The sequence below is a fragment of the Pedobacter sp. MR22-3 genome (genome assembly GCF_026240075.1).
Classification (GTDB): Bacteria; Bacteroidota; Bacteroidia; order Sphingobacteriales; family Sphingobacteriaceae; genus Pedobacter.
The window spans coordinates 519043-576713 of record NZ_JAPIVF010000003.1 but is presented as its reverse complement, the minus strand read 5'-3'; the positions used below and the strand labels follow the sequence as shown (position 1 = coordinate 576713).

Sequence of the window (57671 nt, the reverse complement as noted above, 5' to 3'; positions counted from 1 at the left end):
GTCCGCCGACCAAACCAATTTTTTCACTCAGCTGCCAATCACCTTGCAAGAAGGCGAAGGCCGTGCTCACCGTGCCCGGATTAATCAGCGCCCCATTTTTCATGTTTTCCAAACTACCACCTAAACCAGCAGTAAACTTTAAATCATCAGATAAGCTGTAAGCAAATTGCTGTTCAAAGCGGTGCAGGTTCTGTACGAAAACATCTCGCGTTATAGTCCTATTATTTTGCTGCCAGTTTACACTTTGGTCTGATCGGAAATTGGTAAAGTAATAGCGACTCATACTTCTTAAACCCGAATTAAAGTTATAATCGAAAGTGCTGGACAGGTTGAGGTCTTGTTCATCCTGACTATCACCAGATATTGCGCCCAAGCCAAAATCCTTGCTCATGAAAGATTTTCGCAAACCATAACGCCCACTAATCCCAAGAGTGCCTTTCGAGGTTAAGCGATAACGGACACGTCCCTGCAAGGCATAATTATCATATGGTGGTGCGGTTGTACCCAGCTGGATATATCTCGGGTTAGTATTAAAGCCATCAGTGCGGTAATAGTTTGCAGAAATATTAGCCGATCCTCTTTGTGAGGCGAATGGTGTTTCGCCTTCCAATGTTAAATCTGCAATATTTAAACTTCCATATTGTAGCGATGCTGATGCCTGTTGTTGCAGCGCGCCATAACGGGTAATAATATTAATTGCGCCACCCAGGGCCTCACTACCGTATAAACAAGATGAAGCACCTTTTATGATCTCAATCCTTTCAATATTGGAAACACTGATCCTGGAAAGATCAAAATTTCCGCTGTTTCGACCTACCATAGGCTGGCCATCTATTAAAATCATAATATACTCACTGCTAAATCCTTGCATCTGCACCCCTACTGATCTGGCACCACCACCAATATTATTGACAATGGCCACTCCGGTTTGTTCTTTAAGTACTTCATCTAACCGGCGGCTACCCATTTGCTCAATCGTTTTTCTGGTAATTACGGTTATGGGCATGGCACTTCGTTCTACCTGGATTAAATTATCAGGTGCATTTAATTTAGCGGTAACAGCTACATCATTCAGACTTTCTGTTTTGGTGATTAATTTAACTTCAATATTGCTGGTTTCTTTATCTTTAATTTCGATGGTGGTCTGGTAATTCCCGTACCCCATCATACTCACCGCAATGGTATATTCTCCAATATAAATCTGCTGAAACTTAAATTTACCTTTACCATCTGTTTCAGTGATGTGGCCATCCGGTTCCAGGCGGATGGTAGCTCCTGGTAAGATTTTACCTGTAACATCCTTTACTTCTCCCTTTACACTTCCACGATATTGCGCCGGCAGTGCAGTATGCACAAGCATTAACAAGAAAAGTATAAACGAGGGTTTTAACATGATTGAGTTTAAATATTATTGTATTTTTTGAAGCAAACCTTAATTATCATTTTAATTTCAATCTCGTTTCCCGCATACCAGCATCTGTTGAAATTTCATTGCTGATTAAAGTTGATGATATAGGAACAGACATCACTTTTGCTGCTGTTTTAATTGCCGCCTCTCTTTTAGTTCCACCATTGATTGCGGTAATAGCAGCTTTCAAATATGGTTCTTCAGGATTTCCCAATTCTGGATCGGCTACCCCCTGAGCGGTTATATCGGGTGTCATGCCTGAGAAATAATCAGACCAGCCCGCTGCATTTCGAATCAGAAAACTACTGAGGTAAACACTGTACTGATCGACGTGGATACCAAAGAAGCCTACAGGCTTTCCATATGTTTTTTCGCCGATTAGTTTTACATATAGATAAGGTTTTAAACAACTGATGAGCAATTCGCTCGCAGATGCTGTTTTACCCGACACAATAAAATAAACCTCCTCAATTGAAGTTAAGTTGCCTTTTTTATTAAATCTATAGGTATTTCCGCTTTCGCTATAATCAACATCCGCCATGGTAGCTTTACGCCCTTGATAGCTAACCATTTTGCCATCTGCATCTAAATAAGGTTGGTTTTTTAGTATACTCGCCTGGCCAGCTTGCATCTTAGAATTAAATTGCTCGCTGTACATCACTTTTCCGGTAAGGGAGCCTGGTACAACAAGGTTGGCTATGTATTCTGCTGTTTCTATATAACCTCCCGCATTGCTGCGCAGATCAATAATGATATACCTTGGATTTCCACTAGCCAAATCAGAAAAGGCCTGATCCAGATTTGACTGTACCTCATTTAATTTGGGAAAAGAACCTAAAGCAATGTAGGCGATGTGAAGAGCACCTGATGAAATAAGTTTACTACTAAGCAGCACATTTGCAGAGCGAACAATGCCTGCCGTTGCTCCTGTAGTCGTTCGTCCTGCTTCGAGGTACGAATATTTGGCACTTCCTGAATTAACAGGTAGCTCATAGGGCGTATTGGTAACACTATTCAGCTTAAATTGTGAAATATCAAAAAGTTCTTGTCTAAAAGCAACCAAATCAGGGCTAATGCTTTCATATTTTAATCTTGGATTAAAATTCGCATAGGATGGCAAAGCATCATGCCACAAATAAACCTGACTGGCATACAAAAAAATAGAATCTAGTGTAAACTCGGTACGTGTCCCCGTAACAGGTGAAATAATTTCTCCCGCTTCAGCAGATAAGGTTTTATCCTTTTTACAAGCGTATGCACTAAAAAGAATGAATATTACCAGAACACTTACACAAAACTTATTTCTATTTTTCATTTACTATGGTATAAGGGTAGTGGTTGCTGCCGTCGTAGTATTCCAGGTATACATAGAATATCCAAGTGATGCCAGTTTATCGGGTGCAGAATACAATTCAATGCTTCGGATGGCACCTGTACTAATGGTAGCAGGCAATGTGAACTTTAATAAAGTATTTGATTGCGAAGCGATGGGTGCAATATGGGTTTTACCACCTGGATCTCCGGTAACTGTAATGATTGCATGTGTGTAATTTCCATAATAATACTTGGAAGCAGGGGCTTGTAAGGAATAGGTAAAAGAAATCTGATCACCTTTTTTAATACTTTTTCCAGCCTGATCGAATTGGTAAGCACCCTTGGCCGATGCCGGAGATGGCTTACCAATGGCAAATGAACCTTTAACCAGGGTATTGGTACCACTGATCAGTTTAATCTGGAAATTACCTGTATCTAGTTTTCCGTCTAAAGGTACTGTCGATTGAATTTTATTCGACCATAAAGCATCTGTTGATGAAAAGTGAATCTGATATTCTTTGTTTTGCTTATCAATCAGAAATACTTTGGTTTGATTGGAATCAGGAATGAAATATTCTCCAATAATCAGCAAACTCTGACCTAACCTGGTTAGTGCAATTCTATTGATTATAGGTATGGGTTGGTTGAGGGCTAATTTTAGAACGTATTTCTTAATGCTGCCATCTTGTGCAGTCACCACATAAGAAGTTCCTGTTTTCAGATTAATCTCTTGTCCGGAAGATGGGTTAACTGAAGCACCTGAAGATACCTTAATCTCCGGTGTTACCTTATCCTTTACATCTTGAAATGGCGGCCAGTATACAATAATACTATCTCCCTTCAGCGAGGCTTTTAATTCCTTATTCAAGGCATCTTTTATGATAAAGCTTTCAATATCTTTATATGGTGTATTAAGATATTCTTTTTGACAAGATGAAAACAACAATAGCGTGAACAGGCCAGATAGGAAGAATAATTTAAATAAGTAACGACGACACATATTTTTATATTTTATGGGTAAAAGGAGATTGTAATCGATTTTTAATGTTGAATTGGTAATGAGCGGTTATGTATAAAGTGAACGATATAATCTCCTTAAATAACTGACAATCTGATATGGCATCAGATTGTCAGTTAATGATTAATTACAATACCGTTCCGCGATCAAAGTAATAAACACCTCTGTTATGAGTAGAAGTACCTTCACCAACCGCACTGCTGAATTTAAGCGCATAAGTGGTAGATCCATCACTCACAAATACAACCAGGTTTTGAACAGCAGCAACAGTACCTCCGGTTGAATAGGTTAACCAACCATTAGCTGTTAAGCTCGTATTTGCAGCATTGGAAGTTGTTGCAATCCCCAGAGATGAAACTGTTGTCGCTGATGCAACATCAGACGCATCAATGGCAGATAATGCTTTAGTGGTATTTAAATAACTTAAAGTGTAGCCGCTTGCCGGGCTAATGGTGGAGTTATTGTGACTGGAAAATAATAACTGATGCGCAATGCTCCCCACCGTATCTTGTGCGCCGGTAATTACATTGGCGTAAACCGTACCAAATGCCGCACCACCAGATCTTGGGTTACCCCAACGGCCAACAATGGTATCGGCAACAGATGATACAGAGGCTTTAGCGCCTTTAAGGCTCAAAGGACCTGTAGTATCATTTTCTTTTTTACAAGAAGTAAATGCTAAAGTAAATAAGGCAAGAGCAAAAACTGCTTTGGAGATATTTTTTATTGAATTTTTCATGTTATGATTTAATAAAATGGTTAATGATTATTTTTAATAAACTAGAGGTAATTAACTAATTGTGACTATCGTTGCCGGTGTAAAGACTGATGTTATTACCCGGGATTTGCATTTCGTCTTTCACATTTATCGATAGCATGAAGCGTTAATATTAATTCTACGCCTGTGCGAAGGCATTTTTTGATGCGTTTTTTTTCATAGATTATAATTAAGGTTGAAGAAAGGGTTTGTTATACTGAATGCTTCTGTACACAAAGCAGACAATTTCTTTATTTAGGATTTACCGTAATGCTCATAGAGCGAAGAACAGGTGTCCATTTACCAAAATTGAATTCAAATCTTCCATATGCATCGTTGATGACAGGAAAATTATCTGGTATTTTTAAAGTTGCGCTTAATCTGTTATAGCTTACCACTGGTAATTCTATACTTTTACCGTTTACCTCCACAAAAACCGATTTTAAATCTACAAATACAGTATTTTGCGCAGGCTGAACGGTGATGGTTTCACCCTGTTTTACCACATGCGATTTTGCCAGCACAACAGGCTTTATATAAACCAGATGTAATGGCTTATCCATTCTCACCTTATTGCCAAGAAAACTAATGTCAACCTGGTAGTAACCACTATCCAGATCTGCAGGTAAAAGTCCAATATTTAGGATGTAAGTATCCAAAGATACAGGCAGAGTAGACGCCGCTCCAATCAGATCGGGTTTAAAAGTCTTATTTGTAGCCTGTTGGGTAAGGGTTACATCAAGTGTAGCTACACTGGTACTTCTTAAGTTTCCATAAAAAACCTGTGTGGCATTAGGTGATCCTTCATTATTGCCCAGCGGCCAGGATAAACTCAAACCAGGAGGATTCTGCTGAATAACTTTAAGGCTATAGGTACGTACTTCACCGGTTGATGACTTGACCGAATAAGTTTGTTTATCATCAGTTACATTTACAGGCTGGATTGGGGAGGTAAGTGTGGCACCTTCATCTACAGCAATTTTAGGTTCAACAACAGTTAATGAATAGTAATAAGGTACATATACGGTAATGCTATTCTTGATATTATCAATGGCACCATAAATAACGGTATCCTTTATATTAACCACGGTAAACGAAGTAATTCTATTTTGAACAATATGTTCATAATCAACTGTTTTTTTACAGGCAAAAAAATGGATGGCCGTGAAAGCCATTAATACATATGGGTATAGTCGTTTCATAAAAAATTAATTATTTAATCTCAAATTTGGTGCTGCCTGCCGGAACGATTACGTATTCGAATGTGAAAAACATGTGGGGTGTATTACGCATCATCTTATCCGTAGTGAAAACATCTTTATAGCAACTAATCATTTTGATTTTAGCAAAATCACCTTTGGCCGTACGCACAATAATTGTCCTTGGTTGTGTCTTTTGGCCGTTAGCCAATGTAAAGGCATTGCCCAGCGCATAAGCCACATGTTTCTTATCATAGCTGCCATCACCAACTATACTCCCGTTAAAATCATATAGGTACCATCCAATTCCTACACCGAATTCACCCATGTCATCAGTTCCTATTAATGCTCTTGCTGTTTTAAATGCTGAAGCAACGGGTATATCCGTTAAATCTTCAAATGATTTGGCCAAAATGGTTATCCCACCAGCACCTGGACCGGTATAACCTGCATTATCGCTGTTAGATCCGTTGTTCCCACCTATAAAACTGTTGTATAACCCACTAAAAGAGATATCCCAAAAAGAAGTTTTACCATATGTTGCAGGCTGCATTTTTTTATAATCCAGACTAAACAACACTTCAGGTTTAGGCGCTGTGGGGTTGCTATCGTCTGTTTCAACCTGAAGATTTTCTACCCGCTGTACCTTATAGTAAGGCACCATATCCAGGGAACGGGTTGATGTAACAGGTTCTTTTTCTGTTGCCACAGGCTTATCCTTTTTGCATGATGCAAAAAAAGTTATAAGCATAAGCCCTACAGAAAGTTGTTTAAAAACCCTTGTTGCTGTTTTCGATATATTCATCATTAATTATTTTGTTTTTAAATTCTTACTGCCGTTTTGCTGTACATAATATTTAAAAGTGAAATAGGGTGCCGGCCAATTCAGGTCAGTAACACTTGGTGGATTTCCTTTATAAGCATTAATGAGTTGTAATTTGGCGTATTTACCATCTGGTAATCTGATGGCATAGGTTCTGTTTGGAATTGCCTGCATAATGTGCGTACTCAGGCTATAGAAAAACCAGCCATTGGCACTTGCCGATGATGCCCAGCCGATTTTAGTAATCGTACTCGCATCAAAAACCTGATCTGAAGGTGCCTGATCAACCAAATCGTATTGCTGCTCCAGCATCACTACTGCACTTTCTGCATTTCCTTCAAAACCTGGATTATAGCGGTATTTTTTATCGTTCACATAAACCTCACTGTTATAAGGGCCGGTAAAAGCCAGATCCCAGTCTTTACCTTTAAGCCATTGTGCCGAATCTGTCGCATTACGAATCCAGATTTGTTTCTGATCCTTGAGTCGGAATAAAAAAATATAAAAGGGACGAGCTTCTTTCCCCGGTTTAGCACTTCCCATTGCTGCCTGGGTATCTCCAGCCAAATCGGTAATCACGGTACTATTTCCATCCTGTAATTGCTCATTTGGGTCAGATTCCTCCTTTTTGCATGATGAAATCAGTATAAGAAAGGTGAAGCATAACATACTTAATGGCTTCAACTTAAAAATTGATAAGTGTTTTTTCATTTTATTTATTTTGATTTCCGGATGCGAGCTGCTTAACACGATCTTATTATTTTTAATCATTCTAAATAAGGACTATGCAAACATCTGCATTCGTTGTCATAAACGATTTGTTCAATCCGTATTTTCTTTTGTGCTATCCGTATTTTCTTTTGTGCAATCCGTATTGTTTTCACCTATGTTTTTAAATAAGCATCACTTATACCCTCTTCAAAAAACATACAAACACCTTTAAATCAGAAACTTGAAACAAATAACAGATAAATTGATACTCAAAATCGCACATGCAGGCTTCTTTTGTCTACTTGCATTTGGAAAAATTAAAGACTTGTTTTGTGCATACAGAAAAAAGAAGAAATGTATAATAAGCACAGTAAGAATATTTTTTTGATGACCGCAATATTTGTATTTGTGGTTGCCGCCAATGCTATTGCACAGCCCAAAAGAATAGTGAGCCTGGGTGGTGCAATCAGTGAAACCGTAAATGCCCTTGGGCTTGGTAAACATATAGTAGCAGTTGATGTAACCAGTGTTTACCCTGAATTGATTAATCAGTTACCTAAGGTGAGCAGAAACAGGGCATTGTCTGCAGAATCAATTCTGTCCTTTCATCCCGACCTGATTCTTGTTCCGGAGGGCGATCTTCTAAAAGCGCATTTATCACAATTTAAATCAATGGGTATTCTCGTGGTACAGGTGCGGCAGGAATATTCAGTTTCTGGCGCATTAAAATTCATCAGGCAGATTGCCGCAGCAGTTTCCATGCCTGAGCAGGGAGAAATAATGGCTCGAAATACTGAATTGCAAATTAAAAAAGCCCAATCCGAATTAAAGAAAGGTCCTCAAATACAGAAAGTACTCTTTATTTATGCCAGAGGTGTAGGAACAATGAACGTAGCTGGTAAAGGCAGTAGCATTGATGCCATCATTCAACTTGCCGGAGGAAAAAATGCGATACAGGAATTTAATGAATTTAAACCCTACACTACAGAAGCATTGATTAAAAGTAATCCGGATGCAATCCTCATGTTTGATTTTGGTGTGAGCAGCCTGGGCGGTAAAGAGGCCATTTTAAAATTGCCTGGTGTTAAATATACCAATGCAGGAAAAAATAAAAAAATCATTGAAATGGACGGATCATTATTGATCAACTTCAGCACCAGACTGGCAGATGCCATCAGGGCATTAAATGCCAGAATCTATTAACATGAAAAGATTATTGATTTACCTTACACTCGGTTTTGCACTTCTTGCTTCTGTAGGGTGTTCGCTTTCTTTTGGTGCCATGAATATCCCCTTTCAGGAAATTTTTATGGTGCTACTTAAATCTATAGGATTTTATGGAAAGCCTTTAACAGATCCTTTAAATGAAGGTATTATCATGATGATCAGAATGCCAAGGGTAATTTTAGGTATATTAGTTGGCGCAGCCTTAGGTATTTCTGGAGCCGCTATTCAAGGCATTTTCAGAAATCCCCTTGCTGAGCCTGGTTTGATTGGCATTTCTTCAGGTGCATCTTTAATGGCTGTATTAATTATAGCGTTTGAAACACTTTTATTTTCCGGACTTTCCGAAATTTTAGGGAATTACGTACTGGCATTTGGGGCATTTGCAGGTGCTGGTATTGCAGCTTTACTTGTTTATCATCTTTCTAAAACGGATGGACAAGCCAATGTTGTTACCATGTTATTAGTTGGTATTGCCATTAATGCCATGGCCGGTGCGCTTACCGGCCTGATCAGTTACCTTGCAAATGAACAGCAACTTAGAAGCATTACTTTTTGGATGTTAGGCAGCCTTGGAGGTGCTACCTGGCAAAATGTTCGCTGCCTGTCACCATTTGTCATCATTCCGGTGTTGGCACTTCCATTTTTTTCAAAAGGATTAAATGCCTTTGCTATCGGAGAAAAACAAGCAGAAATGATAGGTTTAAATCCTGGTTCGATAAAATCAATGGTGGTCTTATTATCAACCATGGCCGTTGGCGCATCCGTATCTTTTTCTGGAATTATTGGTTTTGTAGGTTTGTTGATACCACACCTCGTTAGGTTGATTGGTGGAGTAGATCATAAGTTTGTATTACCCGCCTCTGCCCTGCTTGGCGCATTGGTACTTACCTTTTCAGATCTTGTAGCCAGGTTAATTATTCAACCAATAGAACTTCCTATAGGTGTAGTAACCGCTTTAACTGGCACACCGGTATTTCTTTATATACTTATCCGTGATAAAAAAAAATTAGCCCGTTAAAATCATGATGTTAAGAATTGAATCCATTGGCTATAAGTTAAATCAGCGTGATCTGATCAAAGACGTTTCCTTAAGTGCCAAATCTGGCGAAGTCATTACCATTCTGGGCGCAAATGGTGCTGGTAAATCTACTTTATTAAGCATGATTTCAGGAGAAAGAAAACCATCTTCAGGCAGAATAATGATTGATGGAAAAGAGATTTCTAGCTTTAGCCGAAAGGAACTTGCTGTTAAAAGAGCGGTGCTCCAACAGCATAACCCTATAAGCATTGGCTTTTCTGCCTGGGAAGTGGTAATGATGGGCAGATATGGAAGATTTCGCAATCAACCTGGTAAGGTAGACAGAATAGCAGTTGAAGAAAGTATTGCCATTTGCGGAATTGATGATTTTGCTGATCGATCGATGTTAACTTTATCTGGTGGCGAACAACAGCGGGTACATCTGGCCAGAACATTAGCACAAATATGGGACTGTGATGATGCATTATTATTACTTGATGAGCCTATTAATAACATGGATATGCAATACCAGCATCAAACCATGGCGATTGCAAAAGCATTCGCAAAAAAAGGATTTATCGTCATTATGGTGCTGCATGATGTTAATTTAGCCGCTCAATACTCCAGTCGAATCATCATGATGAAAGATGGGCGTAAATGGTGGGATGGATCGCCAGCAGAAGTACTTACACCACAACATATGTTCACTGCTTTTTCGGTTCATGCCTTGACGCATACTGATTTGAGCAGCTTAAAGACCATTGTAGTTCCCAAAGAAATTATTTTGGAAGCCAGTACCTTTAATTCGAACTTTCTAAAAACAGGAGAAAGTGAATCAGGTTCAGAAAAGCTAATAGAGATGCATGTAAATAAAAACCTTCTCTTTAATAAGCAACTCAAGAAATTAACTTACAAATCTTAAAAGGCTGACAAGTCAAATCTCCAACTTACGAAATTCCAAAGGGCTGAGCGCAGCAGAATTCGTCAGTTTTTATTAGCAAACCAACGAGACCGGCGAAGTTTCCTCATTACACTAGCCTGCTAAACTGCGCAGGTCAATGTTAAATTGGCCTATATCAAACCCTGATATCGCTGGGAAGTATGCCATAGTATTTTTTAAAAGCATTGGTAAAGCTAGCCTGATGTTTAAATCCAACATGTATACCAACCTCATACATATTTTTCCTTTCTTCTATAATCATTCGTTTTGCATTTTCCATTCTTAGCCGGGTAATGTAATCATATATAGTGCTGCCAAAATACTTTTTAAAGCCATTTCTAAGTTTAAACTCATTCAATAATACCATTTTAGAAAGCTGCTTATGAGTTGGAGGGGCCATATATTGTTGCTCTAAAATTTCCCTGGCCTCTTCTAATCGTGGAATATCACGTTCAATCAAGTCATCCCTACCGGTTTCCATGAACAGACTAAACTGCTCAAGCTGGTACAAAATCAATTCTGTTATCCTCGCATCAGTAAAAAGTCTTTTCAGCTCTCCTTCCTGCTTTGATGATCGGATGGCTTCAATGGTATGGCGCATTTCAGGTGTGGCATATAAATCTTGCTTACCGAAAGATGTGGTTTTTCCCTTCTGCATCTCCTGAACAAAATGCTCATGAAGAGGAGAATAGAGATCAACCAGGTTTAAGTAATAATCTTTAGAGAGTACAATCATAAAATAAATAAAATCGATATCCTTTTTTATTTCATATGCCTGTTTTGATGAAGGTATATATCTAATGTTGTGCCTGCTATGTCCGTATCTGCTTGCTTGTTTCCTATTTAAGCCATTTGTTTCCTTACTTAATATAAACTGACTGGTAACCGCTTCTCCATTAATCTCGGTTAATATCCTGGTGGGTTTTTCAAATCGCATTTCAGAATATATAAGAAAAAGGCCATTGGTAGATAGCTGGTAATTTTGAATGTCTGCCGGAGTTTCCTTAATTGATAAAACTTTTTCTGATAATCGGTGATCCGGTATATACTTATCGGGTATTTCTTCTTTAAAAAGAAAATCTTGATGGTGTTCTATTCTGGCACTAACAATCATGATGATTTGGATTAGCTGATTAATTTAATCGTCAAATATAGGCATAATTTATAATCATTCTAAATAATACTCATAGTAGTATGGATATCAGTTTATAAATGCTTGTCAGCTTTTATAAACTGATATATAAAAACCTACCTGATTTTTTTGATCATCATGATCAATCTCAAATTTGATTTTTTTTATATTTTATTTGTATTTAATCTAAATAATAGGCAGTTTTGCAATAGATGGAAAAAGCGTGTATCGATATTAATCAACTAATTAACGTATTCTCAAACTACGAAGGAGCTGTTTATCAATCTGATAAGTTAAACTGCTTTTACGTGGATTTTGGCGGTAAATTTGCCCGTTACAATTGCCTGTCACTTCAAAAATTAAAGAAAGTTGTAGAAGAAATCGATATTGAGGCACTCCTACTGAATACTCATAAAGCCGATTTCGAATTGGTTACCTTTAATGGATGTGAGCATATCTACCTATTAAATGCACTGGAAATTATTGCCTTAAAAGATTTATTACACGGTACTTTTACCATGTTTAACTTAAATCATATGGTAAACGACTGCCTTTACAGGTTGGTTTATTAACCCATTATTTCATCGGTAAAAGATTGAGTTTTCATTTGAAAGATACTGTTCAACGAAAATTGCAGTTTGATAAGGCTGGCTATCCCCCTGTCTTCCAATTAGTATCCGTTTGGCGTTATCGTCTTCTGTCTTCAATTTATTTTATATCTCGCTATCACTATTTAAACTCATTATAAATACCTACTTATCAGCAATTTAGACTAATTTCATATAGTAAATAATTTACAATTGTGAACAATTCTGTGTTACATTTGTATTGTTATTAAAGCACAGAAATTATGAAAGATTTAATGCGTATTAAATGTTTAATATCTGAGGATATTGAAACACTTTTAAATCAGCAGATTAAAAAAGAGGCACACTCTTCATCACTATATTTATCAATGGCATCATGGTGTAACCAAAATGGCTACGACTTCTCTTCAGATTATTTCACTAAACAATCAGAAGAAGAAAGAATGCACCAATTGAAATTATTCAAGTATGTTTTAGATATGGGAGGAAATGCGATCTCTCCTGAAGTTACCGGAATTAAAACTGACTTTGCTGGATTCAGAGAAGTTTTTGAAGATGCCCTGGAAGCTGAAATCGCCATTACCCAGAGTTTCAAAAACCTAGCTTCAAGATGTTTGAAGGAACAGGATTTTGTAACCATGGAATTTTTAAACTGGTTCCTGAAAGAGCAACGTGAAGAAGAATATAAAGCACGCCGTGCACTCGAATTATTTGAAGTTATTGGCGAAGAAGGCACAGGAAGATGGGAAATTGACAAACATGTTAATGACATCACCTACTCGGAAGATTAATTCATGACTAACAAAACATATAGCCGAAGCCATCTTAATTAAAATTAAGATGGCTTTTTTTATATATAACAGTTTCAAATGCTGTTCTTTCCTATTCTTATCTAAGGATTTATAATTGAAGAAAAGCTTAAAAAAAAAGAAAGCTTTCAGCGGTTATCCTGAAAGCTTCTCTTGGTTTAGGTTGTTAGTTTATGTTGATTATGAATAAGTCTCTTGAAATCTGTAAAAAAAGCGCCGTTGCCAGCGCTTTTTTTAAACCAAATATATAATAATAATTAACGAGCATTACAAAAGTAGCAATTTTCTTAAAAAAAACAATAATTTTCAATTAAAAAAATATAAAATCTATATAAAAATCATAAAAACAATACATTAAAAGAAAATAAAACCAATTAATTCAATAAAAAATGATTTTAATCATAAAATAAATTTAAAATAACACTTAAAAACTACTTAAAAATTAAATTTTCGATTAAAAACATTAAAAATAAGACTCAAATATCACCTTTTAACCTCTTTTTAAACAAAACCATTTAAAAAATTCAAGACATAAGAACAATATTAAAGGGATATCTTCAATTTCATTCACAATAAAAAAATAAATATACTGCCAATGTTAAACAGGAAACTACACCTATTTTCTTAAATAAAGATCCGGCATCCAGAGGCAAGGGGAAATAAATCATTAAGCGATTTATTTTTTAATGAATGATTTAGCTACTGCTTTTAAAAGAAACTGAAAATTGGAAACCGCCAACAGGCAATAGATATACTTTTTTTTCTAAATTTGCGCCTTTAGAAATAACAAGATGATTAAGAGACAGCAAATTAAAGATTTATTAAAATCAACTGCATTTGGCACTGAAGTAACGGTTATGGGATGGGTAAGAACTTTCCGCAATAATCAGTTTATCGCTTTAAATGACGGAAGTTGCATGGGCAATATCCAGGTCGTGATTGATTTTAATAATTTACCTGATGAGCTGTTGAAAAGAATCACCACCGGTGCGGCCATTTCCGCTACCGGAAATTTAGTAGAATCACTGGGTAAAGGTCAGTCAGTAGAAATTAAAGCCACTACCGTATCGATTTTAGGCGACAGTGATCCTGAAAAATTTCCTCTACAACCTAAGAAGCACAGCTTAGAGTTTTTACGTGAAATAGCCCACCTGCGTTTCCGTACCAATACCTTCAACGCGGTTTTCAAGGTTCGTCATGCGCTGGCTTTTGCCATTCACCAGTTTTATAATGAGCGGGGTTTTGTATACATGCATACACCTGTAATTACGGCCAGTGATGCGGAAGGCGCTGGTGAAATGTTTAAAGTGACCACTTTAGATTTCGACAATACGCCACGTACGGAAGATGGCAAAGTAGATTTCTCGCAGGATTTTTTCGCCCGGGCAACCAACCTGACCGTCTCCGGACAACTGGAAGGTGAACTGGCGGCCATGGCTTTTGGAAAGATTTATACTTTCGGACCCACATTCCGGGCAGAAAACTCCAATACCACCCGTCACTTAGCGGAATTCTGGATGGTTGAACCGGAATTTGCTTTTGCCGACCTGGAAGACAACATGCAGCTGGCAGAAGACATGATGAAGTATGTGATTAAATATGCTTTAGATCACTGCAAGGAAGAACTGGAATTTTTAAATACCCGCCTGGCAGAGGAAGATAAACAGAAACCGCAAAACGAGCGCAGCGAGTTTACTTTATTAGAGAAATTAGATTTCTGTCTGGCAAATGATTTTGAGCGTTTAACCTATACCGAAGCGATCAAGATTTTAAAATCATCCAAACCAAATCAGAAAAAACAATTCAAATACCTGATTGACGAATGGGGGGCAGATTTACAGAGCGAGCATGAGCGTTTCCTGGTTGAAAAGCACTTTAAAAAACCAGTAATATTAACAGATTACCCAGCTGATATTAAATCATTCTATATGCGCCAGAATGAACCGGATGCCGAAGGCAGACAAACCGTAGCCGCAATGGACATCCTGTTCCCTGGAATTGGCGAAATGATTGGTGGTTCGCAACGTGAAGAACGCCTGGATCGTTTAACCAAAAGGATGGAAGATCTGAATATCCCTCAGGACGAGCTATGGTGGTATCTGGATACCCGCCGTTTCGGCACCGCACCACACTCGGGTTTTGGACTGGGTTTCGAACGTTTAGTTTTGTTCGTTACCGGCATGACCAATATCCGTGATGTCATTGCCTTCCCTAGGTTCCCGAAAAACGCAGAGTTTTAGGGTTTAGGGTTTAGGAAAAAAAATTGTTAAATTAAAAGTGTCAGTTTTTAAAAAACTGACACTTTTTTTGTGATGAGTAGCCTAAGATGAGTAATTCCAGGGATTAACATAGAGAAAAAAGGCTATTTCAGCCGACGAAGCCATCTATTTAGCGAATTAGATTGCTTCACCCTAACGCTGAACCCGCCCTTCAGTTCGCAATGACGTTAACACTTTATCGGTTGGTGTCTCATCAACCGAAACAATTATAGCTGTTCCAGAAGAGATTGCTTCACCCTAACGCTGAACCCGCCCTTCAGTTCGCAATGACATCAACACTTTACCTATCGGTTGGTGTCTCACCAACTAAAACAATTATATCTGTTCCAGGAGAGATTGCTTCACCCTAACGCTGAGCCTTGCCCTTCAGTTCGCAATGACGTTAACACTTTTACCTATCGGTTGGTGTCTCACTAACCGAAACAATTATAGCTGTTCCGGGAGACATTGCTTCACTCTAACACTGAGCCCTGCCCTTCAGTTCGCAATGACATCAACACTTTACCTATCGGTTGGTGTCTCAACAACCGAAACAATTATAGCTGTTCCAGGAGATTGCTTTACCCTAACGCTGAACCCGCCCTTCAGTTCGCAATGACGTCAACACTTTACCTATCGGTTGGTGTCTCAACAACCAAAACAACTATATCTGTTCCGGGAGAGATTGCTTCACTCTAACACTGAGCCCGCCCTTCAGTTTGCAATGACGTTAACACTTTTACCTATCGGTTGGTGTCTCACCAATCGAAACAATTATAGCTGTTCCGGGAGAGATTGCTTCACCCTAAAGCTGAACCCTTCCATTCAGTTCGCAATGACGTCAACACTTTATCGGTTGGTGTCTCACCAACCGAAACAACTATCTTCCATCATCATGCATGGTATCGCTGTAAGGATTGGCATGCGCATAATCTACTGCTGAAACCTTATAATCTGTGGGAGCAAAACTCTGGGCGGTACTGAGTGCCATCCCCAGCTCAAAACGGGTTGGATAAGGCGTTTGCAATAAACTTCCTGCAGGGATATAAGGAAAACTCTCCAGGTAACTCTGCATCACACTGGAACTTACGCGGCGATTTACCTATCGGTTGGTGTCTCACCAACCGAAACAATTATATCTGTTCCAGGAGAGATTGCTTCACCCTAACGCTGAGCCCGCCCTTCAGTTCGCAATGACGTTAACACTTTTATCTATCGGTTGGTGTCTCACCAACCGAAACAACTATCTTCCATCATCATGCATGGTATCGCTGTAAGGATTGGCATGCGCATAATCTACTGCTGAAACCTTATAATCTGTGGGGGCAAAACTCTGAGCGGTACTGAGTGCCATCCCCAGCTCAAAACGGGTTGGATAAGGCGTTTGCAATAAACTTCCTGCCGGGATATAAGGAAAACTCTCCAGATAACTCTGCATCACACTGGAACTTACGCGGCGATTAATATAAGCACGGCTTAACTGATGTGGCTCACGTAAACCCGCAGCACCCAATAATTCAACCGCACTGGCCACGGTAAGGTTGTGGAAATTTTTCACCCGAACTGTTTTATCCTCTACCACCAGGCCTTTCATCAGGCTCTGATCCTGCGTGGCTACGCCTGTTGGACAGGTATTGCTGTTGCACTCCAATGCCTGTATACAACCTAAAGCGAACATCATTCCCCGGGCTGCATTACATAAATCTGCACCTAAAGCGATATTCTTAACCAAATCAAATCCTGTTGCCACCTTACCCGAAGCAATAATTTTAATGTGTTTTTTTAGATCAAAACCATTCAGTACGTCATAAACAAAGGCAACGCCTTCACGCAAAGGCATCCCAACAGAGTTGGAAAACTCCTGAGGTGCAGCACCGGTGCCGCCCTCGCCCCCATCTACGGTAATAAAATCAGGATAAATGCCGGTTTCAATCATGGCTTTGCAAATGGCATAAAATTCGCTTTTACGGCCGATACAAAGTTTAAAACCGACCGGCTTTCCGCCCGATAAATCCCGAAGTTTCTGCACAAACTCCAGCAGGCCTATTGGTGTATTAAAAGCCGAATGCGCTGGCGGCGACAATACATCCTTGCCCTCCGGTACCAAACGGATCCGTGCTACCTCAGCCGTTACCTTTTTCGCCGGCAACATCCCGCCGTGACCTGGCTTGGCGCCCTGGGAAAGTTTAATTTCAATCATTTTTACCTGGTCTGCATGGGCACGCTCTGCATAGGCATCATAATTAAAGCTGCCGTCAGCATTCCGGCAACCAAAATAACCGGTCCCGATCTGCCAGATTAAATCGCCTCCCGGCTTACGATGATAGTCACTGATGCCACCCTCACCGGTATTATGGGCAAAGTTTCCCATTTTGGCACCACCATTTAAGGCCAGAATGGCATTCTGACTTAAAGAGCCAAAACTCATGGCTGAAATATTATATATACTGGCAGAATATGGCTTTTTACAATCCGGTCCGCCGATAAGCACCCTGGGATCTAAATTTAATTCATGATGAGAAATGGCTGCGATGCTGTGGCTTAACCATTCATAACCATTTTCATACACGTTCAACTGCGTACCAAAGGGAATGGTATCATTATCTGTTTTGGCCCTTTGATAAATTAATGAACGGTTCAGCCGGTTATATGGCGTTCCATTGGTATCGCTTTCCACAAAATACTGGTAAACTTTTGGCCTTAACTCTTCCATGAAATACCGCAAGCGACCGAAAACAGGATAATTTCTGACGATACTGTGCTTAGGCTGATACAAATCGTAAACGCCTAAAAGAACGAAAGGGCCTGTAAACAGGAATGTCCACCACAAAAACGGATGGTACAAGCCCAGCATGATGGTGAGGGCAACTAAAAATGCGGCAATCGCGACGAATGCTTTTCTCATAATGATAGATTAGCGTATGTTTTGTTCATACAAAGATTAAGATTATTAAACAACCAACACCATTAAATTGTTATTTTTACGCTATGCTTATTAAAATCTATCCTGAAAACCCAAATGAAAAAGCCATCCAGCAGGTGGTTGAAGTGTTAAAGAAAGGCGGCTTGATTATTTACCCTACGGATACCATTTATGGTTTGGGCTGCGACATCACCAATCCAAAAGCCATTGAAAAGATTGCCCGCCTGCGGGGAATTAAACCCGAAAAGGCAAACTTCTCGTTTATCTGTCATGATTTAAAGCATATTTCTGACTATATCAAACCCATAGACAATACTGAGTTCAGGGTATTAAAAAAGGCCTTGCCAGGTCCCTTTACCTTCATTTTTAATGCGAACAACAATGTACCCAAACTACTTAGTTCCAACAAAAAAACTGTAGGTATCCGTGTTCCGGATAATAATATTGCCAGGGCGATAGTAAAGGAATTGGGGAACCCCATCCTGTCTACCTCCATCAAAGATGATGATGACGTTATTGAATATTCTACCGACCCGGAATTGATTCATGAAAAATATGAGCACCTGGTTGATCTTGTGATTGATGGTGGTTATGGAGACAATGAAGCTTCTACCGTAGTAGACTGCACAAACGGGGAGTTTGAAGTAATTCGTGAAGGTAAAGGCGATATTGAGGAGTTTTTATAGTTTTTGAAGGCTCAAGTGAGCAGATATGAATTGAACGAAACGTTGATGATACGGAAAAATTATCTTCCTTAAAATTTATTTTTCCACAATCGTACTATTTAACATTAAGTTAATCTGATTATAAGGCTTTTGCATATACATTTGTTTTAAACCAACAAACTATATGAAAAGACTTTTACTCGTCTCTTTTTTTCTCGTTTGCCAATTTGCAAAAGCGCAAACACCAGTGCCAATGGCAAGTCAGCCGGGCAATACCTACACTGAAAATTTCTCATCCATTGCAAGCTGGACAAATGGTTTTGGCAGCGGAACGGTTGCTTCGGCCTTTAAGGCTGTTCCGGTTAATCCCTCAGGTACTATTCCCGATGGTGTAAGAACCACTGCCTCTTCTGCCACCTTTACCACCGGATCAAGCGGGGGCGTGCAAAAGGGGACGCAAAATATTCAACTCCTTAGCACTGGAGCTACAGATAATACTTCTGCTACTGCCATTGATTTCCTGGTTAATTTTTCAGGAGTTAATGCGGGGAATTTAAGTTTTAAATGGGAGCAGGTCAGTAACTCAACAGGAAACCGCAATGGTTCTTTAAGGATATATACCTCAACAGATGGAACAAACTTTACCGAATTAACAGCTGCACAGGTTTTAAATTTCACCAACAATGTGGCCAGCTCCGGAAATGTAAATGTAATCCTTCCGGCAACATTGAATAATGCCTCCAGCGTCACGTTCAGATTTTATTACCACAATGGTTCAGGCGGAACTACCGGCTCAAGACCGAAAATTTCGATTGACGACCTCACTGTTACAGCGACCACAGCATTGGTACCATCCCTGTCCGCCAGTAAATCAACCCTCGATTTTGGAACGCAGCTAATCAACAGTACACCTGCCGAGCAAAATTATAGCTTAAGTTCAGCTAACCTTAACGGAAGCAATGTTACTTTAACTACTGCTGCACCTTATGCTCTATCCAAAACATCAGGAACGGGATTCAGCACTTCATTAACGTATAACAACAATGAACTATCTGCCGGCAGCAACACGGTATATGTGCGCTTTACACCTGTAACTGCAGGTACTTCAGCAGGCAGCATCACAACAGCGGGTGGCGGGGTGGCCAATCCGCCGGTGGTATCATTAACCGGCGTGGGGCAATCTGCAACCTTAACCGTTGATCAAACCGCACTGGATTTTGGAACCGTGACTACAGGCACCAATTCAACAGCTCAAACCTATACTTTAAGTGCCAGCGGATTAACCGATGCCGTTAACCTGACTTCAGTTGCCCCTTTTTATATTTCTAAAGATAATGTAACATACAGCACTTCAATTACCTACACCGCTACGGAACTGGCATCAGCGAAAACCGTCTATGCCTGCTTCTCGCCAACGGCTGCAACCAGTTCTACGGAGCGCATCAGCATAGCCAGCACAGGTGCCACCACACAAAATATTACAGTAAGCGGAATTGGTGCTGCACCACCGGTAGCGGCTACGCATGTGGTGATTTCAGAAGTTTATGGCGGAGGCGGAAATTCAGGTGCCACTTATAAAAATGATTTTATTGAATTATACAATCCGGGTAATGCGGCTGTAGATTTAACCGGATGGAGCGTACAATATGGCGCGGCAACCGGCACATCCTGGCAGGTTACGCCCTTAACGGGCAGCATTCCTGCAAAAGGATTCTTTTTAATCCAGGAAGCTGCCGGCAGCGGCGGAACACAAAACCTCCCGGCACCGGATGTAACTGGAACCATTAATATGGCAGGTACCGCGTTTAAAATCGTGCTCAGCAATAGCATTACAGCTTTAAGTGGTGCCAATCCTGCTGGTGCAGCCATCGTTGACAAAGTAGGCGTTGGTCCTACCGCGAATGGCTTTGAAGGAAGCGGTGCCGCGGCCGTACTAACCAGTTCTACATCAGCCGAACGGAAGGCTACAGCAAGCTCAACCGTGGCAAGCCTTTCTGCCGGCGGGTCTGAGGAATTTGAAGGAAACGGTTACGATACGAACAACAATAACACCGATTTTGTAAGTAATGCTCCTAATCCTCAAAACAGCAGCATAAAAGAACCAACCGGTGCCAGTCATGTGGTGATCTCTGAAATTTACGGCGGTGGCGGCAATTCGGGCTCGACATACAAGAATGATTTTATAGAATTGTATAACCCGACATCTTCCGCCGTAAGCCTCAATGGCTGGTCAGTACAATATGCCAGTGCTACAGGAACATCCTGGCAGGTTACAACCCTTTCCGGAAGTATTGCACCCAAAGGCTTTTACCTCATCCAGCAGGCAGCAGGTACAGGCGGTACCACGAATTTGCCTACGCCCGACCGGATCGGTACAATTAATATGGCTGGTGCGGCAGGAAAAGTTTTGTTAAGCAATGCAGCCACCGCACAAACCGGCGCCACCCCTACCGGTGCATCAATAATAGATTTTGTAGGCTTTGGTACTGCCAATGGCTTTGAAGGTACTGGTCCTGCCGCTGCTCCTTCCAGTACTTTTTCCATTGAACGCAAAGCATCTGCCACTTCTGATGTCACTACACTGGGCACGGGCGGAACAGAAGAGTTTTCAGGAAATGGCTTTGACAGTGACGACAATGCATTTGACTTTTTGGCCAAAGCAGTAAATCCTCAAAACACGACGGTCAGCGAACCTGTTTCTACCACAGGTCCTTACCTTTCTGTTAGCCCCAAAGGCCTGACCTTTACCAATCAGGCCATCAATACCACATCTGCGGCGCAACGTTATGTATTATCAGCAGGAAATTTAACCGGAGCCACTACCTTAACCACAACGGCACCTTATTCCCTTTCAAAAGATAACATAAACTTCTCTGCTACGATCAGTTACAGTGCGACAGATTTAACCGGCAATCAAACGGTATATGTAAGGTTCAGTCCAACGACTGTTGGCAACGCAACAGGTGCTGTTTTACATGCCAGTGCCGGTGCACCTTCCATTTCCCTTTCTTTAAGCGGAGCCGCTATTGATCCCAATCAAACGGTATTCAATTTTGAAAACTGCACCACGGCAGGCAGCCCGGCCTTAGCTGACGGCTTTTACCAGTACAGTGTAGCCGGACCGCAAACGTGGGGTTGTACCACCAGTTTTGGTCATGATGCCAATGATGCTGCCGGTACGGCAAGCGCAGGAAATGCCCTGCAAATCAACGGTTATTCTGGTGGAAATATTTTAAACGAAGATTGGCTGATCTCTCCTGCGCTAAATTTATCCTCCATGAACTATGCCGTACTTTCCTTCTGGACCAGATCTGCATTTGCAGGTGACAAGCTCCAGTTGAAAGTTTCAACCGATTATACCGGCAGTGGTAATCCGGCACTGGCTACCTGGGTGAACCTGGATGGTAAATTCCCGGAAAGTGGTTCAGATGTATGGACAAAATCCGGCAATATTGATTTAACAGCATATAAAGCCACCCCGGTTTATGTGGCCATTGTTTACAACTCGAGTACAACAGCGGCCAGTCGGTGGACGGTAGATGATTTCGCCGTATTAAATTCTGCAACACTACCTCCGGTAGACATTAGCACATCTACCACCGGTGTCAATTTTGGTTATCAGGCAAACGGTACCACTTCGGCAGAAAAGTCTTTTTCTTTCTCTGCAGGTAACCTTACGGGAGATGTAACGGTTACTGCGCCAGCAAATTTTACCATTTCCAGCACCAGTGGCGGCACATTTGGAACAAGCCTGAATTACACCAGGGCCGCCATTAACAATACTTCGCCAACCATTTATGCCAAATTTTCACCAACAGCTGTAAATACCACCTATGCTGCAGATGTCAGTATTGCCACCGCCGGTTCGGCCAATAAAAAGGTGAATTTATCGGGAAATACCTTTGATGCAGCCAATACTTTAGAAGTGGTCAACTGGAACATAGAATGGTTTGGCAGTCCTGCGCAGGACCCGTCAAACGATGTACAACAGGCTGCAAATGTTAAAACCATCGTCAATAATATCAATGCCGATGTATACGGTTTTGCGGAAGTGGTAGACACGACCTTATTCAGAAACACCGTTCTGCCTGCCGGATATAATGTCATCTTCAGTTCATTCGGATCTTATGCCGATAATAAAGCAGATGCAAATTATCCGCTGGCACAAAAACTGGCTTTTATGTACCGGACGGATTTGCTGAAACCCATCAGAACCTTTGGTATACTGGAAGATACTTATAATCCGGCTGTAGCCGCAACAAGTGCTGATGGAACACCATATAAAAACTGGTCATCCGGCCGGTTTCCTTTTGCCATGGAGGCGGAAGTAAGCATCAACGGGAAGAAAGAAAGCCTGTATTTTATTGAAATTCATGCAAAGGCCAACACCGGAACAACAGCCGATCAGATTGATGCCTATAACAGAAGAAAGGGTGGCAATAAGCAACTTAAAGATTGGATTGATGCTAATCTTGCAGGTAAAAAGGTGATCATCCTTGGCGATTTTAATGATGTGCTTAATCCGGATAAAACCATTGCACCTATGCCCGCCGGAACGGGAACATCCTATGTTGATTTCACCCAGGATGCCGCCAATTATTTCCCGATTACACTTCCTTTAAGTCTGGCCGGTAAACAATCTACCGCCGGCTTTAACACCGTAATTGACAATGTCATTTTAACCAAAAGTTTAAATCTGAATTATATTCAGGGTACTGCAGAAGTGTTAGATGCCGTAAAAACGCTGGTCACCAATTACAGTTCAACCACAACCGATCATTATCCCATCAAATCAAGATATTTATTTGGAAATGGGGCACCAACGGTTGATGCTGTGGCCAATCAGGCCGTTTGTTATGCTCCGGCAAACCAAACCATTGCCGTAACCGGCATTTCTGCAGGTCCTGAAGCGGCACAAACCACTACCCTCTCCGTTACATCTGATCAGGCGAATGTATTTGAAGTTTTATCCATCGCGGCAAACGGCGCAGATCAAGGAACCATCACTTACCGGTTAAAAAATAATACAGCAGCTGAGGCCAATATTACCGTAACTGTTACGGATAACGGAGGAACTGATTTCGGAGGTGTAAATCAAATCAGCAAAACTTTCAAATTAACCGCTACCCCCGCTGCTACAGGAACCATTACCGGCACTACGGCGGTTTGTTTAAATGGTGATGCACCTGCCATCACTTTTACAGGGGCAAACGGAACAGCACCATATACTTTTACGTACAACATAAATGGCGGAACAAGCCAAATGGTTACCACGGCAGGAACAAGCAATTCCGTTACCGTAAATGCTCCTGCTAACCTTGCCGGAACGTTTACCTATAACCTGTTAAATGTGAAGGATGCAAATTGCGGCCAGGCGCAAACAGGTACGGCAACAGTAACTGTCAGAACGCTGGCAACGGCAGGCATATCCGGTTCAACGGCAATTCCGCAAAACAGCACCGCACCAGTCATTACTTTTACCGGCGCAAACGGAACGGCTCCTTACACATTTACATATACGATCAATGGAGGCACGAACAGAACAGTAACGTCAACAGGAAATACGGCTACCATTGCAGTGCCTACGGCTGCAGCAGGTACCTTTGTGTACAATCTGGTCAGCGTGGCTGATGTAAACTGCGGGCAGCCACAATCAGGTACGGCAACGGTATTGGTTCGTCCACTTCCGGTAGCAAACCTCAGCGGAACTACTGCCGTTTGTCATTTCAGCACATCCCCGGTGGTGACTTTTACGGGTTCAGGCGGAACAGCACCATATACGTTTACTTATACGGTAAATGGTGGCAGCAACAGAACCGTTACCGCAAATGAGGCTACGGCTACTGTAAATGTACCAACCAGCAGTACAGGCACATTTATATATGCCCTGGTGAGTGTGGCGGATGCTTATGCCACCCAACTGCAAACCGGAAATGTAAGTGTTGTTGTCAATCCGCTCCCGGTCATTACGATCAGCAGCAACAAAGGCTTTTCGATTTCAAAAGGCGATGATATTATTTTAACGGCCAGCGGTGGTTCGCAATACAGCTGGACTGGTGCCGAAATCAGCAGTGGCCGGAATGCAGCATCCGTAACCATCAGACCAAAACAAAGCGGAACTTACCAGGTTACCGTAACCAATGCAAATGGCTGCACAGCTGAGCAAAGCATTTCAATTACAGTGATAGATGATTACAAACTGGAAGCCAGCACAGTCGTTACGCCAAATGGAGATGGTTATAACGACCGGTTTATCGTTAAAAACATCGATTACTATCCCAAAAATACCCTGAAGATTTTTGATAAGGCAGGCCGGGTGTTATACACCAGGCAAGCTTATGCCAATGATTGGGATGGAACCGTAAACGGAAGTCCCCTTGCTGAAGGAACCTATTACTACATCATCGATTTAGGAACAGGCATCCGCACATTTAAAGGTTATATCAATATCATCAGAGACTAATTACAGACATGAAAGCAATTACACAACACCTCAGGCAGATCAGTCGGTTAACGTTTCTATCTGCCGCGGGCATTTTATTTTACCATACCGCCAGTGCACAAATTCTTCCCTTAAATGCCCAGTATTTCCAGAACAAATACCTGGTGAATCCATCAATGGCGGGGATTAACGAAGGCTTTAACATCAATGGCAGCTTCCGTAAACAATGGTCAAACATTCCCGGTGCCCCCATTACCCAAAGTGTAACTTTAGATCAGCAGGTAAATAAGGTTGGCTGGGGCGTGAATATTTATAATGAAAAATCAGGTGGCATCCAACGGACCAAAGCTGTTGGAACTTTTGCCTACCATTTACCCTTAAGTGATAACGACCAGCAATTAAATTTCGGGGTATCATTTGGTGCCAGTCAGGATAAACTGGATTTAAGCAGCGTGCGGAACAGCGACATCAATGATCCTGCCATTGCCCGTTTCAATGATCGCGGTTATGAATTAGATGGCGATTTTGGTGTTTCCTACACCTCAAAAAGCCTGACCATAGAAGGTGCCCTTCCAAATATGCGTTCGGTATTTAGAAATGATGATTTAAATTATGCCAACAAGCCTACCTTTTATTCGGCTGTTGGCTATAAATTTAACTTTGGCAGTGGCATCAACGCCATCGGCCTGCAGCCGAAAGGCGTTTTCAGGGGCATTAAAAATTACAAAAATTTATGGGATGCCGGTGTCAATGCCAATTTTGCCAATGATAAATTGTATGTCATGGCGATGTACCACAACACTAAAAATGCCACAGTTGGTTTCGGCATGAATTATAAATCAACGCTATATTTCATGGCCTATTACAACACCGCAACTTCAGCCATCAGCGGTTATACCAATGGTGATTTTGAAGTGAATATCCGGGTAAATATTGGCAAGAAGCCATAATGCGCCAGGCTGCATAGATTCTGAAACAAGTTCAGAATGACGACCGAATAAAGCCGCAGATCTAAGTATCTGTGGCTTTTTGTTTTATATCAATACGACAATGCAACCCCTATCCGCACCTTTCTCACCATAACCAATTATCTGCATCCCGCTATAGCCACCATGCTATCTACACCCCGCTACCGGCCTGGGAGATGATGGAAGGAGAAGCCGTTGAAATTTTTGCACCTCCGTTCAAATGACCCCACTGCCCAAGGTAGCGCATACGGCTCCCTCGAAATTAATCTTTATGACCAAACAAAATCGAGTCCTTGTGCTACCGCCATTAAAATTTCGACGCACTAATCCGACATCAGGTCCAAGCCTTGATTGTTTGCTTCTTTGTTATCAAGAACAAAGAAGAAGAGGCCACGGCGGCCAGCCGAGGCAAGCCAGAGCTTAGGGCAAACTTCTTAGATGATGAGTAAACACGAACAAATGAGAAGCATTAACAAATCCTCCGTACTTAAGTATGAAAGATTGCTTCGCCGGCTGAAAAAGCCGCCTCGCAATGACGATTTAACGAATCATCTGCATCCCGCTATATCCATCACGCTATCTGCACCCTGCTACCGGCCTGGGAGATTTTCGTAGGAAAAAGCACGAAAATCTATGCACTTCCCCTCATTACCCCACATCCCAAGGCAGAATCAAGCTTGTGCGCTGGGATAAGAAAGGGTAAAAGCCTAGAGGCTGCCGCAATCAAGATTTTCGTAGCTTTTTACAAGAAAGGATCCAAGCCTTGGGTTTTTGTTTCTTTTTCATCAAGGAAAAAGTAAAAGCCCCTCGGTGGCTAACCTAGGCAAGCCAGAGCATGGGGCAAACTTCTTAGATGATGAGTAAACACGAACAAATGAGAAGCACTCACAAATCCTTCGTACTTAAGTATGAAAGATTGCTTCGCCGGCTGAAAAAGCCGTCTCGCAATGACGATTTAACGAATCATCCGCATCCCGCTATAGCCATCACGCTATCTGCACCCCGCTACCGGCCTGGGAGATGATGGAAGGAGAAGCCGTTGAAATTTTTGCACCTCCGTTCAAATAACCCCACTGCCCAAGGTAGCGCACACGGCTCCCTCGAAATTAATCTTTATGACAAAACAAAATCGAGTCCTTGTGCTACCGCCATTAAAATTTCGACGCGCTAATCCAACATCAGGTCCAAGCCTTGATTGTTTGCTTCTTTGTTATCAAGAACAAAGAAGAAGAGGCCCTCTGTGGCTAACCGAGGCAAGCCAGAGCAAAGGGCAAACTTCTTAGGTAACGAGTAAACACTAACAAATCCTTCGACTTCAGTATGAAAGATTGCTTCGCCGGCTGAAAAAGCCGCCTCGCAATGACGATTTAACTAATCATCCGCATCCCGCTATAGCCATCACGCTATCTGCACCCTGCTATCCGCCTGGGACATGATGGCAGGAGAAGCCGTTGAAATTTTTGCACCTCCATTCAAATGACCCCACTGCCCAAGGTAGCGCACACGGCTCCCTCGAAATTAATCTTTATGACAAAACAATATCGAGTCCTTGTGCTACCGCTTTTAAAATTTCGACGCGCTAATCCAACATCAGGTCCAAGCCTTGATTGTTTGCTTCTTTGTTATCAAGAACAAAGAAGAAGAGCCCCTCGGTGGCTAACCGAGGCAAGCCAGAGCTTAGGGCAAAATAGAAAAGGACAGCAGCTTAGCAAACACTTTACTATTATTATTTCACTATTTTTACCCCTATGGAAAAACTCATCAACTTCCAGGCATTTCAGCGTTTCTTCCGCTCCGGACAAGTAGGTGGTTATTTATTGCTGATCTGCGTCGCCATCTCCTTACTCCTCGCCAATACCGCCTCAAAAGAAAATTTGGAAAGCTTTTTAGCCACCACAATCGGTTTTGGTGCTGTCAACTACAGCATCCTCGCCTGGATTAACGATGCCTTAATGGCCATCTTCTTTTTACTGGTTGGTTTAGAAATCAAACGCGAACTGCTGGAAGGCGAACTTTCTTCAGTGAAAAGTGCAGCATTACCCGTCATTGCTGCCTTAGGCGGCATGCTGGTTCCCGCACTGATTTATACCATCTTTAACACAGGTACCGAAACTGCCGGTGGCTGGGGCATCCCCATGGCAACCGACATTGCCTTTGCCCTTGCCATTATCGCGATGCTTGGTAAAAGCGTACCCGCCAGTTTAAAAATATTCCTGGCGGCCTTAGCCATTGTGGATGATCTCGGTGCCATCCTGGTCATCGCCATCTTTTACACCAATCAAATCCATTTTGAATACCTCGCCATGGCGGGTGGCGTTTTAATTCTACTCAGTTTAATGAATTATTTCGGCGTGAAGAATCTTTTCTTTTATTTAATCCCAGGGATATTTCTCTGGTATTTCATCCACCACTCCGGCATCCACGCCACCATTGCAGGGGTATTACTGGCTTTTACCATCCCCACTAACGAAACGGATAATGAATCGCCTTTGGAGAAACTGGAACATGCTTTAACCGTTCCTGTAAATTACCTCATCATGCCCATTTTCGCCCTGGCGAATACCAATATCACGTTCCGGAAAGAAATGCTGACCGGACTGGTTTCGCCCCTTGGTCTGGGCATTATCGTCGGTTTATTTATTGGCAAAACCATTGGTGTCACCTTTTTCAGCTGGCTGGCCGTGAAACTGAAATGGGCCGGTTTACCTACAGGCGCCGGCTGGAAACACCTCTTAGGTTTGGGTATGCTCGCCGGAATCGGTTTTACGATGTCGATCTTTATTGCCCTGCTGTCTTTTAGCAATGCGCTGCAGGTTTCAGAGGCGAAGTTTGCGATATTAACGGCTTCGGTTTTATCAGGTGTGGTAGGATTTGTGTTCTTGAAATCGGTGAAGAAGGTTTAAAAGCATGTTTAATAGCAAAGCAGTTCGTAAAGAACGAGAAGTGTAAAGCTTAATCTTTCCATCATTTCGACTGAAGTTTAACCACGGAGAATACAAAGTAAAACACAGAGGGCCACAGAGCCCCTATCCGCCTATCGGCACCTTTCCCCTGAAAGGGAAAGGACTAAAAAACAAATTACCGCACCCTGCAATATGCTCCATGCGATCTGCATCATGCTATCCGGCCTCGCAGATTTTCGCCGGAAAAAGCACGGAAAGCTTTGCAGTTCCCCTCATACCCCACAGCACAAGGCAGGATCAAAGCGAGAGCGGTGGAATAAAGCAAGGGCTAAGAGCCTCGATGCTGCCGCAAATAAGATTTCCTTAGCTTTTTACAAGAATTGCGCAGCAATCTTTTATACCTATAAAAACAATATGACCACATAAAAAACGGATGCAAGCCTTGATCTTTTGTTACTTTTGGATCAAGCCAAAAGTAAGAGCCCCCTCGGCGGCGGTGGACCTGTACCGATTTTTCATCGGTAGCCGAGGCAAGCCCGAGCGAAAGGCAAAAACCTCCCCCAGCCCCTCTTGCAGGAGGGGAGCTCCCATCCATAGTTATAAAACAAAAATTACCCCCTCTTCACCTCATACCACCTTTCCACCCCCTCTACAAACCCCTCAAAAAATTCCCTATAATACCCTTTAATCACCTGCACCTTAAAATTTACTTTACTAAAAAACCAAACCAGTTTATAATCCATTTCGGCCTCTAGCAAATACCATAAATACGGTTTACCCCTATCGCAAACCAAAAACAGCCCAGGCTGATCCGTATTCAGATGCAGCAATTTCCCTTTCACCTTAATCTTCAGTTCCAGTTCATAATAATCGCCCTCGTCTTTTAATACGAAACTTAAAACAGGTACCTCCATCGAAAATTCAACCAGTTTCATATCCCGCATTACAGGTTTGCCGGTAACATTGCGCATGCCATAGGTGTAAAAGTAGTGTGTAAAACGCTGTTGCATCAATAGCGGCAAAGCCTTGTTCCATAACTTTAAAAGCGCCAGCTGGTTAGCCTCATTAAGTGTATGGGTTTCGGCTACCTTTTCGGGCAGGTGGGCATTAGCGTTAAAGCGTATGGCAGCGATCTCTTTCATGGCTAAACAAATGCTGTTCAACTCCTCCTGTTGTGGCGAGAGGCTTATGCCATCCACATCATGCGGATTCAACACGAAACGTTTAAAAGATTTAACCGTTTTAAGGTAAGCCGTGGCCGCGAAAACATAAGGAATTAAAAAAGGATAATGGTTGCTGTGAAAATTCTGCAGATCGGTATTGGCGAAACAATAACCAATGCTAACCGGTGCCAAACGCGCCGCAGTATGTTTACTCAATAATCTTTCACGCGGTACTACCACACGTTCCGTAACCTCCGGCAAATCATCACCAGGCCTGAACAAACCGCTAAACTTTTTCTTCAAGGTAATGGTGAAACCGCCAGGTTTCTTCACAACATCAACATAGCCCGACCGCCTGTTGCCCAAAGCAAAACATGCCGGCCAGTAATATTGCTGAAAATCGCAGTAACCACTCCGCATCATGGCCCGTAAAGTAAGGTAAACGTAACGCCCAAGGTACGTTTCATCCGTATCCACACTACAGCTCACCAGCAGGCAATCGTATGCTACCACGATATAAACCCTTGCTTCTTCCCCTCCCAATTTAACATTAATGGTTAACAAACCCTGATCAAAAGAAAGCGATGTGATGGCCAGGGGCCCAGGCTTTTCACCTACACTAAACATGCAATGCGACTCCAGCACCGCTAACCTTAATACCCTGCTCCCCTTTTCAAAAGGCAGTTGATAAAACCGCGAAAGCGGTTTCCCTGCAATGGTAATGGATTTAGCTTTCATACTCGTATGGTTTTACGAGTCTTGTTGGGCAGAACAGCCCCAAACAATAAATGTGGGACTGCTTACCATGATTACACTAAAGTTTCTGACGCCTTACGTTAACATGGATTTACAGCAGCCCCACATCTATTTCGATGTACAAATATATACATCTACACATAGATATGGGCATTAATCTGCTGTCTTGTGTTAACGGCGTCAGATTTTGTAATCACAAGACTTTTATTAATACCTATTTTAACTATACCAAATATAAAAAATAATTATTTTGTATGCAAATAATCCCACAAATAACTTATATAGTTTTTTTTTATTTGTTAGGTGGAAGAACTCAAAAAAGAAGAAATACTTAAATCATTCGGTACTCATTTGAAAAATATTAGGAATGAGAAAAAGATTAGTCTACGTGTACTTGAGCAACTTTCCAACATAGATTATAGTCAAATTCATAGAATCGAAAAAGGTGAAACAGCACCATCTCTAATTACATTACTTTATTTAGCAAAAGGTCTGGGAATTGACCCAAAGGAATTATTAGATTTTTCTAAATTAACAGAAAAATAACAAGCCATCAATATTATATCGAATACATTTCATAATACCAGTAACGCCAATTCAATATTAATTGCCAGCTCATTAAACTATCAGCCCAACTGTAGACGATTGAAAAAATTGTAAACTTGTAGGAGAGGTTATTCAAAGGCGAAAGAGAGAAACTGGAGATATTAGAGAAATATCCATAACAGTAAAAGCTCGATCATTTAATGTTATTTGGTAATCAAATTGCTTTGTAAGCTAAAAATTTCAATTAGTATATCTTAAATTTTATTTTGCTAATGCTTGCAAAGAAATCACTACATCTATTGATTTTGCAAGTGAGTTTGTATTTTATTAGATAGTTGTATAAGGAATATTTAAATAGCTGAGCTTATTAGCGATATATTTACTATTAACACATTCAAAAGTGTTATTTATAATCCCTATACAACTATTGCCAAGTAGTAGAGGGCCTCCACTGATTCCCCGAATTTTAGATCCGACAGATTTAATTGAATAAATGTTATCCATTAAATAAAAACTACCATTACTTCTATTAGTCTTATAACGCTTTTCATCAGTGATTTCAGTTTGATAAGTATTAAAATATACAGAATCCTCGCCAATCAAATCTTCGTCAAATAGATCATCAATGTCAACAATCAATCCATCAGGTGGAAGTTTATTAAATCCAGCCATAGATACTTTAGATCTAGCAGGCACTATTTCAGTCATTAAAGAAAAAAATGCTATAGATTTAATACTTATTGAACCAATATAAAGATCTTTATAACTGGTCGATGTTACTTCATCTTGGATTACGTATTCTTTATAAATTTCAGTAATTGGATACTCTATGGCTTGCCCCTCAAAAATAGCAGAAAACTTGCAGTCCTTATACTTAAAAACGTGACCAGCCGAAAGAAAGTTTCCACAATTATTTATGAAAAAACCAGTGCCCCTATCTAGTATTTTTTTTTCTTTGTCTTTTACAAGAATTGTAAAACAAGACAGTTTTAATTCATCTTTCATTTGTCGAACTTATTTTTCTATATGATAAATATTTTTCTTCTAAGGGAGATTACGCACGCCACACTATCATGAAAATAATTTCTGTATCCTACTGCAGCAATCAATTCCCAATGACAAATCTATGACGCCATATTCCTCCTATATCTATTGGTGGAATTAGTTCCAATACTTTACAATTATAACTTTCAATAACCTCTATAACTACGGTAGGAAATGCTGAAGTTATTACCAGTAAGCAAATATTTTCTATTGAACCTTTTGGTATCCTCAAACGCCTCTTGGAAATTTAATAAATTATAACTCATTATTTTTTGCTATATAATAAAACTTGACTTTCTTAATGTTCGTCATCAGATACGTTTTAGTTTTTTTAGTCATATAAACTCTGATAACTATTTTATTACAACAACTATTTACTTAAAACTTTAAGTAGTCCTTTCAGTTTCATTATAATTTCATCAAAGGTCACTATATCGACAGCCTTTTGATTCGACCTTATCAATTCGAAGCATTTTTTCTGTGGTTCAGTTAACTTTTGTTTTTGACCAATAACTAAAATACATTTAGGATCGAACATTGGATTTTTATTCCCGAAATCCTTAATGTAAACGTCTTTTTGATCCAAACACTGAGCAATACCACCAGAGAGATCATCTGACATTGCAAATACGGCCGGTTTCCTATAAACCACACTTTTTAAAAGACTTTTGTTATGCGTTTTAAATTCTAGTAAAGCGAAATTATCTTTAAATCCATTAGCGAAAAGAAAATCAACGATACGTCCATCCTTGTTACCTAAAGTTTTTCCTCCAACATATGCTTCTCTTTCATTGAGTATTACCTCATAAGGAAAAATATGCGATAATGTCCATGCATTTTTCTCAAAGAAATTTTGCCATTGCTTTTCGTTATCTTTAGTTGCAGACATTAACTTCTCGAAAGTTGCTATCGTCTCCTCTATATATATCTTATTAATCTTTTCTTTGCTATTAATGAAATTTGCAGTGCTTTGAATTAAAGTAGGAGGTATATAATCCATAACTGCAGAAAGCGCATTTAAATCATTACTATTAATTTTTTCAAAAGAATCATATTTTGATAGAAATCTTTGCAAATCACCAGCAGGAATATACCGTTGAGCAATTGAAAGCCTATTATTAATCCTAAATAGATGTTTATTAATTAAGAATGTTTTTTCTTTGTCATAGCTATTTTTTTCTTTCCCTATATCACTTAAAATGATCTTAACATCAGTCCAGTTTAAATCAATATGATCAGGTCGAAAACTATTTTCAATATTAATGCCAATTGTAAAGTCTCGCACATCCTTAAACTTGCTGTACAAAACATTAAAAAAGGCTTTTGTACGTAACTTTCTTAACCCGTACTTGTTTTCAGTTTTAAAATCATCAGGTATATTATTGATAGTTTCCCATCCTAAAAATTCAATACTATTAATTCTTTTTGATTTTACAGAACCATCAGATATATCTATAGAATAAGGATAAAAAATAAATCTTTTTTCTTCCAACCAAAATTCCTTCGTCTTAAAAATAGGTACTCCTTTATCATTACAATAATAATATACCTCATGCATGCCATCACTAGCAATTATGGTTTCTGAATTTGGTTGATATTCTTTCTCATTTTTCATTTCGAATAAATTAGTAATATTTATAATTTAAAAATCCGATCCACTTCTCCTAGAACAATTCTAGCTTCTTTAAAAGCTTCCTCTATTTCAATATCATCAAATACGTTCAATTCGAACTGACAGCTGCTAACATTGAAAATACCTATCTCCACTTTATCCACCTCACATTCGTAATACTTTTCGGCAAGGTATTTTTGAAGTATTGGATATTTTAATTCATTCTGCCAATCCCTTGGTGATTCTTCTATTGAAAAAACCATATTACGAGTATCACTGGAACTTAAAATTGGAGAATTACCTCCCAATGAAACATCTGAGAGTAATTTCAAGTTTATTCTAGTAAAAAAATTATCCAAACCAAATCCATTTTTCATCATATAATCACTATAATTGGAAAAGGCCTCACAATATTTCTCGGCACGTTTATTATTTACCGAGTTCCCGACAAACTGAAGCTTATAGGCATCCTGCAATTGCGTATGAAATTTGTCTTTATTCTCGTTATCATTATGAAACTTACCAATAAAGCTTTTAAATATACCGCTAAAAGACCCATTATTGCCAAAGCCTTTTGTAGCCTCACTTAAGCTTTTTGCGAATGCTTGTGGATTTTGTCTTGCTTGCTCAAGTTTTGCAATACTAATATTCAACATCTATTTCTTCTCCTTTCTAACACCCTTAAAAGGTGTTCCATCTTTTTTCACATCCATAAACCTACCATTTTCAGTATCTCGTTTAACCCATTGTTCTGTTGTTGGATTAAAAATTTGGGAGCGATCTTTTACTGCTCCATGTCGGCGGTTGTCGCCTGGTTTTCCATTTGTAGCCATGCTAAAAAATTTAATAATAGGAATGATTGCCCAATTACTTGAGCAGTTTAATTATTTCCAGAAGCTTTGTATGGCCGGTATCTCCAAGCAATAGGAGAAAAAGAAGATGAACTTTATAGTGTACAAAAGCATAATAGTTTTACTTTTGCACCATTCTAAATAACGATGCTACCTCATGTTCGTTTCTAATTCCCTTAGTTGCGAATAATAAATTTTATTGGGCTCAGGATATGTCGTAGTTTCCTGAGCCTTTTTATTTCTATTAAACCCACCAGTATTTCGTCTGACTTCTAATACAAACTTAATTAAAATCGAAATTCAATTTCGATGCAAGTTCTTAACAATCAAACCATTTAGTCGATAATTTAGTCAGCCAACAGTCAGAACTGGAACACAAAAAATTTAACTTACTGAAAATGAACCATTAACAAATAAAACCGAGTGTTAATAAGTCCTAACATTTATCTTATAAATAACTTAAATCTAAGCACTTAAAATACTATTCAACTCTTATAGCTTCAGTAGTTTTAGTTAGAAATGATGGCAAACCTTTACTACTATAATCGTATTCAAAATTCTTGCTCATTTTATCGTTAGAAATGCTCCAGCCATAATTAGATACAAGATCTAAAGCATCCTCTGTAGTAATATCCTTTTTTTGAAATTCATGCGATATCTTTTCGAATTCCCAACTACCATAGCTTCTCGGGATAGTACAGATGTCTAACGTTTTACCTCTATACCTTAAAACAGAAACATAAAAAATGATACCACCTACCTCTGGTTTGTCTTTTAAATTTGCGCCATCATCTTCCCTGTTTATAAAATTTAAAGTGGTTAAAGCTATCTTTTGTCCTTTCTCTTTAATATAGGCTGGTTTAGCACCAGCGCCATCATTTACATCTACAGCCGCAAACTTTAAAGTAGTAAAAGCAATTTCATCACTTTTTGAAGCAGAACTATTACCGGAACTATATGATGAGGTACTTCCAGAACCTGCAGTATAACCTCTTACATGTGGGCGCACATAGGTACCATCTTTTCTGGTATACCCCCTAACACTTGTAGATCTTCGTTGTGCCAAAACTGGCATAACTAACAGGCAAATTTGTAATAATAATAAAATTGTTTTTTTCATATAATGGAGTTTTTTCATTCTACGAAAGTAACAGCTTTTGAAAAGTAAAATTTACGGTTTCCCGTACTAAACGAAGAATAAAAAAACAACCTTTTAAGCCAGTACACGATCAAATACGCCTACAACTTTAAAATTTGTTAATTCATCAGAAACTAATTCTATAGTGTGGTAAGATAGATCATCAGATAAGGGTTCTAAATTGATAGTACTGTGCTGCCAGCCTTCATCTGTAATTATTTTCTTGCTATGGTATTCTTTAATCGTATAGCCAGAGCCAAAGTCTGCATCTTGAATAGCGGTACTTTGCACCAATACAATTTTACCTTCTCTACTCCCTCCACCATCTTGCCTGAATAAACAGTAAGCGCCATTTGGAATCCGCTTATTCATCGACTCACCTACTACCTTACAAACAAAGTAACCATTTTGAGGGGCTAAATTAAACGGCAATTCTACCCATTCAAAATCGCTATGAATCTGTAAATCGCTAAAATTACCCGCAGCAGCAGTAATATCTAACAAGGGCACAGCATTAACATATGGCTTTACCTGATTAAATGGTATGATTCTTAAAGCAGGCTCCTTTTCGAATAATGGAATATGTTTTTTAAGATAAGCTGCCAGATTAGGGTTGCATGCATAAATAAAACTTCCTCTTATACCACGATAAAATACAGTTTTGTAAATATTGACAAGAAATTCTTTTAAATCTTCGTCATCATCCACACCAAGTTTACCATAACCATCAAAATACTCATCGCGGTTTATTTCAATTTTGTCTGTTTCAATATTATAATCAATCTCTTTCCCGAAAATTATCCCTGTATAATTTAAATCGTAACCCTGTATAGTATGTATACAACCAATTTCTTTAAAAGCATTTGGAGAGTTAACCCAATCTGTGGTTACCTGGTTCCATTGAAAAGATAACCCATCAAGCTCTATATCAATTGCTGTTTTATCATCTTCTGATTGATATGGCCAACTATAACCAGCAACCATTCTACACAGGCCATGTTCCTGCTCTTTTTTACCCAATTCGCGGTAAAGTTCTGCTAACGAATCAAAGTAGATCAATTGATAAGCTGATGACTGATAAACTGTTTTCTTATGAAGTTTTACATTCATCAAGTCATCAACAAATTGTATGTAATCATTGCCACCCATTACACGCATTTGCGAATGCAGCTCTAGCTTTATCGTTTGTTGATCATCTAATAGCCTCGAAAAAAAAGTTTCAGGAATATCAGATGGTTTTATCGATTGGGCCTTATCATAAAAGAAAATCTGGTTTTTGCTATTGGCCATTATCCAATCCAGTTCATTTCCTGAATTGTCTAAACCAAGCTTTTGATTATTTTTTTTGAATGTTCCTCTCCAGCCTATGTTTTTATATTGACGCAAACGATGCGCCTCATCCACTATAAGCAGATCGTACTTCACGTTACTTTTAAAGGTGTCGGATGGGCCGATGACCATTGATGATTTTAAGCCTGGTACTTGCCTAAATACACGTTGTAAAGTTTTTCTTAGGGATGACATGGCTATAACCAACCCTATCTTTGCATTTGGATATTTTAATTGAAAACCTTTAATATAGCTTACTTCTCTGATTTCGTCCTCATTAAAATCATCAATGCTGGCATTAGTGATATCGGTAGCCAAAAGCTTAATTAAATAGGTTGCCAAAACCGTCTTTCCTGTACCTGCACTCCCCCTGATGAAAATACGGGTGCTATCATCTCTATTAAGATGGGTGAGGATATCAAGCACCGAAGCATACTGATCTTTATTTAACGAGGTATAGGGCGCGAATATTTAAATAAATCCGAATTCTCTACTTCCTTTAAGGATTTAGTAATGATCTTTTTATCGATCAGTTTTTTCCAAACTTCCTTAAATAAATCTTTATAAAGTTCCCGTTGGTAGTAATTACGAACAATTAAGCCATCATTTCCATTTTTTAATTTGTAGGTACCCTCGGAAGAAATATATCTGATCAGATTCGATTCAATATCAAGCGTTACCGATTTATTAAACTTATCGCATCCGATTATCGAAATCTGATTAAATATGGAGGCTTTTACCGGATTAGTCAAATGATTAGCAATGCGACTGGCGGCATTGGTTGACTCACCTACGTAAGCTTCTGCTTTAGCCTCATTCCTGATAAAATAAACCACTGGCCACTGGTTTCTTACCCAGGGGTTTTGCTGAATCTTAATTAAGCCTTGTTTATTAAAATCATGAAATTCAGAAACATCTATAGAAAGCTCAAACGACATGCTCATAGCTCATCATATTTTTTAGCAGTCCCCTTTGCTTTATCTACAGGATATTTGCTATCATTTAGTTTAATTTTATCCAGAATAATTTGCTTCACATCCAGGTTATATTTTTCAGCCAACAATAACGCATAAGAGAAAACATCAGCAAGTTCTTCTTTTATCTTCTCCACGTTGGCATCCTCTGCATTTTTCCATAAAAATAGCTCAAGTAGCTCTGCTGCTTCAATATTCAAGGCAAGTGCTAAATCTTTAGGATTATGAAATTGCGCCCAATCGCGCTCGTCTCTAAACTTTAATAATGCTGCTGTTATCTCTTCGGTCATAAGGCTAATGATGCCCAATTTAAGAATATAGTGTTGATTTGGGAAATTTTATGCTAAATGTTGTTAGAAATTAAAACCATCAAGATTTCCACTATTCATATATCAACGAAAGTTTTACCCCAAGTTTATATATTTCACTGTATGCTTTTACTCTTCGATATGGAGTTATCAGGTTTTCAATCTTAAATGCAGGTAGATCCTCTCCTAAATCAATACCATTTTTAATATCAGGATATATAATCAAACATGGTAACACTGCATCTTTAACAAAATCTTCATTATTATAGGCAAGTTCGTTTAATACCTTATTTAATCGTGCATATCCTGCCACCTGTCTCATATCTGCATGCACTTCACCATGTTTGTAATGAAGTTTATATTTCGCATCTATAACCAAAGAATGTTTACCCTGCTTTATTAAAATATCCAATGCATTACCATAAGTGCTAAATTGATATTTAATTTTACTGGCGCTACCTTCATTAGCTTTTAACATTTTTTCATAGATATATAATTCGAAAAGCCGGGGCATATCAATCCAGAATGGCGGAGTAGCTATTTTTTGGTCAGCTGTCTGAGAAATGTTGTATGCAAAACGTTTCAGAATCTGTTCACCAATTTTAATGCAAGCTTTATATTCTTTAAAAAAAGGATTTGTTTTAATATTCTTTAGCTGATGCAGCTCAACACTTGTTCCTATATGTTCAAATAAAGGCCTACAATAGTCAATAATCTGCTCAATATCAAAGGCGTTTGAAAAAAAATATGCTTTATGATTATTAACATAACTGCAAACAAAAACAAAAGCTTTATTAAGAAACCTATTCTCATAGTTATCTTCACCAAAAACCTGGTATTCACAAAAAATATTTGTGAAACGATTTTTCAGAACGTTTTTTTTAATATGCTGCCCTATAAGTATTTTGCCTTTAATTTTAGACCGTAGGTTTTCTTGAATTTTATAATACGATTTTTTAAGTCCCTTTTTAACAATCGCTTTCAATAACTGTAAAAATTGTATAATTAAAAAAGGAGTTAGTTTATCATCTCTACTATCAATATTTATTTTTGATGCATTCCAGTCGATATTTACCAGACCTTTAACTTCCTTTGCAGAAACAGGAAAAGCCATTACATCCATTAACATTTTTAAATAATCAAGTCCTATGGATATTTCGGCACTATTATCTTTTCTCAGTGCCTTATCAAAACTCTCTGATTCGTCATCCTCGTTTAAGCAAAATTCAAAATTTTCGCCATTTGTTATGTTAATTTTAGGCTCTACCTGTATATAACGGCCCGAATTACCTAACCAATCAAGCCCAATACAATAGTCTGCCTTGATCTGATAAAAATCTGTACCATTTTCTACCGTATAACAATTGCTGTTATCATTAAAAGCTTTATTGGTTATGCCATCTAATAATGCAAAAGAATCAGCATTTAGTTGGAGATGTAAAGCTTTATTATCCAAAAATTCAACACCATCAGTAAGTTTAGAGATTTTAAACTTTTTGTGTTCGGATAACTTGATGCCCATCTATTCGGATCTTAATGATTCAATGTATTCCTTTATGCTTTTACCTTCAAACTTACCGATCAAAATTCCGTCCTTAACATATTCTAACAGCAGTGGTATTATTTCATAATCCATTTTCATCGCGAAAATTTTGTCTTTTTCCATCTCATCAGTTTCATCACTTTTTTTTGCAATGAAATAACTATGCCCCAACTGTACGTCTTTTATTTCAAATTCGTCACTAACATTGGTTTCGTTAAACAGCATACTGATTTTATCAAACCCATCACTATTAAAATAAATATTATCGTCATCTTTAAGGGATTTGGGCAAGATACTGTAAAAAGCAAAACGCCTTCTTATGGCATAATCAATATGTCCAACACTTCTATCGGCAGTATTCATAGTGCCAATAATATACAAGTTGGGTGGTATAACAATGTTACGCTTACCATCATCTAACGAATACATACTTTCCAAACCTTCTCCTCTATATTCTAAAGCATAAATTAGCTCGCCCAAAACTGAAGATAGGTTGGCCCTGTTAATTTCATCAATAATTAAGACATAATTTTTAAGTTTAACATTAATCGTCTCTTTTTCCGAAGGTGCTTTAAAGCCATTCTTTTTCACATATTCTTTAAATTTTTCTAAAAGCTTTAACCAGTATATTGCATTATATTTACCAGAAGCAGTTAAGGTTTCTAATTCTCTAACATCTGCAAGATTTTTGGCATCGGCCAAATACATCTTTTCTATATCAGAATAAGGAATACCTCCATCTATTTTCCAGTTGTCACTTTTATAACGAATTGCTTCATTTGTAATTCTTGTGATATAGGCCACATTAGGCGTAAGCCATATTTTTTCTTCGTTATATAATCTATCCTCAATATCCTCTTGAAACCTTTTTATTAGATTTCTGACCCAATCTTCATTCTTTATAACTTCACTCGTCTTTTGAGTATCAATGAAATTCTCTAAAGCTTTATCTGCAAATGCTCCTAAAATTTTATTCTGGGCTTTATATTTAATTTGTTCTCCATTATCGGCAGGCTCTGCAACAATTCCCCTCACAAAATCTTCATAACTATAACTTGGGTGGAACTGAATAATCTTAAATTGATCAGAATCGTTTAGGTTACTAATTTTTTCAAAAATAAATTTGGCTATAGAGGCTGCTCTTCTTGGATTATTTTGTTCAATTTTCGACAGCCACAGCTTAGATTCAAATGCTTCGATAACATCTTTGAAAGATGTATAGTCTTCAGTTTCAGATTCGCGTTTTATTTTAATCTTCTTCTGCAAGCTATCAACCTCTAAAACTAAATAGCTACTTTTACCGCCAACAGATCTGATAACCTGATTAACTGATACATTTTCAACAATTTGATCTGCTGAAATAGACTTACCCAATCTTCCAACTAAATTTTCAGCAAGCATTTTCGCAACTCTGGTTTTACCTGTGCCTGGAGGGCCTTGTAGTATTATCTGCTTTTTATAAAGTAACAGATCCATTATTGGTTTTAATGTTTCTTCCATTTTTTTTTCTTCTTCAAGTACGTTGTATCTAATAATAGCATTTTCAAAAATGTTATAAAAATCCACTAGTTGATCTGTAGGGGACTCACTTGCAGTGAACAGTCCCAAGTCTACTAACGATATTTTTTTACTAAATTCTTTTCTTCTCTTTGGATTTTCCCAATAAAAATATTCCTCTTGGTAAAGCGATATGATATTTTTTCCAGACCACTTGGCTATAATATTAAGTCCTGTATCTTCCCAGTTCAGATAACATTTTGAAGATAAATAACTCCCAAAGTTCTGTTGTATATTAATGCATATTGTGCCGTTAGGATAATCTTCCCAGTCTTTTATGTGCTGTTGGATTTTATCATTTGCATACCCTTGACCCGTTTTTCTAAAAATTCCTTTCTCAATTAACGGATGTATGTATTCATCGTATCCTCGGTTAGTAATATCCAGATTAACTACCCATTCTAAATGTGCAACAAAATATTCAAGAAGTTTCTTAAATCGAATATAATCTTCCATGTAATTTTCGGTTATTAATTAACGTTTAAGCGGATATCACCAACGTTATAATATTTTTAGCAATATAAATTTATAATTGAAATTTAGTTTCGATTCAAAACTCTTTAATTTAAAAGGTCATTCCTTACGGTTTCCCCTATTCCCCAAAAAAAATCTCTCCACTCCTTTTAGTTGTAAAGAAAATAATCTTAACTTAATGCCAATTAATCTAATTTATTTACTTTTTAAAACTACATGTTATGTCTAAAACCAATGAAACCGGCCACGCCAAAAACGTAGCCAACTTCGAAACCCTTTTAAGTTATGTAACCGGTTATGGCGCGGTGTACAACCCCAGCAATGCCAACATCCAGTTGAGTGCTTTAACCGAGAAAGCCACCGCAGCCAAAACCATTAATGAGCAGGTGCACGATGCGGCCGCAAAAAACAGCAATGCCGTGGCCCTGCGTGATCTGGCTTTTAAGCCTTTAAAACAATTGAGTACCCGTGTGCTGAGTGCCGTTAAGGCCAATAGTGTAGCCCAACAGGTATTGGATAATGCCGTAAGCCACCACCGCAAAATACAAGGGCAAAGGGCAACGGCCAAACTCACCGCCGAAGAAAAAAATAACCTGGCCGCCAGCGGCACGGTGGTTAACCAGGTTTCGGCCTCGCAACAGAGTTACGATAACCTGCTCGATACGCTGGATAAGCAGATTAAACTCTTAGCCACCATACCGCAGTACGCCCCTAACGAGGTAGATTTGCAGCTGGCCAGCCTCACCAGTTTATATAACGATTTATTGCAGAAAAACCGCGATGTGGTAGCCAACACCTCGCAGTTGAGTACCTTGCGCATTAACCGTAATCACGCGCTGTACGATGCAGAAACGGGTATAGTTGCTCTGGCTCAGGATGTGAAAAACTATGTGAGATCTGTTTTTGGCTCAACCAGCCCCCAATACAAACAGATTTCGGGTATTCTGTTCCGAACGCTAAACTAACAACCCAATAATACCCTAAAAAATCATCCCTAATTTATTTCCTCATTCCACTTAACAGATACCAAACCGGGTGGCTGTTTCTCTTTCAGGCAATGCTTAGCGGTAAAATGGCGCATTGCCTCTTCTCCACGATCTCCTATAACCGCTAAACTACCTGCTGCAACATCTGAACTATCGACTGCAACGTCTGAACTATCGACCGCAACGCCTGAACTATCGACTGCAACGTCTGAACTATCGACTGCAATGTCTGAACTATCGACCGCAACGTCTGAACTGTCGACTGTAACGTCTGAACTATCGACCGCAACGGCTGAACTGTCGACTGCAACATCTGAACTATCGACCGCAACGGCTGAACTATCGACTGCAACATCTGAACTATCGACCGCAACGGCTGAACTACCGACCGCAACGTTTGAACTATTGACTGCAACGGCTGAACTATCGACTGCAACGGCTGAACTATCGACTGCAACGGCTGAACTATCGACTGCAACGGCTGAACTATCGACTGCAACGGCTGAACTATCGACTGCAACGGCTGAACTATCGACTGCAACGGCTGAACTATCGACTGCAACGGCTGAATTGATGACAGATTTCAACAAAAAAGGGTCGTCATTGCGAGGAGGAACGACGAAGCAATCTTTCACGCTAATAATCCTCGCTATAAAGATTGCTTCGTCGGCTGAAAAAGCCTCCTCGCAATGACGAAATTGTTACCAGCGATGATCTAACAGGAAATTCCTCGACTCCATGCGATCTGCACCCCGCTACCCGGCCTGGGAGATGATGGCAGGAGAAGCCGTTGAAATTTTTGCACCTCCATTCAAATCCCCCCACTGCCCAAGGTAGCGCACACGGCTCCCTCGAAATTAATCTTCATTATAAAACAAAATCGAGTCCTTGTGCTACCGCTTTTAAAATTTCGACGCGCTAATCCAACATCAGGTCCAAGCCTTGATTGTTTGCTTCTTTGTTATCAAGAACAAAGAAGAAGAGGCCACGGCGGCCAGCCGAAAATAACTCCTGTTAGTAATTACTGTAAAGATTGCTTTCCCGAACGGTCGGGACAGGCTGCCGGCTGAAAAAGCCGCCTCGCAATAACGATTTAATTAATGATCCGCATCCCGCTATAGCCACCACGCTATCTGCACCCTGCTACCGGCCTGGCAGATTTTCGCAGGAAAAAGCACGAAAATCTATGCACTTCCCCTCATTACCCTACAACCCAAGGCAGAATCAAGCTTGTGCGCTGGAATAAGAAAGGGTAAGAAGCCTAGAGGCTGCCGCAATAAAGATTTCCGTAGCTTTTTACAAGAAATTGCGCAGCAATCTTTTATACAGATAAAAACAACATGATCAGATAAAAAACGGTGCAAGCCTTTTAGTTATGCCTGGTGTATATTAATTAGAAGTGCGCATGCTTTCGCTTCGCTCAGGTTTGTTACTTTTTCATCAAGGAAAAAGTAAAAGCCCAGGCAGCCAGCCGAGGCAAGCCAGAGCAAAGGGCAAAATAAAAAAGTACAGCAGAATAGTGAAAGCATTAAGGTTCCGCCTGCACGGGAATGACGGACGTGTTAGAAATATTCTAAAGGTTAAGTACAAAGATCTCTCCACTTCGGTCGAGATGACGATTGATCCCGAATGAAATTATGTAACATTTTTCTGCTCCCTGCTACCGGCCTGGGAGATGATGGCAGGAGAAGCCGTTGAAATTTTTGCACCTCCGTTCAAATGACCCCACTGCCCAAGGTAGCGCACACGGCTCCCTCGAAATTAATCTTCATTATAAAACAAAATCGAGTCCTTGTGCTACCGCTTTTAAAATTTCGACGCGCTAATCCAACATCAGGTCCAAGCCTTGATTTTTGGTTACCTTTTTATCAAGAAAAAGGTAAGAGCCCCTCGGCGGCGGTGAGCCGAGGCAAGACCGAGCCTAGGAAAAAGAATAGCGCCCGCTTTAAGGTTCCCGCCTGCGCGGGATCCGATAGCTATCGGATGACGAACTATGTTTATGAAAAGTTCAAAGATCTCTCCGCTACGGTCGAGATGACGACCAAGCGTGCCCCCCTCATAGTTTCAGAGTGATCAATTTACGGATGCCTGTCTCTGCTCCATGCTATCCGGCCTGGCAGATTTTCGCCGGAAAAAGCACGGAAATCTTTGCACTTCCTATCATTACCTCACAACCCAAGGCAGGATCAAAGCGGGAGCGGTAGGAATAAGCAAGGGTAAGAGCCTCGATGCTGCCGCAATCAAGATTTCCGTAGCTTTTTAAAAGAAAGGATGCAAGCCTTGATTTTTTGTTACTTTTTCATCAAGGAAAAAGTAAAAGCCCTTCGGTGGCTAACCGAGGCAAGCCCGAGCGAAAGTATAAATCGCAGATTACCCATAGTAGTAAGCTTGCTTCGTCGGCTGAAAAATCCTTCTCGCAATGACGGAATAGGTGCTACGATAACAGCATCAAACATAAAAGCACCAAGAACATCGCGCTCTTAGTGCCTAAATTTATACACAAACCTATAAAGTCTTTAAAACCTTATAGGTTTAGATATAGAATTTTACAGATTAATTCCAGCCACCACCTAACGACCTGTACAAACCAACCACTGCATTTAACTGCTCATTTTTGATGGTGGTCAGTTCCAGTTCGCTTTGTAATAAATTACCTTGCGCGGTAATGACCTCTAAGTAGTTCGCCATACCACTTTTAAACAACAAACTTGCATTTCTCGATGCCTGCTGTAAAGTCTGCGCTCTTTTCTCTGCAATGCTGTACTGGGTTTTCAGTTTTTCAAATTTCGTTAATTCATCAGAAACTTCGCCTACAGCATTAATAACCGACTGGCGAAACTGGATAACCGTTTTCTCCCGGTCGATTTTTGCCAGCTCTAAATTGCTTTTCAGCTGTCCCCTTTGGAAAATCGGCTGGGTAATGCCCCCGGAAACCAAACCAAATAAGGATGCCGGTACGTTAAACCAGTTGCTGGCTTTGAATGAATTGACACCGCCGCTTGCCGTAATCACCAGTGAAGGATATAAGCTGGCTTTCGCCACGCCCACTCTTGCATTGGCTACGTTTAAAGCGAGTTCAGCAGATTTAATATCCGGCCTGCGACTCAACAAAGCCGATGGAAAACCTGCATTCAAATCCTGTGGAATAAGCATTTTATCTAACCGACTGGTACGGTTAATCGACTGAGGCAAAGTACCGATTAACACACTTAAAGCGTTTTCCTGCAGGATTACATTTTGCTCTAAACGGGGAACCAGTTGTGCCGCATTTAACTGCTGCGCCTGGGCCTGCTGTATGGCCAGCGAGGTCACTTGACCGGCATCAAATTGCAAATTGATGATCCTCAGTGTACTGTCGTTTAGCTTCAGGTTTTTCCTGGCGATGTCCAGCTGTGCATCCAGCATTAACAGATTGTAATAGCCTTGTGCAACGTTGGCCACCAAACGGGTTTGAACCGCTTTACGGGCTTCTTCAGTTTGCAGATAACTGGCTAAAGCACCTGCTTTCTGGTTGCGGATTTTGCCCCAGATATCGGCTTCCCAGAATACACCCAGGTTAGCCGTATAATCTTCAATGTGCGTAGAACCGGTAAACTGGTTCAGGCTTAATCCGTTTAAACTGTTATCAGATGGGCGACTTGAACTCGCCGCCACCTGTAATTTTAATTCAGGTAAATAACCCAATTTAGACTGTTTGAACAAGACTTCAGCAGCATCGATATTTTTCAATGCAATTTGCATATCGTAATTCCGAACCAATGCCGTATCGATTAAGTTCTGAACTGTTAAGTCACTGATAAAGCTTTTCAAAGGCAAGGTGCCAATACTCGAAGAGTCTTTAGGCGCTGAGTTTCTAAATAATCCTGGCGCAACATTAGGCAAGGATAAATCTTTCGAAACTGAACATCCGCTCCAGATTAAAGCAAGGAGCAGGATGGTAATGATGTTAAACCGTTTCATAAACTACATGATTATTATTTACAGGTTCTTCGTGGTGGTGAACAACCTCATTTTTTGATTTTTTTGATATTTTTTCCTGTAAGGCCTGGAAGATGACAAAGAGTACCGGGATGATGAATAAACCTAATATTACACCCGATACCATACCGCCTGCGGCACCGATACTAATCGAGTGGTTACCTTGAGCCGAGGGACCTGTTGCAATACTCATCGGGAATAAACCAAACACAAAGGCCAGTGAGGTCATGATAATCGGTCTTATCCTTAACCTTGCGGCTTCTATAGCTGAATCCACCAGACTCAATCCGGCTTTTCGTCGCTGCACAGCAAACTCCACAATCAGGATGGCGTTTTTAGCCAGCAAACCAATAAGCATAATCAGCGCCACCTGTACATAGATGTTATTTTCGATACCGGTTAAACCCAATACAGCAAATACACCGAATACACCTGTAGGGATGGAAAGGATTACCGCCAATGGCAGGATGTAACTTTCGTACTGTGCGGATAATAAGAAGTACACAAAGACCAGACAAAGCAGGAATATTACGGTCGACTGTCCGCCGGAAGAAATTTCCTCACGTGTTTGTCCGGAGAATTCATAAGCATAGCCGGTTGGCAATTGTTCTTTCGCCGTTTCTTCAATTGCTTTAATCGCATCACCGGAACTGAAGCCAGGTTTTGGAATCGCATTCACCTCGATGGAGTTAAACAGGTTGTAACGGGAAGCCGTTTCAGAACCATACACCCGGGTAAGCTTAACCAAGGTACTGATCGGCACACTTTCGCCTGCCTTGTTTTTAACAAATACCCTATCAATACTTGCCGGGTCGGTTCTGTCGGCAATATCGGCCTGAACCACCACGCGGTAGTATTTACCAAAGCGGTTAAAATCGGATGCCTGCGCGGTACCAAAATACGTCTGCATGGTTTGTAAGATGTCTTTCTTACTTACGCCTAACTGATCGGCTTTTTCGTCGTTAACATCCAGCTGTAACTGCGGATAATCAGCTTTATAAGAAGTAAAAGCATATGCAATAGCTGGTTTCGCCATTAACTTCGCAATAAAGTTATTCGCTACACCACTGAATTTATCCAGTTTACCATTTGTTTTATCCTGTAACATCACGTTCATGGCTTCCACGTTGCTAAAGCCCGGAACGGTTGGGAAACTGAATACAAAGAAGGTACCGGCAGATATGGCTGCCATTTTAGCCCTTACGATGTTTTGTATTTCATCGATATTTTTAACTGCCCCTCTTTCGTCGTTTGGTTTTAACAATAAGAAAATCTGACCTGCTGACGGACTGTTGGACGCCGTTAAAAAGTTATAACCAGCAAGCGACATCACAAACCTTGCGGATGGCATCGCACGCAGCTCGGCTTCGGCCTGTTTTAACATCTTATTGGTATTGGCTAAGGAAGTTCCTGAAGGACTGGCCACGGCAATCGCCACGAAGCCCTGATCCTCTGTCGGGATAAAACCTGTTTTGGTTCGGCTCACCATAAAAACGGTAAGCAATACGATTAGGGCCAGCCCGGCCATGCTGATCCATTTATGGCGGATAAGTACATTTAAGCCGCCAACATAGCGGTTGGTCATGTAATTAAAGCCACCGTTAAAGCCTGCATAGAACTTTTCTACAAAGCCTTTTTTGGGTGCATTGTGTCCGCCTTCTGCATGTTTATTCTTTAAAAATAAGGCGGCCAGCGCAGGACTTAAAGTTAATGCGTTAACCGCTGATATAATGATGGCTATCGCCATGGTTAAGGCAAATTGTTTGTAAAAGATACCTGTTGAGCCGGTCATGAAGCCAACCGGTAAAAATACGGCCGCCATCACCAGGGTGATCGATATAATGGCCCCGGTGATTTCATTCATCGCCTCGGTAGTGGCCGCCCTCGGACTAAGCGAAGGGTTTTCTTCCATTTTAGCATGCACGGCCTCTACCACAACAATCGCATCATCTACCACGATACCAATTGCCAGTACCAGCGCGAACAACGTTAAAAGGTTAATCGAGAAACCGAATAGCTGCATGAAAAAGAACGTACCGATAATGGCCACCGGAACCGCAATAGCCGGAATTAAGGTAGACCTGAAATCCTGAAGGAAAATAAACACCACGATAAATACCAGTATAAAAGCTTCTATCAAAGTGTGCTGCACCTGGTTGATGGATTCGTCGAGGTCAGTTTTGGTCCGGTAAAACTGGTTGAATTTGATGCCCGCCGGGAAATCTTTTGACAGTTTCGCCAATAGTTTATCGATGGCAATCTGTATTTCGTTGGCATTAGAGCCTGATAACTGGATCACGCCGATGGTAATTCCATCTTTTCCGTTTAAACGGTTCACACTGCCATAGCTGTAGGCTCCCAATTCTACACGGGCCACATCTTTTAAACGTAGTATGGAACCATCTGAATTGGAACGGATGGCAATGTTTTGATATTCCTCTGGTTTGGTCAGTTTACCTTTATACTTGATGATGTATTCAAAGGCCTCATTACTACGCTCTCCCAGCCTGCCAGGTGCCGCCTCCAGGTTTTTGTCCTGCACAGCTGCAATCACTTCATTGGGTGTAATTTTATACGTAGCCAGCTGACTTGGGTTTAACCAGATGCGCATGGAGTAATCTTTAATCCCGCCAAATACGCTGGCCGAACCTACACCCGGAATACGTTTCAGTTCGGGGATGATGTTGATTTGTGCATAGTTATTGACAAAAACAGCATCGTATTTTTTTGGATCCTCAGAGTAAATACCGATGGCGCCAATAAAACTGTTTTGCTGTTTGGTGGTGGTGATACCATATTGTACCACCTCTGCAGGCAACTGACTGGTGGCCTGTGAAACCCGGTTTTGGACATTAACAGCGGCCTGATCGGGATTAGTACCTTGCTGGAAGAAAACCGTGATGGCCAAAGTACCGTCATTACTCGCGCTGGAGGTCATGTAGGTCATGTTCTCCACACCATTAATGGCTTCCTCCAGTGATGGCGTTACCGAACGTAAAATGGTTTCGGCATTGGCCCCGGGATACACCGCAGTAACCAATACCGACGGAGGGGCGATATTTGGAAAGCGCTCTAAGGGCAACTTTGTTAGGCCAAGTACACCCAATATCACCAATAGGATGGAGATAACGGTTGAAAGTACCGGCCTGTCTATAAATTTCTGAAACATGATGGCTTAAACTTTAATAATGATTAATTTTTTGTTTTTGCAAGGGCTACTTTATCTGCTGCTTTTTGAGGATGGATCACCATGCCCTCCTGCAGTTTATCAACCCCGCTCAACACGATCTGGTCGCCAGCTTTTACCCCGTCTTTCACCAGGTAATTTTCACCGGCTTTACCCACAATGGTGATGGCTTGTTTTTTCACCTTACTGCTATCGCCTACGGTAAATACAAATACTTTATCCTGCATTTCTACCGTCGACGCCTGAGGGACCAGGATGGCATCATCATGTTGTAATCCCAAACGGATCTTACCGGTATTACCCGAGCGAAGGATGCCACTGGCATTAGGAAAACTTGCCCTGAGCGTAATGGCTCCGGTGTTTTTATCAAACTGACCGTCGATCATATCAATTTTACCTTTAATCGGGTAAGCTGAATTATCAGACAATAATAGTTCTACTGCCGGTAAATGTTTAATCCTGTCGGCAGGGGTTTTACCCGGGTAGTTTGCATTAAAGTTGTTAAAGTCGTTTTCAGCCAGGGAGAAATAAACATGTACTTCGTGAATATCTGATAACTGGGTTAAAGCAACCTGATCGGTCGGCGAAACCAGACTTCCCTGTTTCTTTGGAATGCGACCGATATAACCACTTACCGTTGCCTTAACATTGGTATAACCCAAATTAATTTGTGCGGAAGCTACGCTTGCCCTGGCCTGCTCTGCGTTGGCCTGCGCGATTTTATAAGCGGTTTTAGCCGTTTTCAATTGAAAATCAGAAACCACTTTATTCTGAACCAGTGGGGTTAACTTATCTACTTCCAGTTGCGCATTTAAAATAGCCGCCTCTGCAGCATGTAAGCTTGCTTTGGCATTGTTTAAAGCTTCGCGGTATGGGTTTTCATTGATTTTGAAGAGTGTTTGTCCGGCAGAAACATAAGCGCCTTCGTTCACCAGAACACTTTGTAGGTAACCGCTCACCTGCGGGCGGACATCGATATCAACAGCACCCTGAATAGATGCCGGATATTCAATATACGTTGTTTCCGTGCTAGCATTGATGGCGCTTACCGGCAATGCTGGCGGCGGTGGTGCTGCTGCTGATTGCTCTGGTGATGATTTACAGCTTATCAGAAGGACAGATAGCGAGAGGATAATTAACATTGACTTAACCTGATTAAACCGTTTAACAGTGTTAAGTGAAATAAACAAGTAATGGATAGCATTCATATGATATAATTTATTGTGGATTTAAAGCGTATAAATAATCTAACAGTGTTAAATTAGGATGTAAAAAAAAATTAGCTGTTAATGGATAGTGTAATCCCTTTAATAGCATCTTTTAAAATTTGCTGGTTAAGTTCGTCTGTTGTTCTGCCATTCGGGCGCACCAGGTTGATGGAGATCAATCCGTGAATGATCGACCAATAGGTATAGTATTTCATGCAAATATCATTCTCTGAAACAGGTTTCTTTTTGAATAAAGATTCAATCACATCGCCTAACATATTTGAAACCGTTTCGGCTTCAGCCAATGAATTTTTAACGGTGCAACAAACCATATCCACCCCGTACATCAATTGATAAAATTCCTTATTGGCAAAAGCAAAATTCCAATAGGCCACCCACATGGCTTCCATTTTATCTTCAGCAGATTCATGTTTGTCGCGGGCCGCCCGAACATCCTTCGCCAGGATCTGGTAACCTCTTCTGGTCAGTTCCAGCAAAATTCCCTCTTTATTCGAAAAATATTCGTAAATGATCGGTGCAGTATATTCAATCTGGTCAGCAATTTTACGCATACTCAAAGCCTGCCAGCCTTCCGTTTGAACAATGTTCAAGGCTGCATCCAGAATACTGGTTCTGGTTTCATCTTTTAAACGTAGAATTCTTTCTTTACTTCCCATGACCGGAATATTAGGTGTAAATAATCTAACACCGTTAAGCAAATGTAGAACCAATTCCACAATTGACAATCATTCATTTGTCATAAACATTTTATTGATTAGTTTTACGCTGATAATCAACGATTAGTGCATTTTAGACAGCATTTTCAAACAACTTCAATTTTTTAAAAGAATAAAAAATGATTTTCCGGGAGGCAAAAACAACTGACATACATGCGATCCAAATTGTCAGACATACCGTAAAAGAGAATATTTTGTCTGATCCTGCCATGGTTACGGATAAAGATTGCGAAGAATTTATAACGCAACGCGGCAAAGGATGGGTTTGTGAAGTAAATGAGGAAGTGGTTGGATTCTCTATTGTAGATTTGAAAGTACATAATATCTGGGCTTTGTTTCTCCGTCCAGAATTTGAAGGTAAAGGCATTGGCAAAGCACTGCATCGCTTAATGATGGATTGGTATTTCGATCAAACCCATGAACCGGTTTGGCTGGGTACATCACCAAATACCCGCGCAGAAGAATTTTATGCCCGGCAAGGCTGGAAAAAGGTGGGCGTGGTAAACAATGGTGAAGTGAAATTTGAAATGACTTTGGAGGATTGGGTGAATAAGTAGGCTTACTCGGGGTAATCGTCATTGCGGGAAGGCTTTTTCAGCCGAGCGCCTGTCACGACCTTTCGGGAAAGCAATCTCTCCAGCAGGATCGCTTGCATGAAAGATTTACTTTCCCAAAAAAAGTCGGGGCAGGCGCTCCTTCCTCTTCGTAATGACGATGCAGCCTAAAAAACTAACCACTAAGTCACAAAGTTTAATGCCGTGATATGAAAAAAAACTGAAACCATATAAGGCATATAAGTTCCATTTAAGCGCAATGCCCTATATGTTCTGATATGTCTTATATGGTAAAAAAACTAGTAAAGTTTTAACCGCTAAGACCCTGAAACAAATCGGATAGCTATCGGATCAGGGTGAAGGGCTGAAAGAGCTTAATACGCTCGCTAATCGCGATAGTTGTAAGATTGCTTCGTTGCTAACAATGACAATTCAGAAAAGAAAAAGATTCACCACTAAGACACAAAGAACACAAAGCAAATTTCTTAGTGACTTCGTGCCTTAGTGGTAAAAAAACTAACTATTCCATATAAAAGGTGCCTGTTTTACAAAGGCCTTCTCCCCGAACTGCTCAATAATAAACCGAGCCAAATTAGCTGCATTAATCTGTTCGCCATCACAATTAACCAAACTTGTGCCTATAGCACTTTGTTCGTCGGTTTGAATGATTAAGGGTAAACGGATTAAAGTCCAATCGAGATCACTGTCAATTAACAGATCATATTCTTTCTGCCTGTCTGCGGTAGAAACCGGATAGTTATCGTACATCCATTGGGTTGCAAATTGGGTTTTGGCATCCTTTTCATCAGCAGGACTATCTACGTTGATACCCGTAATGACGATGTAACGTTTCAGATCAAGGGCTTTCATCGCCGTTAGGATATTACTTGTTGATTGCGTAAAGATTGTTTTTTCGCTTGCAGGTTGTCCCGTACCGAGGGCACTGACAACGATATCGCAACCTTTTATAAAGGTATGTACCTTTTCCACATCTTTAACATCGCCGGTTACAATTTCCAGCGAAGCATGATGAATCTGAAGTTTTTCTGGATTTCTGACTAGGGCTTTGACCCCGAATTTTTGCGCCAATAGCGCTTTTAAAATATAAGTACCAGCTTTACCTGTAGCACCGATTAAAGCAATTTTTAAATCTTGCATGATGTTCTTTATAAAATTTTAGAAAATAATAGTTTATCCCTTGATCAGAACGATAAGGGAATATCAGAATTGAATTCTGTTTGAGTTATATTTTATAAAGAGATTTTAATGGCACTAATTTAGGAAAAAAATACCATTTCTACCTAAGTGCAAACGGAATGGATATCCTTCGACTCCGCTCAGGATGAGAATTAATTAATAAACATCGTCATCTCGACCGGAACGTAGTGAAGCGGAGAGATCTACAGTAACCTCCAATTAAAGTGCAAAGATTTCTCCATTCCGCTGCGCTTCAGTCGAAATGACGACGCATCTATCCCAGGATTTGCTACATAAATCTTAACTATATAAGTAAACATAAACTCCATACCTAATATGTTCTTACATGTCTTATATGGTGAAAAGAAACTAGTAAAGTTTTAACCACCAAGACACCAAGAACACAAAGTGAATGATATCCTGGTGTCTTCGTACATTTGTGGTAAAAACACTAACTCTTAAACTTCTTCATAAACTCACTTACACTTTCCTCAATATTCCCGTTCTCAATTGCTTTAACGAAAGCAGTACCAATAATAGCACCATTGGCATAAGAACAGGCCTTATCAAAAGTTTGTTTATCGCTGATTCCAAAACCGATCATCGTTGGATTTTTCAGGTTCAGGTTTTTAATCCTGCTGAAATAAGCTTCGGTGGTATTGCCAACCTCGAGGTTTTTACCTGTAGTAGCTGATGATGATAACAAATAGATAAAGCCATTGGTTAAGCCATCAATTTTATGGATGCGTTCTTCAGCAGTTTGAGGCGTAATCAAAAATACATTACTTAAGTTGTGTTCCTCAAAGCATTCTTTATAAAGCTCCTCGTATTCCACCATTGGTAAATCAGGAACGATACAACCATCAAGCCCCACTTCGGCACAGGCTTTACAGAAATTCTCCACACCGAACTGCAAAACCGGATTCACATAGCCCATCAATAAAACAGGAATGGTCACACTTTTACGCAGATCTTTCAACTGTTCAAAAAGCAGCTTTAAATTCATGCCCTGATCTAAAGATTTCTTACTACTCGCCTGGATTACCGGTCCGTCAGCTACCGGGTCTGAATAAGGAAAACCAATTTCCAGCATATCAGCTCCTGATTTTTCTAAGGCTTCCGCAATTTGTATCGTATCGCCGGTATTTGGGTAACCGGCCGTGTAATAAATCGATAATATATTTTTCTTCGATGCGAAGAGTTGTTTGATTCTGTTCATTTTCCGAGATGTGAGATGTGAGATATGAGATATGAGAACCAGACAGGAAGTCTGATATCTCAAGTCTATTATCTCACATCTATAATTTGAAATATTTAATATAAGTATCTAAGTCCTTATCGCCTCTGCCCGATAAGCAAACCACTACATTTTCGCCGCCTTTGAATTCCATTTTCTCTAAGTAGGCCAAGGCATGTGCACTTTCGATTGCCGGGATAATGCCCTCTAACTGGGTGAGTAATAAACCTGCATCCAAACTCTCTTCATCCGTTATCGAAACATATTTCCCCCTACCGGTTTTAAACAAATGCGCATGTTGCGGACCAATACCCGGATAATCCAAACCAGCAGAAACCGAATGCGGTTCTACCACCTGTCCGTCTGGCGTTTGCATTAAAATACTTCGGCTGCCGTGCAACACTCCTTCTTTACCTAAATAAGTGGTCGCCGCAGAGAATCCGCTCGACACGCCTTTTCCGGCTGCTTCAACAGCGATCAGTTTTACATTTTCATCATCCATAAAATGGTAGAACATGCCCATGGCATTACTTCCACCGCCTACACAAGCCAGCACGTAATCCGGCTGATCACTACCGGTTTGTGCCATCAGTTGTTTTTTCGTCTCTTCCGAAATAATAGATTGGAAAATGGCCACCATATCGGGATAAGGATGCGGGCCAACGACCGAACCGATGATGTAATGCGTATCAACCGGGTTGTTAATCCAGTCGCGCATCGCCTCGTTAGTGGCATCCTTTAAGGTTTTACTTCCTGAGCTTGCAGGCACCACCTTTGCGCCTAACATCTTCATGCGGGCCACGTTTGGTGCCTGGCGCTCGATATCCACTTCGCCCATGTAAATGACACACTCCAGGTTACGCAAAGCGCAAACCGTAGCGGTGGCCACACCGTGCTGACCAGCACCTGTCTCGGCAATAATTCTTTTCTTACCTAGCTTTTCAGCCAGGAGAATCTGTCCGATGGTATTATTAATTTTATGTGCCCCGGTATGGTTTAAGTCTTCCCTTTTCAGGAAAATGTTGGCACCATATCTTTCAGATAACCTATTCGCTAAATACAACGGCGAAGGGCGACCCACATAATCTTTCATTAACTGATGAAATTCCTTTTGAAAACCGGCATCATCAATAATCCTTAAATAATTCTGACGCAATTCTTCTACGTTCGGATAAAGCATTTCAGGAATGTAGGCCCCACCAAAATCTCCGTAATATCCTTTTTCGTTTACTTTGTATTTCATAATATTTTATCAACTCGTTTGTCACATTGATAGCTGCCAGAGATAAGTCGTCATCTTGATCCGATAGCTATCGGATGGAGTGCAACAGAATGTAGAGATCTATATTTACAATGCAGATTTCCCGGCTGCGCTCGAAATGACGATCTGTTGCTAGCCAGACCACAGCATGATATTCTATTTTTCCATTTCTTTAATAAATTCTTTAATCTTCTCTGCATCTTTAACACCAGGTTCAACTTCAAACCTGCTGTTGATATCCAGCGTATACAATCTCGAATCTTCCATTGCATTTATTGCTGCTGCATGTTCCAAATCAATTCCGCCACTTAAAAAGTAAGGCTTATCTAATGGATAACCGTCCAAAATCTTCCAATCGAATGTTTTTCCTGAGCCACCATGCGCTTTTGTTTTGGTATCGAACAAAAAGTAATCGACCACAGCTGCGTAAGCATTCAATATCGAAAAGTCAAAATCTTCATCCACACCAAAAGCCTTAATCACTTCCAAACTGTTGAAGTTATTTTTTAGTGCGGCACAGTATTGTGGCGACTCGCCTCCATGTAACTGAACAGCTTTTAACTGGTATAGATTTACTTTTTTCTGCACCACTTCCAAATCTTCATCAACAAACACGCCAACTGTTCTAATTTCTGATGGAATATATTTAATCAGCTCTGCCGAAACATCACTGATCAACCTTGGTGATTTATCGTAAAAAATAAAGCCTAAATAATCAGGCTGCAAGCTGGCAACCGCAGCAACATTTGCCGCGAACTTCATTCCGCAAACCTTTAATTTCAATCCTTTCATCAGGCAACTAACTTTTTAAAGCTTTCCAGCGCCTTTTTACTGACTAAAGATTCCTCCGCTTCATAGAAACAATCTGCGAAACTCACAGCAGGCTTAATGGTTTTAATGGCCAATGCAGCATTGCAAAGCACCACATT

At 40.2% G+C, this 57671-nt stretch carries 44 protein-coding genes (2 of these 44 only partly in view); 13 read left to right on the top strand and 31 right to left on the bottom strand.

The window, feature by feature from the left end; genetic code table 11:
- The 7 genes from OQ267_RS09415 to OQ267_RS09385 form a co-directional block, all read right to left on the bottom strand.
- A protein-coding gene (locus OQ267_RS09415) for a TonB-dependent receptor (RefSeq protein ID WP_265835680.1) crosses the window boundary here: on the bottom strand, nucleotides 1-1360 show its 5' portion. 971 nt of this gene lie to the left of the window's left edge; the window shows 1360 of its 2331 coding nt (coding positions 1-1360); the start codon lies at nucleotides 1358-1360; its stop codon lies off the left edge, out of view.
- Nucleotides 1361-1439: 79 nt separating this feature from the next.
- A complete protein-coding gene (locus OQ267_RS09410) occupies nucleotides 1440-2723 on the bottom strand; it encodes a S41 family peptidase (protein ID WP_265835679.1) in 1284 nt (427 codons plus the stop codon).
- 3 nt (nucleotides 2724-2726) lie between these two features.
- Nucleotides 2727-3590, bottom strand: coding sequence for a hypothetical protein (locus tag OQ267_RS09405; RefSeq protein ID WP_265835678.1), 864 nt, complete (start codon nucleotides 3588-3590; stop codon nucleotides 2727-2729).
- A gap of 277 nt (nucleotides 3591-3867) precedes the next feature.
- Nucleotides 3868-4479 carry a hypothetical protein gene (locus tag OQ267_RS09400; protein ID WP_265818451.1) on the bottom strand — a complete coding sequence of 204 codons (612 nt, stop codon included), beginning with the start codon at nucleotides 4477-4479 and terminating at the stop codon, nucleotides 3868-3870.
- 269 nt (nucleotides 4480-4748) lie between these two features.
- A complete protein-coding gene (locus OQ267_RS09395) occupies nucleotides 4749-5699 on the bottom strand; it encodes a hypothetical protein (RefSeq protein ID WP_140418697.1) in 951 nt (316 codons plus the stop codon).
- 10 nt (nucleotides 5700-5709) lie between these two features.
- The gene (locus tag OQ267_RS09390) at nucleotides 5710-6504 is read right to left on the bottom strand and encodes an HmuY family protein (RefSeq protein WP_140418696.1); all 795 of its coding nucleotides are present in this window, start codon (nucleotides 6502-6504) and stop codon (nucleotides 5710-5712) included.
- Between the two features lie 3 nt (nucleotides 6505-6507).
- Entirely contained in the window at nucleotides 6508-7230 is a 723-nt protein-coding gene (locus OQ267_RS09385; RefSeq protein WP_265835677.1) for an HmuY family protein, read from the bottom strand.
- Nucleotides 7231-7617: 387 nt separating this feature from the next.
- Here OQ267_RS09385 and OQ267_RS09380 point away from each other — a divergent pair, with 387 nt between their 5' ends.
- The 3 genes from OQ267_RS09380 to OQ267_RS09370 are packed head-to-tail and all read left to right on the top strand — an operon-like array spanning nucleotide 7618 to nucleotide 10397.
- Nucleotides 7618-8433 carry a heme/hemin ABC transporter substrate-binding protein gene (locus tag OQ267_RS09380; RefSeq protein WP_265835676.1) on the top strand — a complete coding sequence of 272 codons (816 nt, stop codon included), beginning with the start codon at nucleotides 7618-7620 and terminating at the stop codon, nucleotides 8431-8433.
- A 1-nt stretch (nucleotide 8434) separates the two neighbouring features.
- Nucleotides 8435-9475 (top strand): FecCD family ABC transporter permease, encoded by a 1041-nt coding sequence (locus OQ267_RS09375; RefSeq protein ID WP_088302373.1) that lies wholly within the window; start codon nucleotides 8435-8437, stop codon nucleotides 9473-9475.
- 4 nt (nucleotides 9476-9479) lie between these two features.
- Nucleotides 9480-10397, top strand: coding sequence for a heme ABC transporter ATP-binding protein (locus tag OQ267_RS09370; RefSeq protein ID WP_265835675.1), 918 nt, complete (start codon nucleotides 9480-9482; stop codon nucleotides 10395-10397).
- A gap of 154 nt (nucleotides 10398-10551) precedes the next feature.
- Here OQ267_RS09370 and OQ267_RS09365 read toward each other — a convergent pair whose 3' ends face one another.
- The gene (locus OQ267_RS09365) at nucleotides 10552-11529 is read right to left on the bottom strand and encodes a helix-turn-helix transcriptional regulator (RefSeq protein WP_265835674.1); all 978 of its coding nucleotides are present in this window, start codon (nucleotides 11527-11529) and stop codon (nucleotides 10552-10554) included.
- Nucleotides 11530-11759: 230 nt separating this feature from the next.
- Here OQ267_RS09365 and OQ267_RS09360 point away from each other — a divergent pair, with 230 nt between their 5' ends.
- From OQ267_RS09360 to asnS, 3 genes are all read left to right on the top strand, one after another.
- Complete coding sequence (locus tag OQ267_RS09360; RefSeq protein ID WP_088302289.1) at nucleotides 11760-12119, top strand: hypothetical protein; 360 nt, start codon at nucleotides 11760-11762, stop codon at nucleotides 12117-12119.
- Nucleotides 12120-12397: 278 nt separating this feature from the next.
- Nucleotides 12398-12925, top strand: coding sequence for a ferritin (locus OQ267_RS09355; RefSeq protein WP_029284960.1), 528 nt, complete (start codon nucleotides 12398-12400; stop codon nucleotides 12923-12925).
- Nucleotides 12926-13734: 809 nt separating this feature from the next.
- Complete coding sequence (gene asnS / locus OQ267_RS09350) at nucleotides 13735-15183, top strand: asparagine--tRNA ligase (protein WP_088302288.1); 1449 nt, start codon at nucleotides 13735-13737, stop codon at nucleotides 15181-15183.
- Between the two features lie 898 nt (nucleotides 15184-16081).
- Here asnS and OQ267_RS09345 read toward each other — a convergent pair.
- Together OQ267_RS09345 and OQ267_RS09340 are read right to left on the bottom strand one after the other, a co-directional pair.
- Nucleotides 16082-16276, bottom strand: coding sequence for a hypothetical protein (locus tag OQ267_RS09345; RefSeq protein WP_265835673.1), 195 nt, complete (start codon nucleotides 16274-16276; stop codon nucleotides 16082-16084).
- Between the two features lie 168 nt (nucleotides 16277-16444).
- On the bottom strand, nucleotides 16445-18106 hold the full coding sequence (locus OQ267_RS09340; RefSeq protein WP_088302287.1) for an FMN-binding glutamate synthase family protein: 1662 nt from the start codon (nucleotides 18104-18106) through the stop codon (nucleotides 16445-16447).
- A gap of 83 nt (nucleotides 18107-18189) precedes the next feature.
- On the opposite strand from OQ267_RS09340, the gene OQ267_RS09335 reads away from it, so the two are divergent.
- From OQ267_RS09335 to nhaA, 4 genes are all read left to right on the top strand, one after another.
- On the top strand, nucleotides 18190-18810 hold the full coding sequence (locus OQ267_RS09335) for an L-threonylcarbamoyladenylate synthase (protein WP_088302286.1): 621 nt from the start codon (nucleotides 18190-18192) through the stop codon (nucleotides 18808-18810).
- Nucleotides 18811-18973: 163 nt separating this feature from the next.
- A complete protein-coding gene (locus OQ267_RS09330; protein ID WP_265835672.1) occupies nucleotides 18974-25252 on the top strand; it encodes a lamin tail domain-containing protein in 6279 nt (2092 codons plus the stop codon).
- Between the two features lie 8 nt (nucleotides 25253-25260).
- Complete coding sequence (locus tag OQ267_RS09325; protein ID WP_265835671.1) at nucleotides 25261-26181, top strand: type IX secretion system membrane protein PorP/SprF; 921 nt, start codon at nucleotides 25261-25263, stop codon at nucleotides 26179-26181.
- 1766 nt (nucleotides 26182-27947) lie between these two features.
- The gene (nhaA, locus tag OQ267_RS09320; protein ID WP_265835670.1) at nucleotides 27948-29102 is read left to right on the top strand and encodes a Na+/H+ antiporter NhaA; all 1155 of its coding nucleotides are present in this window, start codon (nucleotides 27948-27950) and stop codon (nucleotides 29100-29102) included.
- A gap of 611 nt (nucleotides 29103-29713) precedes the next feature.
- Here the strand turns inward: nhaA and OQ267_RS09315 are convergent.
- Nucleotides 29714-31003, bottom strand: a complete 1290-nt coding sequence (locus tag OQ267_RS09315; protein ID WP_265835669.1) for a hypothetical protein — start codon at nucleotides 31001-31003, stop codon at nucleotides 29714-29716.
- A gap of 321 nt (nucleotides 31004-31324) precedes the next feature.
- Here OQ267_RS09315 and OQ267_RS09310 point away from each other — a divergent pair, with 321 nt between their 5' ends.
- On the top strand, nucleotides 31325-31567 hold the full coding sequence (locus OQ267_RS09310) for a helix-turn-helix domain-containing protein (protein ID WP_265835668.1): 243 nt from the start codon (nucleotides 31325-31327) through the stop codon (nucleotides 31565-31567).
- 327 nt (nucleotides 31568-31894) lie between these two features.
- Here OQ267_RS09310 and OQ267_RS09305 read toward each other — a convergent pair whose 3' ends face one another.
- From OQ267_RS09305 to OQ267_RS22385, 10 genes are all read right to left on the bottom strand, one after another.
- A complete protein-coding gene (locus OQ267_RS09305) occupies nucleotides 31895-32572 on the bottom strand; it encodes a hypothetical protein (protein ID WP_265835667.1) in 678 nt (225 codons plus the stop codon).
- A gap of 409 nt (nucleotides 32573-32981) precedes the next feature.
- Nucleotides 32982-34226, bottom strand: a complete 1245-nt coding sequence (locus OQ267_RS09300; protein ID WP_265835666.1) for a Shedu immune nuclease family protein — start codon at nucleotides 34224-34226, stop codon at nucleotides 32982-32984.
- Nucleotides 34227-34246: 20 nt separating this feature from the next.
- Nucleotides 34247-34879 carry a hypothetical protein gene (locus OQ267_RS09295; RefSeq protein ID WP_265835665.1) on the bottom strand — a complete coding sequence of 211 codons (633 nt, stop codon included), beginning with the start codon at nucleotides 34877-34879 and terminating at the stop codon, nucleotides 34247-34249.
- Nucleotides 34880-35056, bottom strand: coding sequence for a hypothetical protein (locus OQ267_RS09290; protein ID WP_265835664.1), 177 nt, complete (start codon nucleotides 35054-35056; stop codon nucleotides 34880-34882).
- A gap of 499 nt (nucleotides 35057-35555) precedes the next feature.
- Nucleotides 35556-36194 (bottom strand): hypothetical protein, encoded by a 639-nt coding sequence (locus OQ267_RS09285; protein ID WP_265835663.1) that lies wholly within the window; start codon nucleotides 36192-36194, stop codon nucleotides 35556-35558.
- A gap of 93 nt (nucleotides 36195-36287) precedes the next feature.
- Nucleotides 36288-37967, bottom strand: a complete 1680-nt coding sequence (locus tag OQ267_RS09280; protein WP_265835662.1) for a DNA/RNA helicase domain-containing protein — start codon at nucleotides 37965-37967, stop codon at nucleotides 36288-36290.
- A 20-nt stretch (nucleotides 37968-37987) separates the two neighbouring features.
- Entirely contained in the window at nucleotides 37988-38485 is a 498-nt protein-coding gene (locus OQ267_RS09275) for a GIY-YIG nuclease family protein (protein WP_265835661.1), read from the bottom strand.
- On the bottom strand, nucleotides 38482-38805 hold the full coding sequence (locus tag OQ267_RS09270; protein ID WP_265818472.1) for a nucleotide pyrophosphohydrolase: 324 nt from the start codon (nucleotides 38803-38805) through the stop codon (nucleotides 38482-38484). Before OQ267_RS09270 ends, OQ267_RS09275 begins: the two co-directional genes overlap by 4 nt.
- Before the next feature lie 91 nt (nucleotides 38806-38896).
- Entirely contained in the window at nucleotides 38897-40345 is a 1449-nt protein-coding gene (locus OQ267_RS09265; RefSeq protein WP_265835659.1) for a 5-methylcytosine restriction system specificity protein McrC, read from the bottom strand.
- Nucleotides 40346-42379: an AAA family ATPase gene (locus OQ267_RS22385; protein ID WP_322974842.1), complete on the bottom strand. Its 2034-nt coding sequence runs from the start codon at nucleotides 42377-42379 to the stop codon at nucleotides 40346-40348.
- 239 nt (nucleotides 42380-42618) lie between these two features.
- Here OQ267_RS22385 and OQ267_RS09250 point away from each other — a divergent pair, with 239 nt between their 5' ends.
- The gene (locus tag OQ267_RS09250) at nucleotides 42619-43362 is read left to right on the top strand and encodes a hypothetical protein (RefSeq protein ID WP_265835658.1); all 744 of its coding nucleotides are present in this window, start codon (nucleotides 42619-42621) and stop codon (nucleotides 43360-43362) included.
- 29 nt (nucleotides 43363-43391) lie between these two features.
- On the opposite strand, the gene OQ267_RS09245 is transcribed toward OQ267_RS09250, so the two are convergent.
- The 5 genes from OQ267_RS09245 to OQ267_RS09225 form a co-directional block, all read right to left on the bottom strand.
- The gene (locus OQ267_RS09245; protein WP_265835657.1) at nucleotides 43392-44018 is read right to left on the bottom strand and encodes a hypothetical protein; all 627 of its coding nucleotides are present in this window, start codon (nucleotides 44016-44018) and stop codon (nucleotides 43392-43394) included.
- A 1918-nt stretch (nucleotides 44019-45936) separates the two neighbouring features.
- A complete protein-coding gene (locus tag OQ267_RS09240) occupies nucleotides 45937-47343 on the bottom strand; it encodes a TolC family protein (protein ID WP_265835656.1) in 1407 nt (468 codons plus the stop codon).
- A complete protein-coding gene (locus OQ267_RS09235) occupies nucleotides 47330-50530 on the bottom strand; it encodes an efflux RND transporter permease subunit (protein ID WP_265835655.1) in 3201 nt (1066 codons plus the stop codon). Before OQ267_RS09235 ends, OQ267_RS09240 begins: the two co-directional genes overlap by 14 nt.
- 23 nt (nucleotides 50531-50553) lie before the next feature.
- A complete protein-coding gene (locus tag OQ267_RS09230) occupies nucleotides 50554-51690 on the bottom strand; it encodes an efflux RND transporter periplasmic adaptor subunit (protein WP_253249109.1) in 1137 nt (378 codons plus the stop codon).
- Nucleotides 51691-51827: 137 nt separating this feature from the next.
- Nucleotides 51828-52433, bottom strand: coding sequence for a TetR/AcrR family transcriptional regulator (locus tag OQ267_RS09225; RefSeq protein ID WP_088303346.1), 606 nt, complete (start codon nucleotides 52431-52433; stop codon nucleotides 51828-51830).
- Between the two features lie 179 nt (nucleotides 52434-52612).
- Here OQ267_RS09225 and OQ267_RS09220 point away from each other — a divergent pair, with 179 nt between their 5' ends.
- Nucleotides 52613-53050 (top strand): GNAT family N-acetyltransferase, encoded by a 438-nt coding sequence (locus OQ267_RS09220; protein WP_265835654.1) that lies wholly within the window; start codon nucleotides 52613-52615, stop codon nucleotides 53048-53050.
- Nucleotides 53051-53563: 513 nt separating this feature from the next.
- Here OQ267_RS09220 and OQ267_RS09215 read toward each other — a convergent pair.
- The 5 genes from OQ267_RS09215 to trpD all read right to left on the bottom strand — a co-directional run.
- Complete coding sequence (locus tag OQ267_RS09215) at nucleotides 53564-54205, bottom strand: NAD(P)-dependent oxidoreductase (RefSeq protein ID WP_265835653.1); 642 nt, start codon at nucleotides 54203-54205, stop codon at nucleotides 53564-53566.
- Between the two features lie 490 nt (nucleotides 54206-54695).
- Nucleotides 54696-55463 carry a tryptophan synthase subunit alpha gene (trpA, locus tag OQ267_RS09210; protein ID WP_265835652.1) on the bottom strand — a complete coding sequence of 256 codons (768 nt, stop codon included), beginning with the start codon at nucleotides 55461-55463 and terminating at the stop codon, nucleotides 54696-54698.
- A gap of 79 nt (nucleotides 55464-55542) precedes the next feature.
- Nucleotides 55543-56724 (bottom strand): tryptophan synthase subunit beta, encoded by a 1182-nt coding sequence (trpB, locus tag OQ267_RS09205; protein WP_172406575.1) that lies wholly within the window; start codon nucleotides 56722-56724, stop codon nucleotides 55543-55545.
- 174 nt (nucleotides 56725-56898) lie between these two features.
- Entirely contained in the window at nucleotides 56899-57534 is a 636-nt protein-coding gene (locus tag OQ267_RS09200; RefSeq protein ID WP_265835651.1) for a phosphoribosylanthranilate isomerase, read from the bottom strand.
- Nucleotides 57534-57671, bottom strand: partial view of an anthranilate phosphoribosyltransferase gene (gene trpD, locus OQ267_RS09195; protein WP_088302868.1) — the 3' end only. It continues 849 nt past the right edge of the window; only the last 138 of its 987 coding nucleotides appear in the window; its start codon lies off the right edge, out of view — the gene reads right to left on this strand; it ends in the stop codon at nucleotides 57534-57536. The genes OQ267_RS09200 and trpD overlap by 1 nt, the downstream gene beginning before the upstream one ends.

Coding starts and splice junctions, on each gene's coding strand:
- OQ267_RS09235 (WP_265835655.1), bottom strand. CDS start 50,530: ATGTTTCAGAAATTTATAGACAGGCCGGTACTTTCAACCGTTATCTCC.
- OQ267_RS09410 (WP_265835679.1), bottom strand. CDS start 2,723: ATGAAAAATAGAAATAAGTTTTGTGTAAGTGTTCTGGTAATATTCATT.
- OQ267_RS09400 (WP_265818451.1), bottom strand. CDS start 4,479: ATGAAAAATTCAATAAAAAATATCTCCAAAGCAGTTTTTGCTCTTGCC.
- OQ267_RS09305 (WP_265835667.1), bottom strand. CDS start 32,572: ATGAAAGATGAATTAAAACTGTCTTGTTTTACAATTCTTGTAAAAGAC.
- OQ267_RS09215 (WP_265835653.1), bottom strand. CDS start 54,205: ATGCAAGATTTAAAAATTGCTTTAATCGGTGCTACAGGTAAAGCTGGT.
- OQ267_RS09285 (WP_265835663.1), bottom strand. CDS start 36,194: ATGAAAAAAACAATTTTATTATTATTACAAATTTGCCTGTTAGTTATG.
- OQ267_RS09390 (WP_140418696.1), bottom strand. CDS start 6,504: ATGATGAATATATCGAAAACAGCAACAAGGGTTTTTAAACAACTTTCT.
- OQ267_RS09385 (WP_265835677.1), bottom strand. CDS start 7,230: ATGAAAAAACACTTATCAATTTTTAAGTTGAAGCCATTAAGTATGTTA.
- OQ267_RS09220 (WP_265835654.1), top strand. CDS start 52,613: ATGATTTTCCGGGAGGCAAAAACAACTGACATACATGCGATCCAAATT.
- OQ267_RS09290 (WP_265835664.1), bottom strand. CDS start 35,056: ATGGCTACAAATGGAAAACCAGGCGACAACCGCCGACATGGAGCAGTA.
- OQ267_RS09355 (WP_029284960.1), top strand. CDS start 12,398: ATGAAAGATTTAATGCGTATTAAATGTTTAATATCTGAGGATATTGAA.
- OQ267_RS09325 (WP_265835671.1), top strand. CDS start 25,261: ATGAAAGCAATTACACAACACCTCAGGCAGATCAGTCGGTTAACGTTT.
- OQ267_RS09380 (WP_265835676.1), top strand. CDS start 7,618: ATGACCGCAATATTTGTATTTGTGGTTGCCGCCAATGCTATTGCACAG.
- OQ267_RS09370 (WP_265835675.1), top strand. CDS start 9,480: ATGATGTTAAGAATTGAATCCATTGGCTATAAGTTAAATCAGCGTGAT.
- OQ267_RS09340 (WP_088302287.1), bottom strand. CDS start 18,106: ATGAGAAAAGCATTCGTCGCGATTGCCGCATTTTTAGTTGCCCTCACC.
- OQ267_RS09335 (WP_088302286.1), top strand. CDS start 18,190: ATGCTTATTAAAATCTATCCTGAAAACCCAAATGAAAAAGCCATCCAG.
- OQ267_RS09345 (WP_265835673.1), bottom strand. CDS start 16,276: ATGCAGAGTTACCTGGAGAGTTTTCCTTATATCCCTGCAGGAAGTTTA.
- nhaA (WP_265835670.1), top strand. CDS start 27,948: ATGGAAAAACTCATCAACTTCCAGGCATTTCAGCGTTTCTTCCGCTCC.
- OQ267_RS09225 (WP_088303346.1), bottom strand. CDS start 52,433: ATGGGAAGTAAAGAAAGAATTCTACGTTTAAAAGATGAAACCAGAACC.
- OQ267_RS09275 (WP_265835661.1), bottom strand. CDS start 38,485: ATGAGCATGTCGTTTGAGCTTTCTATAGATGTTTCTGAATTTCATGAT.
- OQ267_RS09240 (WP_265835656.1), bottom strand. CDS start 47,343: ATGAAACGGTTTAACATCATTACCATCCTGCTCCTTGCTTTAATCTGG.
- OQ267_RS09250 (WP_265835658.1), top strand. CDS start 42,619: ATGTCTAAAACCAATGAAACCGGCCACGCCAAAAACGTAGCCAACTTC.
- OQ267_RS09315 (WP_265835669.1), bottom strand. CDS start 31,003: ATGAAAGCTAAATCCATTACCATTGCAGGGAAACCGCTTTCGCGGTTT.
- trpA (WP_265835652.1), bottom strand. CDS start 55,463: ATGAACAGAATCAAACAACTCTTCGCATCGAAGAAAAATATATTATCG.
- asnS (WP_088302288.1), top strand. CDS start 13,735: ATGATTAAGAGACAGCAAATTAAAGATTTATTAAAATCAACTGCATTT.
- OQ267_RS09200 (WP_265835651.1), bottom strand. CDS start 57,534: ATGAAAGGATTGAAATTAAAGGTTTGCGGAATGAAGTTCGCGGCAAAT.
- OQ267_RS09270 (WP_265818472.1), bottom strand. CDS start 38,805: ATGACCGAAGAGATAACAGCAGCATTATTAAAGTTTAGAGACGAGCGC.
- OQ267_RS09330 (WP_265835672.1), top strand. CDS start 18,974: ATGAAAAGACTTTTACTCGTCTCTTTTTTTCTCGTTTGCCAATTTGCA.
- OQ267_RS09300 (WP_265835666.1), bottom strand. CDS start 34,226: ATGAAAAATGAGAAAGAATATCAACCAAATTCAGAAACCATAATTGCT.
- OQ267_RS09375 (WP_088302373.1), top strand. CDS start 8,435: ATGAAAAGATTATTGATTTACCTTACACTCGGTTTTGCACTTCTTGCT.
- OQ267_RS22385 (WP_322974842.1), bottom strand. CDS start 42,379: ATGGAAGATTATATTCGATTTAAGAAACTTCTTGAATATTTTGTTGCA.
- OQ267_RS09365 (WP_265835674.1), bottom strand. CDS start 11,529: ATGATTGTTAGTGCCAGAATAGAACACCATCAAGATTTTCTTTTTAAA.
- OQ267_RS09395 (WP_140418697.1), bottom strand. CDS start 5,699: ATGAAACGACTATACCCATATGTATTAATGGCTTTCACGGCCATCCAT.
- OQ267_RS09295 (WP_265835665.1), bottom strand. CDS start 34,879: ATGTTGAATATTAGTATTGCAAAACTTGAGCAAGCAAGACAAAATCCA.
- trpB (WP_172406575.1), bottom strand. CDS start 56,724: ATGAAATACAAAGTAAACGAAAAAGGATATTACGGAGATTTTGGTGGG.
- OQ267_RS09230 (WP_253249109.1), bottom strand. CDS start 51,690: ATGTTAATTATCCTCTCGCTATCTGTCCTTCTGATAAGCTGTAAATCA.
- OQ267_RS09265 (WP_265835659.1), bottom strand. CDS start 40,345: ATGGGCATCAAGTTATCCGAACACAAAAAGTTTAAAATCTCTAAACTT.
- OQ267_RS09360 (WP_088302289.1), top strand. CDS start 11,760: ATGGAAAAAGCGTGTATCGATATTAATCAACTAATTAACGTATTCTCA.